The sequence below is a fragment of the candidate division KSB1 bacterium genome (assembly GCA_034506255.1).
Classification (GTDB): domain Bacteria; phylum Zhuqueibacterota; class Zhuqueibacteria; order Zhuqueibacterales; family Zhuqueibacteraceae; genus Coneutiohabitans; species Coneutiohabitans thermophilus.
Map to the genome: position 1 here is coordinate 1 of JAPDPX010000013.1, position 57,671 is coordinate 57,671.

Sequence of the window (57,671 nt, forward strand, 5' to 3'; positions counted from 1 at the left end):
AGCCAGGTGAGAAACGTGGGGTAAGCCAGTTTTTCCCGCTGGCAGAATTGCTTCTGAGTCAGACCGCTGGCGAGATACTTTTTGATGAGGGCAAGACGCGCCGCGGGACGCACCCGCCGTCTGCGAGACCACATGGGACTCCTCCTGGTGAATTTTGCGCAAAGATACGCAGCGATTCACCAAGAGGAAAGATGCGGTTCACCGAGGGGATACTTTTGTCTTTGGATTTCATCGCGTCGAAAAAGCTGGCGGCATCGGTCAGGAAGACTGTGCTACATTCCTCCGGGAGTGCGGCCTTGCCGGCAAGCCGTGAAAGCAATTGACAAAGGAAGCACGATTTTGTATATAGGGGGCGACGGCAACGTTCATTGATGAGGGGGTGGCATGCTCTCGAAAGTTTTGAGTGCTGCAGTGCTCGGCATCGATGCCTACGTGGTGACGGTGGAGACCCATCTCGAAGGTCAGTTGCCGGCCATTGCAACCGTCGGCTTGCCGGACGGCGCGGTGCGGGAATCAAAGGAGCGGATCGTCGCAGCGGTGAAGAATTCCGGTTTCCCCTTTCCGCAGAAGCGCATTACCATCAATCTCGCCCCCGCCGATGTGAGAAAAGAAGGCTCCGCCTTTGACCTGCCCATGGCCGTTGGCATTCTCAGCGCTGCCGGTGTGATCAGTGCGGCCCGGTTGGAAGACTATGTGATTCTCGGTGAGCTTTCGCTGGACGGTGCCCTGCAGCCTGTTCGCGGTGTTCTGCCCATCGCCCTGGCCGTGCAGCAACAGGGCAAACGCGGGCTGATTGTGCCCGTGCAAAATTCCCGGGAAGCCGCACTGGTCAATGCCCTCGACGTGCGCGCTGCCGGCTCGCTGGCCGAGGTGGTGGCTTTTCTCGATGGCAAAGCCGAGTTGCCGCGTTGCGGACTGAATGTCGAGGAGGTTTTTTCCACCCATCGCAAATACGCCGTGGATTTGAGCGACGTCCGCGGGCAGGAGCATGTCAAGCGCGCGATGGAGGTCGCGGCGGCCGGTGGTCACAATCTCATCATGATCGGGCCGCCCGGCTCGGGCAAGACGATGCTGGCAAAACGCTTCCCGACCATCCTGCCGGATATGACGCTGGCCGAGGCCCTGGAGACCACCAAGATTCATTCGGTGGCGGGCATCCTGCCGGCGGATGCCGCATTGGTGGCCACCCGCCCGTTTCGCGCGCCGCATCATACTGCGAGTTATGCCGGCTTGATTGGTGGCGGCCATGTACCGCGGCCGGGGGAAGTCAGCATCGCGCACAACGGTGTGTTGTTTTTGGATGAGCTGCCGGAATTCGAGCGCAACGTCCTGGAGGTGTTGCGCCAGCCGGTGGAAGACGGCCGCGTGACCATCTCACGGGCCTCACTCTCGCTCACCTATCCGGCGCAGTTCATGCTGATCGCCGCAATGAACCCTTGTCCGTGCGGCTATGCCACAGACGCGAGCCATGCCTGCTCCTGTACTCCGTTGCAGGTGCAAAAGTATCTCGCCAAAGTATCCGGCCCGTTGCTGGACCGCATTGATATTCACATCGAGGTGCCGGCCGTGAAGTTCGCCGAGCTGGCGGGCGAGGCCACCGGGGAAAATTCCGCGAGCATCCGCGCACGCGTGGAAGCGGCGCGCCAGCGGCAGTTGCACCGCTTTCGCTCACGCCCCCACCTGTACTGCAACGCGCGGATGGAATCCCGGGACATTCGCACCTTCTGCCGCGTGGACGCCAGAGGGGAGGCGCTGCTGAAGACCGCGATCACCAAGCTCGGACTTTCCGCACGCGCCTATGACCGCATTTTGAAAGTATCGCGCACCATTGCCGATCTCGATGGCAGCGAAGCGATTTTGCCGGAATACGTGAGTGAAGCGATTCAATACCGTTCGCTTGACCGCCAGCTCGGCGGTCAGGCATGAAGCTCCGGCAGCGGGCCGCCGGGAAAGCACAATTCGATAAGCTGCATTACCCCGGAACGCGCCGGTCACCCTATCTGCTGCTAATTTTTCACACTTTTGTTCGGGCAGCAGCGTGGGGCGTTCGGTAAGATTAACAACATGATCCGTCACCTCCCGGCCATCCACCATGAGCGGGAGCAGAGCCGGAGTGCGGCGCCCACGCCGGCGCGGATCAAATTTCAGGAGCCGTCGCCGCCGAGCCAAAACTGCCGATACCGCCAGACTTTTCTCGCGCCGGCAGGCAGCACAAGGCTCCTTTATCGCTGTGCCCGGCACCGGCAAAGGATCAAACTCGACGACTCGTGCAACAAGTTCGAAGTGGACGCTCAAAATGCGGATCGCTGAGCGCCCGCCCCGGCAGCAGCCCGGGCGTGACGGGTCTCACGCTGATCGAGGCGGAGTAATATGTCAACTTTTTCGACGATTGTTGTGCGCCAGCAGGGGGAGATCACTGTGATCGAGGCGCTGCCGCGGCGGATATATCTGCAAGTGGTGGAAGCCTTTCGCGCGGACTTGCAGGCTGTGATCGCCAATACCCGCGGTGCGGTGCTGCTCGACCTCGGCAAAGTCAGCGTCATGAACAGCGCCGGCCTGGGCGTGCTGATCGCCGTGCATGATCAACTGCAGCGCCAAAACCGGGCCCTGGTGATCTGCAATCTGCTGCCGGTGATGGCGGAAATTTTCAGCCGGATGAAACTCGAAACGTTGATTCCGGTGGCCAAATCGCAGGAGGAGGGCATCAAACTTTTGCAGGAGGGTACCAAATAGAAATCCCTGCTTCCGAGATATGGGCCTTCAAAGAACCGTGTTGCACACGGTGGGTGCCGCCTTCTCGTTTCTCACGTCCCCTGGATCCCGCCGCAACGGGATGAGGCATGTAATCCACGAGAGAGAGCTGAGTTCCCAATTTGAAGGTGTTGGCTCTTTGATTGTTACCCACACTGCGGAACGCAGGGATTTTCAAACGCGCAACACATTCGTCTTTGCTTTCAAAAGCCAGCGGCTAATCTAAGAGAATCGTCACAAAAGTCAAGCACAAAATCTCATGGTCCGTTGCGTTTGCCGCATGCATGTGCTTGCAACCGCAAGGACACCGCCTCTTTTGAGAGTCTGAAGGCGCGAAAAATTTTTTCGATCCCCATCGGCCTATGCAGGAACTCGGACGTCTGTTGCTCATACTCGGTGTGCTGCTCGTTGCAGCCGGTTTGGTGCTGACCCATGCCAAATCGCTGTCGTGGCTGGGCAGATTGCCGGGTGACATCCTCATTCGCAGGGGTAATTTCACCTTCTACTTTCCGCTTGTGACCTCGCTGGTGCTGAGCCTGGTGCTCACGCTGTTGCTGCATTTGCTCAGGAAACGATGAGATGAAACTGCGTCGCACATTCCCGCTCTGCGTTGGCGCGGCTGTCGTGGTGCTCGCCGCTGTCGTTCGCGGGCTGGCCGCCGGCGCCGAAGAAGCACGGACGACCGTGGCCGTGATTCGCCTCAACGGCGCGATCAATCCCCTGGCGGCGGAATACATTGTCGATGCCATCGCCGCCGCGGTCAAGGCGGAACGCGAATGCCTGATTGTCGAATTGGACACGCCCGGCGGTTTGATGGAATCGACCCGCATCATCACCAAAGCCATGCTGGCCAGTGAGGTGCCGGTGGTGGTTTACGTCTCACCCACCGGCGCGCGTGCGGCCTCGGCGGGCGTATTCCTTGCCTATGCCGCGCATGTCGCGGCGATGGCCCCCACCAGCAACATTGGCGCCGCGCATCCTGTCAACCTGGGGGGCGAAGGCGGCAGGGCGGATTCTGCCAACGCCATGATGGAGAAGGTGACCAACGATGCCGTGGCGCAAATCAAGGCGGTGGCGGAGAAGCGCGGCCGCAACGCGCAATGGGCGGAGGAAGCCATCCGCAAAAGCGTGTCGATCACCGCGAAGGAGGCACTCGCACTCAATGTCATCGATCTCATCGCGCCCAGCCTGGACAGCCTGCTGACCCTCCTCGACGGCCGCAAAGTGGAGCTGGTCAATCGCGCCGACACGCTGCACACCGCCGGCGCCCAAATTGTGGTGCAGGAAATGAACTGGCGCCACAAACTGCTCGATCGCATCTCCGATCCCAACATCGCTTACATCCTCATGCTGCTCGGCATCTACGGCCTGTTTTTCGAACTCTCCAATCCCGGTGCGGTTTTGCCGGGTGTGCTGGGCGGCATTTTTCTGATTCTCGGATTGTACGCGATGCAAACCCTGCCGGTGAATTGGGCCGGCGTGTTGTTGATTTTGTTCGGCGTGCTGCTGTTCATCATCGAGGTGAAAGTGACGAGCTACGGGGTGCTCACCATCGGCGGGATTGTGGCAATGTTTCTGGGCTCCCTGATGCTGTTCAAGCAACCCGCCACGGACTTCGAACCGGTTGCCAGGCTGTCGTTGCAGGTGATTCTGGCGGCGACGCTCGCCACCGCTGCCTTTTTCGTGTTTGCCGTGGGCATGGTGGTGCGGTCACAGCGCCGGCCGACCGTCACTGGCGCCGAGGGCATGATCGGCGAAATCGGCGAAGCCCTCACACCGATTGCCCCGCTTGGTCGCGTGAAAGTTCATGGCGAGATTTGGAAGGCCAGGAGTGCCACACCAATTGCCGCGGGTGACACCGTCAGGGTCGTTGCCCTGGAGGGCTTGCTGCTCTCAGTCGAGAAAGTGGAGTCGGCGAAACAATAATTGCTGCGGAAGGAGGAGAAAGATGGGTCTGCCAATTTGGATGATTTTTCTGGTCGTGTTCGGCATCATGCTGCTGGCGATGGCGATCCAGGTGGTGCGCGAATACGAACGGCTGGTGGTTTTCCGCCTGGGCAAACATGTCGGCGCGCGCGGCCCCGGCTTGGTGTTGATCATTCCGTTTGTTGAGCGCTTCATCAAGGTCAGCACCCGCACCATCACCATGGACATTCCGCCGCAAGATGTGATCACACGCGACAACGTCTCCATCAAAGTCAATGCCGTGCTCTATTTTCGCGTGATCGATCCCAATCGCGCCGTGCTCGAAGTGGAGGATTACCTGTTCGCCACTTCACAGCTCGCCCAGACGACGCTGCGCAGTGTGCTGGGGCAGGCGGAACTGGATGAGCTGCTGGCGCAGCGCGAGAAAATCAACAGCGAGTTGCAAAACATCATCGACACACACACCGACCCCTGGGGCATCAAAGTCAGCATGGTGGAAGTCAAACACGTCGATTTGCCGCCGGAGATGCAGCGCGCCATGGCGCGCCAGGCCGAAGCCGAGCGCGAGCGCCGCGCCAAAGTCATTCACGCCGACGGCGAACTGCAGGCCTCGACCAAGCTCTCCGAGGCCGCACAAATCATGAGCGCGAACCCGATTTCGGTGCAGTTGCGCTATTTGCAAACCCTGACCGAAGTCGCCTCCGAGCACAATTCCACCACGATTTTCCCGGTGCCCATCGATCTCGTGCAAATGTTTCTGGATCGCAAGGCCAGGGACACGAAGTAATTCCTGCCTGGTAGTCCGGGCGTGCCGCAAGGCCATGGGCAACCTGCGGCTGCATGACGAGGGGAACTCTTGCTCTCATGTGCCGCCTCCTTTGCGCCTGCGGCACTGTGAGTTTGAAAAGAATGTCCTTTCCCACTGTCAAGCGGCGAGGTCTCGTGAAGCTTCCGGCACGCTGGCGGGTATTGCACAAGATTCGCCTGAATGACATTCTGAAAATCATTCTTGTGGAATCAGGCAACAGCACATGAAGCTGCGGCCGGTGTGTCTCCCGCACTGCGCAACTGAACATCCTTGCGAAGGTCTGCCCTCCGCGCCGCCGATGCCGGGTGTGCACCAGCGCCATTCGGCTGCGCGATCGCGGGATCGCTTTTGCACCTTGCGGCGGGCAAAATTTTCCCTGCCATTCGCAATCGTTTCACATCGCATCCTGGAAGCTGTTGAAAGGGGCGGGCGATGAAACTGTTCGAGAATCGTCGCGATGAAAAATACCTTGCCACGCTGCGGGAACGGCTCAGCATCTCCGGGCCCAACGGCTTGCGCCAGCGCGCCATCCGGATGAGCCGTGTGGTGGAGGCGGAGGGCAGGCACTTCACCCATTGCTGCCGCATCGATTTTCTGGGTCTCGCCGCCAGCAATCTGCTGGATGCCGGCGGCGAATATGTTCCCACCAGTGTGGCCGATTGCCTTGAAGAAATTTTCCAGCAGGCCCATGTGCTCAACGACGCGGGTTGCTTCGTGAAGATGCGGTTCCTGTTTTGCTATCCCTACGCCGCCTATGCCATTTCGCGCATCCAGGCGGAATCCACCCGCAATCGTTCCGCGATCGACGAGCCGCGTTATGTGCGGGATTTCAAACTGATCGAACAGGTGAATGAAACCACCTTTTTGCAGTCCGCGCTGGTGCGCAATCAAACCAACGGCCTGGAGCAGATTCAGATTTGGGTCGACAAATACGGCTGGGGGCCGCAGGCGCTGAACAAGGTCGTTGTGCGTTTCACGCCCATGAGCCCGGATCTTTGCCTGTTGATCATGAATGACACCGCCTTCTGTGACGCCTATCTCAGCGCCAAGAAAAGCCGTCTGGCCAAGCGCGGTGCCATTGTTGTGCCGCTGATTCAAGTGGGGAGTGATGAGGATCGCAGTGCCTTTGCTGGCCTGGAAGATCACTTTCGCTATCTCTGGGATCATGACACCACGCTGGACTGCGAAGACGCAACCTACTACCAGCCCGGCGTCCCCAACAGTCTGCGCCAGATCCGGCCGCCACGCCAAATCGACTTCTCGAAGAAGGCCGCACGCCTGCAACGCCGCAACAAGCATGTCAGCGAAGAGGAGTTGAATCACTGGCGCTTCGTGGTCACCCGCATTTTCGACCGCTTTTGTATCGATCCGGTACCGGCGCCCAACTCCGAATCGCTGTTCATCGCCTGCAGTTGGGAAAAAAGCAAAGACCAGCGTCATGTGCCCAACCGTTCGGCCCGGCAAGTGTTCGAGTATCTCGAGGAGGATTTTGGCTTCGGCATTGAGAAGCCGCTGCTGGAGATCCATATCATGGAGGCGGCCACCGGTGACTTTCTGACCCGCCAGCTTTATGCCCGGCTGCAGCAATCGACGCTGGCCATCATCCTGCTCACCATGGACATCACCAGCACCACCGGCGAGCGCTTCACCCGGCCCAATGTCTATCACGAGCTCGGCTACCTGATGCGCCACCTCGAAGCGCTGCGCCTGCTGGTGCTCTGCGAGGAGGGTGTGAACGTGCCCTCCAATATTCATGATCTCGTTCGGGTGGACTTTACAACCAACAAACTCGCGCTCTGTTACCGCGACATTCTCGACTGGCTCGCGCATGCCACCACCTTCGTACCCCGGCCCACGATTGTGCAGGCGTGCCGGCACCACATCAAACGGCTCGAACAACTGGTCGAGAAAGGCTGGCTGTCAACCGACGAGGTCGAAATGGCAAAACAGCGCCTGCTCAATGACATCGACCGGGTGAAAAAATCCTGATCATGTTCCGTTCATCCGGCTCTTGACACTCTGGGCAGGATTTTTATCTTCAGGCATCATTCGGCTGGCGAACCTCGGCACGAAACGACGTTCGCCCCGTCCCCCTCTTCCACGGCTCCGAGATTCCCGCAACCTGGCCTGGCACCGCCGTGCAGCCCGCCAAAAACAAAGTTGCATTCTTTTACCGCAACCATCATGACCGGGCGGCAGGCAGTCGTGTTGATACCCAATGCCATGTGAGAAAGGCACGCCGGAACCTCTTCCCTCCGACCCGGCTCAATCTTGCGCCGACGCTGCTCCGGCCTTGCAATTGACAATTTTTGCCAGATCGTGTCTGCGACAATGCCTCGTCAAAAAGCGGCGCTGAGAAGCATCATCCATTTCACCATTTCCTGGAGGGCATTATGAAAAAAATGCTGCTGCCCTTTCTCCTGCTGTTCCCGGCGGCACTGGTTGCCGGCACGGTCGGTAAAATCTCCGGCCGTGTTATTGACCGGGAAACCGGGGAGCCGCTGCCGGGCGCGAGCATCCTGCTCGAGGGCTCCACGCTGGGCGCGGCGAGTGATGTCAAAGGTGTCTACTACATTCTGAACGTGCCGCCCGGTCAGTACACACTGGTGGCGCGCATGATGGGCTATGCCGAGCAACGGGTCAGCAAGGTGCGCGTCAACGCCGATCTCACCACCGAAATCGATTTCGCCATGAGCTCGACGGTGCTGGAGCTGGGCGAGGGGATCGAGGTGGTGGCGGAACGGCCGTTGCTGCAGAAGGATGTGACGGCAACGCAGAACATTGTGCGCGGCGAGGAGATTACCGCTGCGGCAGTCAATTCCTTCACCGGTGCCATGGTGCAAACCGCGGGCTTCGTGGTGATGGGAGTGGGCGAAGGCGGAGCGGTGAATGATTCGGAGGGCGGCGGCATTCACGTGCGCGGCGGCCGCGGCGGCCAGCTCGGCTACATGATCGACGGCTTCTATGTCGAAGATGCCTTGTATGGCGGGCTGGGCTCGGATGTGACGCGCAACGGCATTGAAGAACTCTCCGTGCTCACCGGCACGTTCAACGCGGAATATGGCGAGGCGCTTTCCGGTGTGATCAATCTGGTGACCAAGGAGGGCGGGCAAAAGTATGAGGGCCTGCTGCGTTACGCCACCGACGAGCTGATGATCGGCCAGCTCGGCGACATCAAACACAACAACTGGCACACCCGCCGCCAGGAGTTTTCGCTGGGCGGGCCGGTGCCCATGCTCGGCGACAAGTTCCGCTTCTACGCCTCCTTCGATCACCACGTCACCAACACCTATCTCAACGTCACCAAAAGCGTGCTGCCGGAGGATGCCCACGTGTTCGGCCGGCCGGATTCGCTGGCGATTCTCTATCTCGACGGGGACGGCTTCGTGCGCCTGCCGCAATACTACATTGAAGTCGTCAACGGCGTGCCGGTGTTGCGCGAACGTGCTGCGCCCGGCACCACGCCGCAGGTGCAACGGGCCGGAGTGGTGCATTATCACAACAACAACACCTTCAACTTTCAGTATCGCGGCAACGCCAAACTCACCTTTGCGCCCACCCCCTCCACGAAACTGATCATCGGCACCACACTCACCGACCAGCGCTACAAAAACTACAGCCACGCCTTCAAGATGCTGCCCAACCACGCCAACCGCACGTGGGTGAAAAGCGCGCTCACCAATCTGACCTGGAACCATACGCTTTCGCCCAGCACGTTTTATACCCTGCGGCTGGGCGATTTCCGGCTGTGGCGGCGGGAAGGTTTGGGCAAACCCTACGATGAGATCGTGGTGCCGCGCGCGGTCAGCGATGCCTTCGGCGGGCAGTCCAACTACGAGTTCTACGGTGCCTACATCGACTTCACCGCCGACGGCGACACCGTGGTGGTGCTCTCCGATGACGACTACAGCCAGGCCTACCGCTCCTGGACGCAGACCCTCAACCTGGATATGACCTCGCAAGTGTCCCGCCATCACCAACTCAAATTCGGGGCCGAGTTCAAACGGCTGGATTTGCGCAATCACATCATCAGCAGCCTCAACACCTACAACATCACCACCTACTACCGCTTCAAACCGGTGCAAATCGCCGCCTATCTGCAGGACAAGATGGAATTCCAGGACATGGTGATCAACCTCGGCCTGCGCTGGGATTATCTCGACCCCAAGAGTGACTATGTCGAGTCCAAGCGCGATCTCACCGAAACGCGCGTGATTGAGCGGGCCCAAAAGAAGATTCACTTCAGCCCGCGGCTGGGCTTCGGCTACCCCATCACCGATCGCGCTGTGCTGCACTTTGCCTACGGCCAGTTCACGCAAAATCCGGATTACAACTTCTTTTACCGCGGCCTGAATTTTGGCTGGTCCACCGCGGTGCCCAACATCGCCGACCATTTCATCGTCGGCAACCCCAATCTCAAACCCGAGCGTTCGACGGTTTACGAGCTGGGCACCAAGGTCAAGATCGCCGAGGATCTCGCCGGCGATGTCACGGTTTACTACAAGGACATCTTTGACTATGTTTCGACCATCTACTTCGCGGATGCCACGCCGCAGGATTATTTCACCTTCGTGAATGAGGATTATGCCAACGCGCGCGGCATCGAAGTGACGCTCGAAAAACGCTTCCGCCACAACTTCTCCGGCCGTTTGGCCTACACCTTTTCGCGCGCCGAAGGCAACTCGGCCAGCGAATACACCCATTACAACGAGTACATCAATCAATCCGTGCTGCAGGAGGTGCCCCCGAAGAAAGCAATCACCATGGATTGGGATCAACCGCATACACTCAGCTTTGTGCTGGATATTCGCCAGCCGCGCAACTGGGGCGTGAACATTTATGGCCGCTTCGGCAGCGGTTTGCCCTACACCCCGGTGGATGCCCGCGGCCGCCAGCTCGATGAGAGCAACAGTGCGCGCAAGCCCTGGACCGGCACGGTGGATCTGCGCCTCTCCAAAGAGTTCTCCTGGCAGAACCTGCACTTCGAGCTGTTTTCCGACCTCACCAACGTTTTCAACAAGCGCAACGTGATCTCGGTGTTTCAAACCACCGGCAGTCCCTACCAAAGCACCGTGCCCGGCATCAGCGTGGAAAACGAAGAGCGGCCCTATTTCTTCGGGCCGCCGCGCCACGTCGAACTGGGATTGCAGGTGGAATTTTGAAGGCCGGGTGGCGCGATTGTGACAGAGGCGCAGGAAGGCAACGGCGGGGAAGGGGACACTTTCCCTGCCGGAGGCATTTCGACCAGGTTTCAAGAGAGGGTGTCATGGATTTCAAAAAATACCGTTTGCTTTCACTCCTGCTCATCGCGCTGTGGCCGTTTGTCGAACCGCCGGCGCACGCGCAGGAACCCGGCATGACCAAGCGCGAGTTTTTCGAGCAAATTCTCGCTCCCGCGCGCGGGCTGAAACCACTGCCCGCACCGGCGAAGCCGGGCGCCTTCATCGATCGCAAGCGCAGCGTGCTGGATGTCGGCAAGCTGGTGGTGCGCCTTTCCAACGGCGCGGTACTGGGCTATGATCGTTGGGGCCTCAATCACCAATGGCCGGCGGGCGGTGATTTGACCTACTACTGGACGCTGGCGCCGATGGTGGGGGCTCGCACGCCGCGCGGCTTGAGCGTGGCCATTGGCACGCGCGGTGCGGCGCGCGACCATGAAGAGGAATACCAGCCGCTGCCGGGCTACGATGCCGGCAAAGTCATCGAGGAGGAAAACATCGGCATCGCGATGAGCGACCTCCCGCAAAGCTGGCCGGCAAACTGGCCGCGCAACCCCTACACCGACGGCATCACCAAGCTCCGCTTCAACATCGAACAGCCGCTCGATCAGGATCATCCCGAGGGCCGCGGTTTGCGTTTCCCCGGCTCGTTCAACGGCAAGGTCGTCGCCGACCGCGAATGTTATTTTGTCGTGACCGACAATGATCCCAAGGACGGCAACATCGCCAGTGCCAATGACGGTGTGGGGCCGCTCAACATCCGGGTCGATCTGTGGGGTCTGCAATGGGGCGATGCCCTCAATGAAGATTTCATCATCTGGAAGCAGATCGTCACCAACATCGGCGGGGACACCCTGAAGGACCTGTACATCGGCATGCACGGCGACCCCGACACACCCGAGCAGGGCACCAACGAATGGACCGACGACTTCGCACTGTTCATTCCGCCCAATTCCGCCGGTTATGACCCGCTGTTGTGGAATACGGTTCTGGTGTGGGATGGCGATGATCGGGCGCAGGGTTTCATCGAGAAGAACGTGCCGTGGATCGCGATGAAAGTGCTGGAAACGCCGGTTGACCCGGCCACCGGCCGGCAGCGCGGGCTGACCACCATGTATTTGTTCGACTACAGCTCGGCTGCGCAAAGCGACCGCGCCGCCTACGCCGAGCTCAGCTTCGGGATTCAACCGCCCGACAATGTCAATCCGCATCCCGACGATTATACCCGGACGCCCAACTCCTACGGCCCCGACATCACGTTCGTTTTTGCCTCCGGCCCCTTTGACTTGCCGCCGGGTGAAAGCCTGACTTTTGTGCTGGCGGATATCCTGGGCGCCAATCGTGCGGACGTGCTCAACAATGCCGTGCTGGCACAGGTGCTGTACAACAACGACTACAAAGCGGCCGAACCGCCGAAGGAGCCGTGGCTGCGCGCCGTGCCTGGTGATGGCAGCGTCACACTCTATTGGGATGCCACACCGAGTGAAACCAGCAGTGACCGTCTCACCAAGAACAACCGGTTTCAGGGCTACCGTATTTATCGCAGCGATGACCGCGGCCGCACCTGGGGCACACCGATCACCGATGTCAACGGCACAGTGGTCGCGTATGTGCCGCTGGCGCAATTCGACTTGAATGACGACATCACCGGCATCGATCCCCTGTCACCGTATCTGGATTTGGGCTCGAACACCGGTTTGGCGCACAAATTCGTCGACAACAACGTCATCAACGGCTATGAGTACTGGTATGCGGTGACCGCCTACGATTCGCGTGACGAGTTCAAAGTCAACCCCAGCGATCCCAGCGGCATTCCGGTGCCGCCACTGGAGAATTCACGCAAGAACAATCCCAATTTTCCCAATGACAACACCGTGGCGGTGGTGCCGCTGCCGCGGGTGGCGGGCTTCAAGGCCGGCCAACTCACCGGCCCGGAGCGTTTGAGCGGCCACGGCACCGGCGATCTCCTGCTGGAATTGCTCGATGAGGTGAGCGTCCTTTCCGAGGAATACACGCTGAAATTTGAAGGCTCCGGCGCTGCGCTGCGTTTCACCATCACCAACAAAGCCGGTCAAGCCGTGCTCAGCAACGTCACCGCTGTGCAGGGTGAGGAGACGATTCCGGTGTTCAATGGCATCCGGCTGCGAGTGTTGAACGATCCCGACAATGTCTTGAACACGCGGCTGGCCGGTTTCTTCGTGGGCAACACCGACCAGCCTGCGGCCACCAACTACACCATCAGCGTGCGGCCGCAGCAGGCCATCAATGAAGCGGATTATGAAGTGCGCTTTACCGCCGCCGGCGACACCTCGCTGCGGCTCGGCACCAATCCCGCCATCCCTGTGCCCTTCGAGATTTGGAATGTCTATGAGCGCACGGCACCGGTGAAAGTGGATTTCTTTCTTTCCCAGGCGAGCACCGACTCGACGCCGGAGATGCGGCGCATGTGGACCAGTGGCGATGAGATGACCATCCGCGAAAAGGTGGCGGGCCGTGACCGCTTCACCTGGAAAATCACGCTGGCTGCGCCTGCCGAGGGCGAGGCCATTGCGCCGCAAACTGGCGACGTGGCGCGGGTCTATTTGACCCATCCCTTCCAGAGTGAAGATGCTTTCAAATTCACCACCCGGGCCGCCAGCACGGCGGCCAGTGCGGCCGATTTGGCGGGGGTGCGCGTCGTGCCCAATCCCTATCGCGTCGCCTCGGTGTTCGAAACGACGTTGTTCAACAAGGAAATCCAGTTTCGCCACCTGCCGGCGCGATGCACCATTCGCATTTACAACCTCGCCGGCGAATTGGTGAAGACCATCGAGCACAACAATGGCACCGCGATGGAGCCGTGGAATCTGCGCACCTACAACGATCAGGAGATCGCCTTCGGCATCTACTTCTATCATATCACGCTGCCGAACGGCCAGCAGTCCATGGGAAAGTTTGCGGTGGTGAAGTGAGGCCGGCGGGCGCGGCGGCGTTTGTGCCACAACAAACACCGCACGGCCCCGGCGATTTTGAATTCTCGACCTGGAGAACGGGCATATGAAATCGCAAACATGGTTGCTGATGCTGGTGCTGTTGCCGGCACCGGCACTGGCGCAATTCGACAATGCCGGCACCTCGGCTGCGAATTTCCTGAAGATTGGTGTGGGCAGCCGGGCGGAAGCCATGGCCGGCGCTTACGTGGCGCAAGCCAGCGACATTTCCACCGTTTTTTGGAATGTCGCCGGGCTGGCGGATGTGCGCCAGCGCGAGCTGATGATCGCCCGCACGGACTGGATCCTCGACGTCAATCTCGTGGCGGTGGCTGTCAGCCTGCCGCTCGGTGAAAATGCCACCCTGGCAGCGAGCGTGAACGCTTTGAGCATGGGTGACTTCGAAGAAACCACCCCGGAAGCGCCGGATGGCACCGGCATTCACCTCGGCGGCAGCAATCTCGCCGCGGGGCTGGCCTATGCCAAACGGCTGACCGATCGTTTCTCCGTTGGCCTGCAGGGCAAGTATGTCGGCGAAAGCGTGGCCAACTCCAAGGCCCATGGTTTCGCGCTTGACTTCGGCACACTTTATCAAACCAATTTTCGCGGCTTGAAGATCGGCATGTCGATCTCCCATTTTGGCACCAAATTGCAATTGTCCGGACGCGAGCAGCTCATCCGCGTGGACGTCGCTCCCGGCCTGGGCGCCAACCCCGATGAAACGCCCGCCCGTCTGGAAACCGAGGCCTGGCCGATGCCGCTGGTGTTTCGCCTGGGCGTGTCGCTCGATGTCTTCCGCTTTGAACACCAGGCGCTGGTCGCCAACGTCGACTACTTCGACTATCGCGACGTGGCCCCCGGCTTCTGCGTTGGCGGGGAATACTCGCTGAATCGTTTCGTCTTTGTGCGCGGCGGCTTCCGCGCACTCACCCATGCCGACAACATCGATGACCCCGACAACCAGACCTTTCTTCCAACCCTGGGCGGCGGCCTGGATCTGCACCATGCCAAATCCAGTTACCGCCTGCGGCTGGACTATGCCTACTCCGATCTCGGCCGCTTGAGCCAGGCCCATCGCTTCACCTTTGCCTTCGTGTTTTGAGTGTTGCGGACCGGTCGGCGCGGCATGGCGGCCGGTCCGCTCCCCGAGTGTTGTGCGTCGCGGCTTCCCGCCCGGTCCCTCATGCGGCAGTCCCATGATTCTCTGCCACGCGGTTGACTTTTGCCCCACGGGATGATATATTGCCAGCGATGAGGCCACCGCATGAAATCGGATGTTTGTTGCTGCACGGATTCACCAGCAGCCCGCAGGAAATGGCCGGGTTGGCCGCGTTGCTTGCCGAAAAGGGTTACACCGTTCGCACTCCACGCTTGCCCGGGCACGCCACTCATCCCCGCGATTTGCTCCATGTTTCCCATTATGACTGGCTGGCCACCGCCGAACAAGGTTTGCAGGAAATTCGCCAAATCAGCCGGCAACAAGTGGCCATCGGCCTGTCGCTCGGAGCCACTCTGGCTTTGCACTTGGCTGCCAACTTCAGGGTGGCAGGAGTGGTGGCGCTGGCGCCCGCGCTCAAACTCTCCTGGTGGGCTGCTGCCAGTGTGTATTTGCTCTCACCCTTCAACTACATTCGCCACAAAGCTGCCGGCCCGGATGTGAAGAATCGCGCGGGCAAGGCTCTGCTGCAGAGCTATGAATCCTATCCCATCGCCGCGGCCAAGCCGGCGTTGCGGCTGATGCGGCTGGTGCGGCGTGAACTCCCCCGCATCACGGCGCCGCTGCTGGCGGTGCATGCACAGGATGATCACGTCATCCCGGTGGGCAATCTCGACTATCTGCTCCGCCAGGTGAAATCTCCCCGCGTGGAGAAGTTGATCGTCACGAATTCCTATCATGTGTTGACGGTCGATCATGATCACGAGGAGATTTTTGCGCGCGTGCTGGCATTCATCCATCACGTGACCGTCCCCGCCGCCGTGACGGCGGCCCGCTAGAGCGGAGCGGCACGCGTCCCGTCCATTCAGATGGTACACTCGTTCGGCATTGACCCACCCTGTGAGGCAGACTTCCCGTCTGCAAACCAGGCAGGCAAAATGCCTGCAGTGCAAAACTTTTCAGGCGTGATCGTTTCCCCGGATGAATTGCCATGTGCGCCTGCACACCCATCACGATAAAAATGCCACCCAGCCCTCTTGTCCGCCTGCCGGCTGGCAAGTCTGCGCCACGGCGTTTTTGTGGCTACCAAAGTTGAAACGCGAGAACGCAAGTTTGTATGGCTTGGTGTTCTGCGCGCCCTGACGGTTCAAAGAAACTGCGCGGGCGGGCTATTTTTTCAGGGGTAATATTTCAAGAATGCCATATGGCCGTTGCCTCCACCATCAAAACAAGTTTGAGCGAGTTGCGTGAGCTGGCGCCGCTGCTGCCCCACCTCCGGAAATACCGCGGCCGGATTGCCCTGGGCGTGGTTTTCATCTTCGTCACCAACATTTTTGCCCTGCTCGGGCCAAAGGTGTTGCAGCGCGCCATCGACATGCTGCGCGCCGATCTCACCTCCGCACGGCTGCTGCGCGCCGCCGGCCTGATTTTGCTGGTTTCTGCGGCCGAGGGCTTTTTCCGCTACTGGATGCGGCAAACCATCATCGTGGTGTCGCGTTTCGTGGAATACGATCTGCGCAACGATTACCTGCGGCATTTGCAGCGCATGTCACGCGGCTTTTTCAACCGTCATCCCACCGGCGACTTGATGGCGCGTGCCACCAACGATTTGAACGCCGTGCGCGCCGTGCTCGGGCCGGGCATCATGTATGCCTCCAACACGCTGGTGGTCGGCATGGGTGCCTTCATTCTGATGATGCTGATGAGTGTGAAGCTCACGCTGCTGGCGATGCTGCTGCTGCCGCTGATGGTGGTGATCGTGAAAGTCACGATGGACAGGATTTACACCGCCTACCACCAGATTCAGGAGCAGTTTTCCAGGATCACCGCGCGCGTGCAGGAAAATCTCTCCGGCATCCGCGTCATCAAATCCTATTTGCGCGAGGCTTTCGAAATTGAGCAGTTTGGCCGGCTCAACCGCGAGTACATGCGGCAGAACATCGCGCTCAGCAAAGTGGAGAGCCTGTTGTGGGCGGGCATGGGCACGCTCTCCGGCGCCGGTATCCTGCTGCTGTTGTGGGTCGGCGGCCGGGAGGTGATTTACGGCCGGCTGAGCTGGGGGGAATTCGTCGCCTTCGTGGCATACCTCGGCATGCTGACCTGGCCGATGATTGCGCTGGGATGGGTGATCAACGTCGTGCAGCAGGGCGCCGCCGCGATGGGGCGGATCAACCGCATTTTGCGCGAGACGCCGGAGATTCGGGACACGCCGGACACCGATCACACTCTCACCACCATTCGCGGCGAAATCGAATTCCAGAACGTCAGTTTTCGCTACCATGAATCGGCGTGGGCGTTGCGCCACATCAATCTCAAAATTCCCGCCGGCATGACGCTGGCGATCGTGGGCCACACCGGCAGCGGCAAATCCACGCTGGTCAATTTGATTCCACGGCTGTTCGATCCCACGGAAGGCCGCGTGCTGATCGACGGCACCGACATTCGGCGCATCCCGCTGGCGGTGCTGCGCCGGCACATCGGCTGTGTGCCACAGGAGACCTTTCTTTTCTCCGACACGATTCAGGAGAACATCACCTTCGGCAGCGCGGTGAACAACGGGGAATCGCTGCAGGCAGCCGCCACCCTGGCGCGCATTCGCGACGAGATCGAATCGTTTCCGGAGCGCTATGCCACCCTGCTGGGCGAGCGCGGCATCAATCTTTCCGGCGGACAGAAACAGCGCGTCGCCATCGCGCGCGCCATCCTGCGCCAGCCGCGCATCCTGATTCTCGACGATGCCCTGTCAGCGGTGGACACCTGCACCGAAGACGAGATTCTGCGCGGGCTGCGCGGGGTGATGCGCGAGCGCACCAGCATCATCATTTCCCACCGCATTTCCACGGTGCGGGATGCCGATCTCATCGTCGTGCTCAAAGACGGCATGATCGTCGAGCGCGGCACGCATGAATTGTTGCTCGAAAAGGACGGCCTCTACGCCGAGCTGAGCCGCATGCAGCAATGGGAAGAGGATTTGGAGAACCTGTAGGACGTGCCCGATGGCCGGATACGATGAAGAAAAACTGACCCGGACCTATGACGCCGTGCTCATGCGCCGGCTGTTGCGCTATGTGCGCCCGATGCGCGGCCGCATGGCGCTTGCCGTGTCGCTGCTCCTGCTCAGCAGCGGGCTGTCGGTGCTCGGCCCCCTGCTGACCAAAATCGCCATCGATCGGCACATCGCCAACAAGGATCTGCGCGGCCTCACGGTGGTCGCCCTGGCCTTTCTCGCCATCCTGCTGCTCGGGCTGGCGGTGAACTATTCCCGTGCGGTGCTGATGGAGCGCATCGGTCAGCGCATCATGTATGATTTGCGCATGCAGATTTTCGGCCATCTGCAGCGCCTGCCGCTCGCCTTCTTCAACCGCAACCCGGTGGGCCGGCTGATGACGCGCGTCACCAACGACGTCGAGTCACTCAACGAATTGTTCACCTCCGGCCTGGTGGCGGTGTTCGGCGATATCTTCATGCTGGGCGGCATCATCCTCGCGCTGTTTCAGTTGAACTGGCAGCTCACCCTGCTCACCCTGGCCACCGTACCGCTGCTCTATCTTGCCACCGCCATCTTCAAGAAAAAAGTGCGGGAAGCCGAGCGCGACATTCGCGTGCGGCTGGCGAAAATCAACGCCTTCCTGCAGGAAAACATCACCGGCATGACGGTGGTACAACTCTTCAACCGCGAGGAGAAAAATTTCCGGCAATTCGACGGGAAAAATCGCGAATATCTTGAAGCCTATCGCAAGACCATTTTCTATTATGCCGTTTTCTATCCGGTGGTCGAATTCATCGGCGCGCTGGCGGTGGCCCTGATCATCTGGTATGGCGGCGGCCAGGTGATTGCCGGGGCGCTCTCCTTCGGCGCGCTGGTGGCCTTCATCATGTATGTCGAGATGTTCTTCCGGCCGATCAGCGACCTGGCGGAGAAATACGGCATTTTGCAAACCGCCATGGCGAGCGCCGAGCGCATTTTCCGCATTCTGGACGAACCGGACGAACTGGCCGGCACCAACGGCGTGAGTGTGGCCCCGGCCGCCACGCTGCCGGCACGCTGGGCGCGGGGCGAAATCGAATTCCGCCACGTGAGCTTCGGCTATCGCGATGACGAGCTGGTGTTGCAGGATGTCTCCTTCAAAATCGCCGCGGGTGAAACCGTGGCGATCGTGGGTGCCACCGGCGCCGGCAAGACCACCCTCATCAGCCTGCTGTCCCGCTTTTACACGCCCAAAAGCGGCCGGATTTTCATCGATGGCCGGGATGTGGCGACGCTGCCCTTGTATGACGTGCGCGCGCAAATCGGCCTGGTGCTGCAGGACGTCTTTCTCTTCGCCGACACCATCGCGGAGAACATCCGGCTCGGCAATCCCGCCATCACCCTGGAGGCGGTGCGCCAGGCCGCCGCCGAGGTCAACGCGCTGCGCTTCATCGAAAAATTGCCGCAGCAGTTCCAGGAGATGGTGCTCGAGCGCGGCAATTCGCTTTCCGTTGGCCAAAAGCAGCTCATCGCCTTCGCACGCGCGCTGGCTTATGATCCGCCCATTCTCGTGCTCGATGAGGCGACTTCCAGCGTCGACACCGAAACCGAGCTGCTCATCCAGGCGGCGCTCGAACGCCTGATGCGCGGCCGCACCTCGCTGATCATCGCGCACCGGCTGTCGACGATTCAGCATGCCAGCCGTGTGATCGTCATGCACAAGGGCCAGGTGCGTGAGAGCGGCACGCATGAGGAACTGATGGCATTGCGCGGCATCTATTACCGGCTGTATCAATTGCAGTTTGCTCCGCAGGAGAAACTGGCCCGGCGCGCCGGTTGAACAGGGGCTTGATGGGGGACAGCAGACCCGCAGCCCGTGCCTGGGTGGCTGGTTTCCAAAGGGGACGACGCTTGTGACTCCATGAATTTTGCATGCGGGCTTGCTGTTGCCGCAAGAACTGGCCTGTTCACAAAACTCCGTCAGGAGTGGCCTGTAGAATTTCTCATGATCTGGCGCGGTTTTTTTGAGGAGAACCCAACAGGTCACTCCTCACGACGTTTGGGAAAATGCAGAAAGCAGCTTCCCTAAAAACAGTTCATTCCTAACGGAGTTGACCGCACGGTGGCCTGCAAAATTTTTTATGCATCCCCCTGGGTGGTTGGCCGTCGCGATCAAAGCGACGTTTCCCGCGGAGAGGATCAATCCGGGTGCAAAATTCAGTATAAGGAATCTCGTGAGGTATGGGGCCCCGGCCTCAAATCTTCACCGGCTCAGGCAGGATTAAAATGCGGGCGGCTGTGCATGGCAAGGCGGCAGGCTGCTGGCAACAATCTTCCGCCGGCAAGTGATGATCGGGAGGCGAAGAGCGGGAATGCCCGGCTCGCTTCTCGATTTTCAATCAGCAATCTTCGCAGCCCGTTGCAGCGACACTCTGTGTTATCCCAATCTTCGCCCGGCGCCTCGACAATACAAACTGGAAACGTAATGTCTCGGTCACGTGTGGGGACATGCAGTACAGACATCTCGCCAGCAGGCAGGAGGCCTGCACCATTTCACCCGTTACTGTGGGGACCTGAAAATACTCTGTGCCTTTCTGGTACGAGGGCATGACCGGCCGCGGCCGCCCGCTCCCGAAGCCCGGCTTCTTTGATGGTGACAAACTTACCTGCCCCTCGGCTCGCGGTGCATCTCCTTGAAATGAATCAATCCCGGTGCCCACATGTGCTTGACGGGGTTGACGTCCACGTGGATGACGCTGCATTTGTTCGCTGCCAGGCAGCGCTCCAGCGCCGGCTGCAAGTCCGCCGGATCCGCCACCCGCTCGCCGTGCGCCCCCATGCTCTCCGCCAGCCGGTCGAATTGAATTTCGGCAAAATCGGTATTGATGGTCTCCTCCGGCGGCAGGGCTTTTTTCACCATCGTTTTGACCGGCCGCAGCGCGAACTGCTGGTTGATCTTCACCATGCCCCATTGCCGGTCACAACAGACCAGGTAAATCGGCTTCAGATCATTGCGCACCGCGGTCTCGATTTCCTGCAGGTTGAATCCCATCGCGCCGTCACCGATGATGCAATAAACCTGGCGCCCGGGTAACGCCACGGCGGCGCCCAGCGCCTGCGCCACCCCGGCGCCCAGCATGCCGAACTTTGCAGTGTGCAAAAGCGTGTTGGGCACGCGCGCTTCGTGATAGAAATGCGCCCATACCGCGGTGTTGCCGCCGTCGATCACGCAAATGGCGTCATCCGCAAACACCCGGCGGCACACCTGCGCCACGTGTGCGGGGTTCATCGGCACGCTGGTGTCCTGCAAGGCCGCCGCGAGTTTTTGCCGGTAAGTGTTTCGTGCGTTTTGAAACTTCTTCACTGCTTTCCGGCGCTCGGTCAGCGGCATTTTGTTTTGCAGCGGCCGCAGCTTCTCCGCCAGTCGCGCCAGGAAGATTTTAACATCGGCAAGAATGGCCCAATCCGCCGGTTTGTTGAGGCCGAGGATCTCCTCGTCGATGTCCACCTGAATCATTTTCTGTTTGCCCGCCGGCGCCCAATAGGGCGGCTTGCCCCACCAATCGGTTTCACCCAGCCGCGAGCCCAGCGTCAGCACCACGTCGGCGCTGGTGCGCACCGCCTGGTTGAGCTTGATATGGGTCATTGGAATCGCCAGCTCATGCGTCTCCGGCAGTGCGCTGCGGCCGCCCCAACTCGTGGTCACCGGTGCGTGCAGCAGCTCGGCCACCGTGCGCAACTCGTCATAAGCCGCGGCATGAATCACGCCGCTGCCCGCGTGAATCATCGGCAGTTGGGCGGCCGCGAGCAGCTCCGCCGCCACCGCCACCTGCTCGTCACTGGCGCAAATCGCCTCCACCCGACGATACCGGCCGGGCGCCAGCAGCGGCTGCGCCCCGGTTTTGCCGTTCATCAGGTCTTCCGGCACATCGACGTGCACCACGCCGGGCCGGCCGTGATAGGAGAGCCGCAACGCCCGCCGCATCATCTCCGGCAGCCGGCCGAATGACAGTGCGACCCCGCTCCATTTCGCCATCGGCTTGATCGCGCCGACCTGGTTGAAATATTGATAGGTGCCGCCGCGATCGGGATAGCCGATGCCACTGCGCCGCGTGCTGGTAATCAGCAGCACACGGTTGCCCTCGCCGTTTTCCACCGCCACGCCCGCCAGCGCATTGGCGACGCCCGGACCGTTGCTTGCCATCGCCACGCCCAGTTTGCCGGTGAGCCGCGCATAGGCACCGGCCATGTGCAGCGCGCACGCCTCATGCCGCGGACTGATCAAGTCGATGCCGAATTTTTTCAAACTGGAATAGAAGCCGAAATAGGTGCCATCGATGATGCCAAAGACTTTTTGCACGCCCTCTTTGGCGAGCATCGCCGCCAGGATTTCACCACCGGTGGTTTCTTTCACGGGAGGCCTCCGCAGGGAAAGTCGGACACAATTGTTGTTGAGCAAATTTGTCTTGCAAAAATCTGCGGCAATGGTTTTTTGAATGGTTCAGCAGGCACTGCAATCACGCTGCTGGTGGCGCAAACCATATTCCGGCTGGCGTTGTTTTCGAGCTGGACTACACGACGGAAGTCCTGCACTTTGAAATTCAAATTTCAAGCTGCAACGAATACAGACGGGGCCGCGAGGCCGGAATAACTGTTGGGTTGTAAACAGAGCGTCCCGCGCGGCGCTGATGGGCGTCCTTCGCTCCCCTGCTGGCGGCGGCAGAAACAGCACCGGCAGAGTGAACTGTTTATGCCGCCGCCTCAACTTTCAACCTGAACGAGTATAACAAGATCTGTTCGAACAGTCAAGCGACCCGCCCGGAAAAGGAGGAAAGCTTCATGAGCTGCACAAGATGGTTGCGCTGGCAAATGCCTTTTGCCGGCATTTTTTGGCTGTCTCTGCTTCCCGCAGATTTGTTCAGTCAGGCCTCCCACCACCCCCGCCTTCCGCCCGAATTGCCGTGGCGCGGTCAAAGTGAAGCGCTCATTGTCTCGCCCGATGATCCCTGGATCACGCCGGCGGAGAAAAGCGGATTGACACGCACCCCGCGCTACGACGAAACCGTGCAATGGCTGCGCATGCTCTGCGCGGCGGCGCCGGAGCTGAAGATGGTCTCGCTCGGGAAGAGTCTGCAAGGCCGCGACATTTGGATGGTGATTGCCTCCCGCGAAAAGGCCTTCACCCCCGCCGCCCTGCGCGCCAGCCGCAAACCGGTTTTTCTCGTGCAGGCCGGCATTCATTCCGGCGAGATCGACGGCAAGGACGCCGGCATGATGCTGCTGCGCGACCTGACGGTGCGCCGCACGAAGCACGAACTGCTCGACCACGTGAATCTGCTGTTTGTGCCGATTTTCAGCGTCGATGCCCATGAACGCTTCTCGCCCTACAACCGCATCAACCAGCGCGGCCCGCTGGAAACCGGCTGGCGCACCACCGCGCGCAATCTCAACCTCAATCGCGATTACACCAAGCTCGATGCCGCCGAGATGCGCTGCCTGGTGCGCGCCCTCAACGAGTACGATCCCGATCTTTATTTCGACATTCACGTCACCGACGGCGCGGACTATCAATACGACATCACCTTCGGCTACAACGGGCCGCATGCCCATTCGCCGGCCGGTGCCGCCTGGCTCGACCAGTTTCTCACGCCCGCCGTCCATCGCGATTTGGAGGCCATGGGGCACATCCCCGGCCCGTTGGTTGGCGGTCCGGCGGACGGCAAAGATTTTCGCACCGGCATGATCGAGTGGACCGCCTCGCCGCGTTTTTCCAACGGCTACGGCGACCTGCGTCATCTGCCCACTGTGCTGGTCGAGAACCACTCGCTCAAACCCTACAAACAGCGCGTGCTCGGAACCTATGTGCTGCTGGAAAGCACGCTGCGCGTCCTCGCCAGACACGGCAGCGCATTGCAGGAAGCCATTGCAACAGACCGCCGCCGGCGCATGCCGGAAGTGCCGCTCGCCTGGCGCGTGCCGCAAACCGCCTCCCCCGACAGCTTCACCTTTCTCGGAGTGGAAGCCCGCGAAGTATTCTCTGCCATCACCAACAGTCGCTACCTGCAATGGACCGGCAAAACTTACGCCGCCAAAATTCCGCTGAAGAAGATGAGTGAAGCGGCGCAGACCGTGCGCCGTCCCACCGCATACTGGATCCCGCCGGCATGGCCGGAGGTGATTGAACGCCTGGCCCTGCACGGCATCCAGATGGAACGGTTGACTGCGCCGCGCGAAATCGCCGTGGAAATGTATCGACTGGAAAATGTCAAACTCGCGAGCCGGCCTTTTGAAGGCCATGTCAGCGTGAGTGCCACGGCGGTGGCGGAGACGACAACGCGGCAATTCCCGGCGGGCACCGTGCGCATTGCCACCGACCAGCCGCTGGGTGACCTCGCTGTCCTCCTGCTGGAGCCGGCCTCCGGCGATTCTTTTTTCCGCTGGGGATTTTTTCTGGAATGTCTGTCGCCGGCGGAATATGTCGAGGACTATGTCATGCAGCCGATGGCGGAAGCCATGCTCGCCGAGGACGCACAGCTCAAAGCCGCCTTCCAAACCAAAGTGCAGAGCGATTCGCTTTTCGCACAAAATCCGCACGAGCGGTTGCAGTGGTTCTATCAACGCACGCCGTTTTACGATCAGGAGGCGAATCTTTATCCCGTGGCGCGGGAGTTGTGATTTGAGGTGATCTCGCGGGTGACAAATGCAGGGTGGTGCCCGGCTCGACGCTGTCGCAACAGGATCGACAGGATTAACGTCGAATCCCGCCAATCCAGTCAATCCTGTCGAAGATCCAGCGGGCGGGCCGCGCTATTCGAGCAAGACCATCTTGCGCGCCGCAGAGAATTTGCCCGAGCGCAAAACGCAGAGGTAGACTCCTGGTGCTGCTTTTCTGCCCCTTTCATCTCTTCCATCCCAATGCACGCGGTGTTGCCCGGCGGGCACGAGTTGACTGAGCAAGCGCCGTGTGCGTTGGCCGAGGGCATTGTAGATTTCCAGCGTCACGGTTTGCGGCTGCGGCAATTCATACACAATCACTGTTTCCGGATTGAAGGGATTGGGATAATTGCCCAACAGGCGCAGAGAACGTGGGGCAGTACTCGTTCCACCGTCCTGCTCAACCGAAGTTGCCACGGAGAGATCATTCAGAAACCAAACGTCGTTGAAATCAGTTGCGCCACCGCGCCCGCCGAAGATTACCATGCGATCCTCCTCCGGCAGATAAATGGCGGCCGCGCCCTCCCGGCTCGCGGGCCCAACGCCGGTGGCATGCAATTGTTGCCACCGGCCGCTTTCCAAAGCGAAGGCCCAAACCTCATTGGTCTGACTGGCGCCCAGATTGCCGCCAAAGTTGATGACGCGATGATTGCGGCTGTCGTAGATACTCGCCGGAAACCATCGCCCCGCCGGACTTGCTGCCGGCGTCAAATCCCGCCACTGATTTTGATTCAAATCAAATGCCCAGATATCGCCGCGGGCGCCGTTGGTTTGGCCGCCGTAGATGATCATGCGATGATTGCGGCTGTCGTAGCAGGCGGTGTGCAAGCAGCGCTTTTCAGGATGAATCGCCAGGCTGAGCTGCTGCCAGGCGTTGTCCGCGGGCTTGAAGCGCCAGGTGTCATCGAAGCGGCCTTGATCGGTGAAGCCCGCAAACGTCACCAGCTCGCGGCGGCGGGGATCGTACACCGCGGCCGTGCCGTAACGGACATTGGGCCTGGGATCAGGCGGGTTGAATTGTGACCAGGAATAGCTTCTTGGATCGAAGGCCCACACGTCATTGAAGAAAACTGCGCCCTGGCCCGACCAAATGAGCATCAACTGCTGCGCCGAATCATAAACGCCATTGGCCGTGAAGCGGGGTGCTGGCGCAGGGCCGGTGGCCGGCGTCAGCTCCGTCCAGGTGTTGGTGGTGAGATGCAATGCCCAGACGTCGTTGCGATCACCGGCAGTGCTGCGGCCGCCGAAGATAATCAGGCGGTGGCCGGCGGTATCATAAACCGCGGCGGCATTGCGGCGCGGCACGGGCGCGGCGCCGGAGGCCGGGGTCATTTCCTGCCAACTTTGCGGCCGGAGCGTGAGCGGCAGCAACAGCGCCGCACACCAGCCGCACAACAGAAGACGAATGCGAGCCTGCATGTGTTCTCCGCTGAGATGGGTGCCAACCGGATTGCAATCCCTCGTATGAACGTAGAAAGCCCGTGGTTTCATTCCCGGTGTCTGATGCGTAATTCCATCAATCTCATTCGAAACATCGGTGCTTGCAATCGTGAAGGCTTTCCGACGAATACAATCGCCCCGGCGGATTAGGAAGATTTTGATCCGCCGGCTTGTTCTGAGCCGTTGGAAGATCCTTTTTAGAATGCGGCTTGCCCTGGGTTGAAAGGCAGGAACCTCTGACATGCGTCCGCAGACGGGCAAGCGCGCGCAGGCAGAAGTGAAGATCACAACGGGCGGAACTGACCGGCAAACGCTTCCGCCTTGCATGAGGTCGAGAATCTTGTTAGCTTCGCAGGCAAAAATAACTGAGACCAAGCCCTCCAGCGAGCGGAGTCGTACGTGAGAAATTCCAGCACAGCATTTTTCTACACCAGCATCATCAGTGGCCTGATCTGCCTGCTGGGCGGGTTGGGCTGCAAGCAGCAGCCCGATGCGAAACCTGCAACCGGGAGCGCAGCGCAAATCCCGGAAGGCCGCCAGCGTATCACCGTCGGCGCAACCCCGCTGTTTGTCGAAGTCGTGCAGACCGACGAAGAACGCATGCGCGGTCTGATGTTTCGCGCGCAACTGCCGGAGGATCAGGGCATGCTGTTCGTTTTTGAAGTGGCGCGCCTGCAATCGTTTTGGATGCGCAACACTTTCATCCCGCTGGACATTGCTTTCATCGCCAGCGACGGCAAAATCGTCGACATCCAACACATGGTGCCGTTGGATGAGAGCAAGAGTTATGTCTCGGTCGCGCCGGCGCAGTATGTTTTGGAAGTGAACGCCGGCTGGTTTGCACGGCACGGTGTCAAGGTGGGAGAGGTGGTGAGATTTTGAGCGCGCCGGCGGCCCGCGGCCGCTGGTCACAGAATCGACTGGCCGAAAAGCGAGGCCAGCAGCGCGACGGCAATGCTGGCGGTGTGATTGCGATGATCGAGAATGGGATTGACCTCCACGATGTCGATCGAACGCACCAGTTTCGAATCGGCCAGCATTTCCATGACAAGATGGGCTTCGCGATAGGTCAGGCCGCCCGGCACGGGGGTGCCGACGCCCGGGGCATCGAGCGGATCGAGGCTGTCCATGTCCAAACTCACATGCAGCCGTGACAAATGACTCAAACGCCGCAGCGCCTCCCGCATCACGACGGAGATGCCGCGCTCATCGATTTCGCGCATGGTGTAGACGGTGACGCCACTTTGCTTCAGCAGGATTTTTTCCAGCGGGTCGAGGTCGCGCACCGCAATCAGCACGAGATCCGGGGGCCGGAGTTTGGCGCCCGGCCGGCCGAGATTGACCAGCTCCGGCGCGCCCTGCCCCATGAGCGCGGCGAGCGGCATGCCGTGAATGTTGCCGCTTGGCGAGCTCTCCGGTGTGTTGAAGTCACCGTGGGCGTCGATCCACAACACGCCGGCGGGTGAATCGTGCGTGATGCCGCCGATGGTGCCGGCGGCGATCGAATGATCGCCACCGAGAAACAACGGAATCTTGCCGGCGGCAATCGCTTCGCGGCCAAGTTGATAAACGGTCTCGCAGGTTTTGACCACCGTCGGCAGGAACCGGATGCCGCCTTCACGCGGCAGGATGGCGCGATCTTCCACCGGCACGTTGCCATAATCTTCGATTTCGTGCCCGAGTTGCAACAGGCGGTCATACAAGCCGGCGTAGCGCAGGGCGCTCGGCCCCATGTCCACGCCGCGCCGGGACTGCCCGAGGTCCATGGGCACACCAATCACGCGAATGGTAACAGCCGACATCTCCGCTTGCTCCTTGCGATTGACAATGATCTTCCCGACGGCAGGGTGTGCGTCCAATCCTATTTTTTCTTTTTGGGCTCATCCTCGTAAACCATCACGCCGAAATTCTTGTTGGCGATGGTGATGCCGATTTTGAGCCTGCCGCGCACGGTGATTTCCTGGCCCTCGAAGGGCACGCGGTTGTACGGCTTCACCCAAATCTCTCCGGTGTCATCCGTGATCTTCACCAGGCTCTGCCCGAGGATGGGAATTGCGAAAGTCGAAGTCACTTTGCCTTTCACCGTCACCGGTTGTTCGTTGTACTTGCCGGGGTTGGCGGTCAGCTCGCTGATTTTCATCCGACCCGCGGCGCAGGCGGTGAGCAGAGAGACGGCTCCCAGCAACAGCATGACGGTGCGAAGCATGGCAACCATGATTTTCCTCCTCGTCAGGTCAGTTGTGGCGCATCATGATCAACCCGCGTGCCTTGGCGGGTGGGGCGTTTGCTGCGAAAAGAAACCGGCGCAATTTGCCTTTTGCCCGTGAAAACCGCAAGGGAAAACTGGTGCGCCGCGTGCTCCCTGCGCAATGTGTGGGGCAGCGCAGGCATCCCAGCCTGTAGACGAAATGTCTGCGCCATGTCCCCAGGTGTTACCGAGGCAGTATCGCGCTGCGAGACCCCGTCCGTTGGGTGTGGCGTGCGAGTTGGCAGGCCTGCAGACAGGACTGCGGCATGTCGTTCGCCGCAAATACTCGAGGCATAGCCGCGCCGTCGCCTCCTTCCGGACTGGCAGACGCCGTCATCATGCTGCCACGCGGGAAACCCTCTCCCGGCAAAGGCATTCCGGCAAAGTTTGCACGGCGGTCTGCTTCAATGCATGCACAGGAGCAAGGATGATGTTTTCCTCGCGCTTCACGTGGAGCCTCCACGCCAATCGTTTGTCCCGTGTGCTGGAAGCCCGGCATGCGGCCGGCCAGGATGTGCTCGATCTCACGGAATCGAATCCCACCCGGGCCGGCTTCGATTACTCGGCAGAGACGATTCTGGCCGCGCTGGCGCAGCCGCAGGCGTTGGTGTATGAGCCGTCGCCACGCGGTTTGTCCCCCGCGCGGGCGGCGATTGCCGGCTACTATGCTTCTCTCGGCCATGCCGTTGATCCGGAGGCGCTGCATCTTACTGCGAGCACCAGTGAAGCCTACGCCTTTCTCTTCAAGTTGCTCGCCGATCCCGGAGACGAGGTGCTGGCACCACAGCCGAGTTATCCGCTGTTCGATTTTCTCACTGCGCTGGAGGCGGTGAAGCTGTTGCATTATCCCCTGCATCATGACAGGCAGGCGGGCTGGCGTATCGATTTGGAACGGCTGGCAGCCATGATCAGCACCAAAACACGCGCGCTGCTTGTCGTCAACCCCAACAATCCCACCGGCTCCTTTCTCAAACAGGAGGAACGTCAGGCTTTGAACGCGCTGTGCCGCGAGTATGATTTGGCCTTGATCAGTGACGAAGTTTTTGCCGACTACGGCCATGGTGATGATCCGCAGCGCGTGACCACGCTGATCGACAATCACGCCGTCCTGACCTTTGTGCTCGGCGGGCTGTCCAAGACGCTCGGTCTGCCGCAGATGAAGCTGGCCTGGATTCACGTGGCCGGCCCGGCCGACCTGGCGGTGGAAGCCCGGGAGCGCCTCGATTTCATTGCCGACACCTATCTTTCCGTGGGCACGCCCGTGCAACAGGCGACGCCGCGCCTGCTGGCGTTGCGCCGGGAAATACAGCAGCAGATTCGGCAGCGCGTGGCCGCCAATGAGCGGCATTTGCGCGAACAATGCCATGGACGACACGGAGTCAGGCTGTTGCCGCGTGAGGGCGGCTGGTATGCCGTGCTCGCGCTGCCGCCGTCCGTGCGTGAGGAGGAATTCACGCTTGCTCTGCTCGCGCAGGATCATGTCCTGGTGCATCCGGGCTATTTTTTTGATTTCGCGCAGGAGGGTTTCCTGGTGGTGAGCTTGTTGACGCGGCCGGCGGTGTTGCAGGAGGGGACGACACGCCTGCTGGCGCGCCTCGCGCGCGGGTGGGATTTGAGATGGTGAAGATTGCCGGATTTTTCGGCATCAGAGCATTGGCTGTGCCACACCGTCCGGATCTTCCCGAGATCCGGACGGTGCAAAAACGAAGGGGATGACGCACCGAATGACAGAATCCTGCTCGTGCAAATGAACGAGCCACACATGCTCTCCGCGAACATGGTGGCTTTGAGCTTTGCTGTCTGACGCGTTCACGTTTTCTCGTTGGAGAAATGCTTCTTGGTTTCTGCCACAATCACGCCCGACAGCGCCAACAATCCAATGAGATTGGGGATCGCCATGAGGCCGTTCATCAAATCCGCCAGTGACCACACCAGCTGCAACTGGGCCACGGCTCCGACGGCGACAAAGATGGAAAACACCACGCGATACGGTTTGATCGACTTGACGCCGAACAAGTACTCGACGGATTTCTCGCCATAGTAGCTCCATCCCAGCAGGGTGGAGTAGGCGAACAGAATCAAGCCGACGGCAACGATCAACCCGCCACTCTCGCCGGGCAGACCGGTGCTGAACGCGGCGGTGGTGAGCTGGGCGCCGGTTTTGCCCGTGGTCCACACGCCGGTGGCGATGATCGTGAAGCCGGTGATGCTGCACACCACGATGGTGTCGATGAAGGTCTGCGTCATCGAAACGAGCGCCTGGGTCACGGGGTTTTTCGTTTGCGCGGCGGCCGCGGCGATCGGTGAGCTGCCCAAGCCGGATTCATTGGAGAACACGCCGCGCGCCACGCCGTAGCGAATGCCCTGCAGCACCGTGGCGCCGGCAAATCCGCCGATGGCCGCACTCGGGGTGAAGGCATCACTCAGCACATACAGCACGATATCGGGAATGCCGCGCCAGTTGATCAACAGCACGAGCAGCCCGCCGAGCATGTACAGCACGATCATGACCGGCACGAGCACGCTGGCGGTGCGGGCAATGCTGCGAATGCCGCCGAGAATGACCAGGGCGGTGGCGACCGCCAGCACGATGCCGGTGGCGGCATGCGGCACGCCGAAGGAGCTGTGCATGGCATCCGCCACGGAATTGGATTGCACCATGTTGCCGATGCCGAACGCCGCAATCGCGGCGAACAGCGCGAACAGCATGCCGAGAAATTTGCCCAGGCGCGGATTCTTCAGGCCACGCGACAGGTAGTACATCGGGCCGCCGCTCATCATGCCGTTCTCGTCCACCACGCGATACTTGACCGCCAGCACGGCTTCGGCATACTTGGTGGCCATGCCGAACAAGCCGGTGATCCACATCCAAAACAGCGCCCCCGGCCCGCCGGAGGCGATTGCCGTTGCCACACCCGCGATGTTGCCGGTGCCGACGGTGGCCGCCAGCGCCGTCATCAGCGCCTGGAAATGGCTGATGTCGCCGGCCGCATGGCTGTCCTCTTTGCGTTTGATGAGTGCCAGATAGAGTGAATGCTTGAGCGTGCGAAACTGCAGGCCACGCAACAGGAAGGTGAGATAAATGCCGGTGCCCACCAGCAACACCAACATCGGGGGTCCCCAAACGTAACTACTGGCCGTGTTGATCCAATTCAAAAGCTCGTTTTGCATTCCTCCTCCTTATCCTGCCTTTTTTTCCAGCGTGGAGGCCACCATGAAGTAGCGGCCGATGTTTTCCAGGGTCAGCATGCCGAGAATGCGGTTGTCGTCCACCACCGGCACGGAATCCAGCTTTTTTTCCAGCATCTCTTCGTACACGCGCGCCAGGCTGGCAAAGGGCCGCACCGCGGTGAAGCGCGTCTCCATGAAGTCGCACACCGGGGCTTCCACGCCGCGTTGATAGATGGCCGCCATGACTTTGCTTTTGGGGAGAATGCCGACCAGCCGCTGGTTTTGCAGCACCGGGAAATCATCCTGACAGCCTTGATAGGAGTGTTCGAGCGCTTTGCGCAGGGGATCGTCGGGGGCAAGTGTGTACACGCGCGTGGACATGACACGCGCGACCGCGACGCCCTCAATCGCCTCGCGCAAGCGCACCATGCTCTCTTCACTGCCGGCGCCGGTGAAGATGAACACTGCAATCACCACCAGCCACCAATTGTTGAGGAAGAAGATGCCCGCCAGACTGAACAACACCGCGAAGATCTGGCCGATATTGCTGGCATAGCGCGTGGCGCGGCCGTAGGGATAGCGCAGCGCGAGCAACGCGCGCAGCACGCGGCCGCCATCCATCGGGAAGGCGGGAATGAGATTGAACAGCCCCATGAAAGCGTTCAGGCTGAGCATGCCGTTCCAGAAGTCTTTGCCGCTGAGATCGAAGCTCAAATGATCCACCGGCAGACCGAGGGTTTGCAGGACAAGGTAGAGCACGATCACTGCGGCAAAGTTCACCGCCGGCCCCGCCAGCGCGATGACGATTTCCTGGCGGGGATTTTTCGGGAGATTTTCCATGCGCGCCACGCCGCCGATCGGCAACAGCACGATGTCGCGCACCACCACGCCATAGCGCAGCGCCGCCAGGCTGTGCCCGAGCTCATGCAGCAGCACGAACAGGAAGATGGTCAAAAAGAAAAGCACGGCAGCCAGGCCGGCCGCCGGGCCGCCCGCGGCGGTGTTCGTCCAGCCGACGAAAAACAGCAACAGCAGGAAGATGGCGTGCACCTTGACTTCAATGCCGAAAATCGTGGCGAATTTGAATGACCATTTCATGACAACCGTGTCCTGTGATCATGTTGCAAGGCCGTATGACGATGCAGGTAAATAGCCCGTGGGAGGCAAAGATGCAAGCAAAATGACACCGGCGCCGTAATCCGCAGTAACGCGTGGAGCAGCGCAGACAGCCCTGCCGGCAGACAAGGTGTCCAATGCTGCCAACTTTCTCACAGCGATAAAATCCAAAAGCCAAAAACACGCAAGGACGCGAAGCTGCAGGGGTTTCGTAAAGAATAACCGTTCCACCACGCTTTGACCGTGGCTTTATCCTGCGATCCTGGAGATGCTCTCTGCCGGAATACCACGGCCATGCCGTGGCAGATCAAAAAGGGGAGGGAACGGTCAGCGTGAAGATTTTTGAACCACGCCACCCGCCAAGAGCACGAGAGCAAATCCGGCGGCCTGTGTGATTTTGGTGGTGTTGAGGCTTGTTGTTGGGCAGGTGCTCCAGAAAAAACTCTTTGCGTGAGAGCTTCTTGCTTTGTTTGAAAAGTTTGTGCCTGAATTTTGCATGCTGGCTTGCTGTTGTCCGGAAGAAAGGGCGTGTGTGACGTGCACCCCTGCCGGAGTTGACCGCAGGTTTGCCTGCGAAATTTTTTATGCCCCACTGCCTGGGTGGTTGGGCGTTGCGATTATTGGCGTTTCTCGCGGCGGAGATCAGTTCAGTCTGGGTGCAAAATTCAGGCAGTGATGCCGGACAAGATGTCTGGGCCACGTCCCAACACATAACTGAGGCATTACGCTCCGGCCATTTTTCCGCTTGATTTTTTGGTGATGATATGGTAAGCTGCGGCGCATATTTGCTGAATTTTTCGGCACACGCATGCCTCATTCCTTGTTGCTCGTCCAAAGCACATGCCGTGTTGCTCCTGCATGGCATCCTTCCATGACGGATGGCATTCCTGGAAAATTGATGAGATGAGCCGCAGACGAGGTCCTGCCGCCGGCCAATTTTTTCGGTTGAACGCGACGGCCGGCAGACACCCCGGCGCAGTAATGAGGTCTTCTGCACTGGAAGGAACGTGAAAGTGAAGCACGCCTGCAGGCGTTTCCGTTGGACCGGCCTTGCACTTTCCCAGCTTCTCTGGCTGTGGGCATCGGCGCACGGTCAGGAGTTCCCGCAGCCCGTCGGCCATGTCAATGATTTTGCCGGGGTCATCCCTGCGGGAACAGCCGCACAACTCACCGCGCTGTGCACCGAGCTCGAGCAGAAGACCGGCGCCGAGCTGGCAATCGTCACCGTAGACTCGATCGGCGATTACGACTATGTCGATTATGCCGTGCGGTTGTTTGAACGATGGGGAATCGGCAAGAAGGGGCGCGACAACGGCGTGTTGATCTTGCTCACGGTGCGCGAGCGCAAAGCCCGCATCGAAGTGGGCTACGGTTTGGAGGGCATTTTGCCCGACATTACCGTGGGCCGCATCTTCCGCCAGTACATGCTGCCCGAGTTGCGGCGCAATGATTACGGTGCCGGCCTGTTGGCGGGCGCGGCTGCTCTCGCCGGTCTGATTGCCGCCGATGCCGGCGTGGAGCTGACCGGCGCGATCCAGCCGCGGCTGCGGCGGGAGCGCGGCGCAGATAGAAGCCTGTCGATGCCGGCGCTGCTCTTCTTTTTTTTGGTGATTTTGATCCTGGCGCGCAGCGGCCTGCTCGGCCCGCTGGTGCTCTCCGGCGGTCTCGGCGGCTCCCGTCGCAGCGGCGGATTTGGCGGTGGTTTTGGCGGCGGCGGATTCGGTGGTTTTGGCGGCGGCCGCAGCGGTGGCGGTGGCGCCGGCGGCAGCTTCTGATCGACCAGACGATCGAGGTGAAGATGAAAAAGATGCCCGCAGCTTCGGAGGCGATTTTTGCAGCGTATGTCCAGGACTGGCAGGCCGCAATGGGTGCCGATTTGGAGGCGGTTATTCTCTACGGCAGCGCGGCGCGCGGCGAATATGCCGCCGACCAATCCGATATCAATTTCCTGATCGTACTCACGCCCGCCGGCATGACGCGGCTGCGGCAGGCCATCCCGCTCACCGCCAAATGGCAGCAGCGCGCGATGGTCACGCCGCTGGTGCTCACCCGCGCTTTTCTGCAGGCCTCGCGCGACAGTTTTCCCATCGAGTTGCTCAGCATGCAATGCCATCACCGCGTGCTCTTCGGCGAAGACGTGTTGTCGCGGTTGGAAATCGCGCCCGCGCATTTGCGGCTGCAACTCGAGCGCGAAATCAAAGGCAAGCTCGTGCATCTGTGGAAGGGGCTGCTTGGCCGGGGCCAGGATCGCCAGGCGCTGCTGGCGCTGCTGCGGGCCTCGATCAACGATTTTTACGCGCTGTTCGAAGCGTTCTTGTTTCTCAAAGGCGAAGCGATTCCCGCCACCCGCCAGGAGAGTTTTCTCAAAGTTGCCGCCCTTGCCAATTTGGATACCGGTTTCATCGCCCCGCTGTTCCGGCTGCAAACAGGCAGCGCACGGCCCTATCGCGAAGAGCTGTGGCAGCTCACGGAAGATTACATCGCGCAGATCACAAAACTGACCGAGTACATCGACCACATGTAGGTTTTCCCCCATCTGACTGAAGGAGGAATGGAGCATGAGCAAAAAGTTTCTCATCGGCGTGGGCATCATCGTGCTGCTGGTGCTTTTCGTCTACAGCTTTTTCTCGGGAAACTACAACAAGCTGGTGAGCCTGGACGAGGGCGTGAAGCAGGCCTGGGCGGAGGTGCAAAACAACTATCAGCGCCGCGCCGATTTGATTCCGAATTTGGTGGAGACGGTGAAGGGCGCCGCCAAGTTCGAACAGGAGACGCTGCAGAAAGTGATCGAAGCGCGCAGCAATGCCACACGCCCGGAGATCAATGCCGAAAATGTGCTCAACGACCCGCAGGCGTTTCAGCGGTTTCAACAGGCGCAGGACAATCTCGGCGCGGCGCTCAGCCGCCTGCTGGTCGTGGTCGAGCGCTATCCCGAGCTGAAGGCCAATCAAAACTACCTCGATCTGCAAACCCAGCTCGAAGGCACGGAGAACCGCCTCACCACGGCACGCCGGCGCTTCAATGAAGCCGTGCAGACTTACAACAGCATGGCGCGCACTTTCCCGGTGAACTTGATTGCCGGCATGTTCGGCTTCCAGCAACGGCCTTATTTCGAAGCCTCCGCCGCAGCGCAGCGGGCCCCGCGCGTCGATTTCGGCGGCGATAAAAACTAGCGAGTCCGCCGGGATGCTCCGGCGAAAGCAGAAGCGCCACGGGAATACTCACCATGATTTCGCGGGATTTCGAGTTTCACGGGCAAAAGCCCGACGCAATCGCAAGGATGCCGCATGGCCGTTCGCACTGAGTGCGCGCCGCGCATCATTTCGGTATCGCGGCGCACTGACATTCCCGCCTACTATGCTGACTGGTTCATGCGCCAGGTGGAAAAGGGGGAGGTTTATTATCCCAACCCCGTCAGCTTTCAACCGGTGCGGCTGTCACTGCTGCCCGAGCAGGTGTTGTTGCTGGTTTTCTGGACGCGCAATCCGCATCCGCTGGAACGCCATCTTGACCGGCTGGAGGCGCGCTACGGCTGTGCCTTCTATTTCCACTTCACCATCAACGGCCTGCCCAAAATTCTGGAGAGCAACAACCCCCCGCTGGATTTTGCCATCGCCACTTTCCGGCGCTTGGCGCAGCGGTATCCCGGCCGGGTTTACTGGCGCTATGATCCCATCGTCCTGTCCGATCACACACCGGTGGATTATCATCTGAAAAAGTTCAATGAGCTCGCCCGCCGGCTGCGCGGTGCCACCACGCGCTGCTATTTTTCTTTTGTGCAATGGTATCAAAAGGTCCGGCGCAACTTTGCCGGGGCGGCGCGCCAGCATGGCATACAGTTTCATGATCCCCCTTTGGCGGAACGCCTGGCGCTGGTACAGGCGCTTGCAGATCTGGCGGCACCGCATGGCATTCAGCTTTATTCCTGCTGCCAGGACGCCCTGTGCGCGGTGCCGCAAGTGCTGAAGGCGCGTTGTGTCGATGCCGAAGCCGTGCGCCAATGGGCGCCGGAGCGCTGGCGCCGGCTGCGTGCGGCACCGACGCGTGAAGACTGTGGCTGTTATGAAAGCCGCGACCTCGGCTATTACGACAGTTGCCCGCATGGCTGTCTTTATTGCTATGCCAACCTCAACCGCGCGAAGGCCAGGGCCTTTCACGACCGCTATCTGCGGAATCGGACACTGCCGCTGGATCTGCAGGCAAGAACGTTGCCCCCTGGTTGAGCCGGGTTTGCGCAAGTTCCGGCGTGGAGGAGACGCTGGAAGTTTACTGCCACGGCCGTTATGGGAGCAGGGGCTCAACACCGCAGCCCGGGCGGTGCTGCAACTGCCGGCGGGGTTCATCTTCGGTTGAGGGGAGGTTTGTAGAGCCTGGTTGTGGAGGAGGGGCAGAGGGTTCAATGCAGCGGCCCAGCCGCTGCGGGAGCATATCTTGAGCATTCACTGTTTCGGAGGGAGATGAAAACACCTCATGACAAGGAAACGACAACATGCCCCACACCACTGCCAGCGAGAACCCACTGCGTGAGGGTCTGCGTCTCGAACGCATGCCGGAACCCAATGTCCTGGTCATTTTTGGCGCCTCCGGTGATCTCACCAAACGCAAACTGCTGCCGGCGTTGTTCAATCTCGCCTGCGACAACCTGCTGCCCCAGGATTTTGCCGTGGTGGGCTTCGCGCGGCGGGAGAAAACCCACGCGGCGTTCCGCGAAGAGATGGTGCAGGCCATCACCCAGTTCTCCCGCAACCGAGAGTTCGACGGCAACATGCTGCAGCATTTCAGCGAGCGCATTTTTTATCATGCTGCCACCTTTGAAGACGAGGCCGGATATGCCGGTTTGCAGCGCCTGCTCACGGAGCTGGATACCAGCCATCAAACCGCGGGCAACCGGCTCTTTTATCTCGCCACCCCGCCGGAGCACTATCCGGTGATTGTGCAGCGCCTGGGCCGGACCGGCATGGCCCGCAATGAGCGCGGCTGGACGCGCGTGATCATCGAGAAGCCGTTTGGCCGCGACCTGGAAACAGCGCGCGAATTGAACCGGCAGGTGCTGCAAGTGTTCGATGAAAGCCAGGTCTTTCGCATCGACCACTATCTCGGCAAGGAGACGGTGCAAAACATCCTGGTGTTTCGCCTGGCCAACGGCATCTTCGAGCCGATTTGGAACCGCCACTACATCGACCATGTGCAGATCACGGTGGCGGAAGACCTGGGCGTGGAGGGCCGCGGCAGTTACTACGAAACCGCGGGCGTGATGCGCGACATGATTCAGAACCACATGCTGCAACTTCTGGCACTGGTGGCGATGGAACCGCCGATCGCTTTTGCCGCGCAGGAAGTGCGCAACGAAAAGGTGAAAGTGCTGCAGGCCATTCGTCCGATTTTGCCCGGGGATATCGCCACGCACACGGTGCGCGCACAATACGGCCCGGGTTTGGTCGGCGGCCGGCTGGTGCCGGGCTATTTGCAGGAGCCGGGGGTCGCGCCGACTTCACGCACCGAGACCTTCGTTGCTCTCAAGCTTTTTGTCGACAACTGGCGCTGGGCCGGCGTGCCGTTTTTCCTGCGCAGTGGCAAACGGCTGCCCAAACGCGCAACCGAGATCGCGATTCATTTCAAATCCGCGCCGCATCTGCTCTTTGGGGCGCATACCGCCGGTCTGGAAGCCAATGTGCTGGCGCTGCGCATCCAGCCGGAGGAAGGCATCACCCTGCGATTTGCCGCCAAATTGCCGGGTGCCGCGATCCAGGTCCGCACGGTCAACATGGATTTTCGCTACGGCACCTCTTTCGGCAAGCCCTCGCCGGAGGCTTATGAGCGTTTGCTGTGGGATTGCATGCTGGGCGATTCCACGCTGTTCACCCGCCGCGATGAGGTGGAAGCCTCCTGGCAATTCGTCACGCCGATCCTGGAAGCCTGGCAGGAACGCAACGACCAGCCCCTGCCGCAATATCAAGCCGGCACGTGGGGCCCGCCCCAGGCCGAGACCTTCATCGAATCCGAAGGCCGGCGCTGGCGCCGGCTTTAGTGTCGCAAAAGAATTCAAACGAGTGCAAACACCAAGCGAGGCCCGGCCCATGTCTGCTCATTCTGCTGCAACCTTCATTCAGGGTGAAAAGCTTTCGGTTGATGTGGCTGCCATCGAAAAAGAGTTGACACTGCTGTGGCAGGAAGTTGCGGTGGAGCAGGAGGCGGCAGGCGCGGCCACGGCCGCAGCGGCCGGCCGTCCTGTGATGCGTGCGTGCACGCTCAATGTGATGGCAATTGCACCCGATGACAAAACGGCGGATCAGGCAGCCGCCGCGATCGCGGAATTCACCAGCCGTCATCCCTGCCGCGCCCTTGTCGTTGTCGCTGATGCCGAATCAGAAACTGAGGCGCTCTCCGCTTATGTATCGGCGCATTGCCATTTGCCGGTGCCGGACGCCCCGCAAGTGTGTTGTGAGCAGATCACCGTCATCGCGCGCGGTGCAGCGGTCGCGCAAGTGCCGGGCACCGTCTTGCCGCTGCTCATCGGTGATTTGCGTGTCGTTCTGTGGTGGCTGTCGGGGTTGCCCCGCGAGTCCGCGCTCTTCGAGCAGTTGCTCGGCGCCAGCGATTGCCTGATCTTCGACTCGGCGGTCGCGCTGGATTTGAGCCTCACCTTTGCCGCCGCCAATTCCCTCAACGCAAACTGGCGGGACGGCTTTTTGATCGACCTGAACTGGCTGCGCCTGACGCAGTGGCGCGATCTGCTCGCCCGGCTTTTCGAGCTGGCGGGTGTGGCCGATTGCCTGCAAAGCATCGAAAAAGTCACGGTGCAGATGAGCGGTGGCATGACGGAGCTTGAAATGTCGCAGCCGGCGCTGCTGCTGGGCTGGCTGGCGGCGCAATTGCAGTGGCGGCTGACCGAGCCGTTTACCGCCACGGAAAATGGCTGGCGCGCGCTGTGGGAATCTGCCGGCCGCGAGATTCGCACTGAAATCGTTCGCGTCGACAATGGCAAACAGGCGGAATTGACCGGCCTGCATCTCGATCTCAATCACGAGGGCCGGCCGGGCGCATTGTCGATCACCCGCCGGCTGAGCGAAACCACTTTGACGTTGCAGGCCAAAGTTAGTGGCTTTGCCGAACGGCCTGAAGAGACGCCTCCCGGCCTGCTGCGGCTGGAAGAGGCCTCGCTGGCGGCGCTGATGGCGCGTGCGCTTGATCGTCATCAGCGGGAGGAAGTTTATGAGAAGGCGTTGCGCAAGGCAACGCAGTTGCTTTAGGCAAAAAGTGGCGGAGTCCGGCCGTGAGCCTCGAACAGAAGATCATCATGCTTGATGACGCGGCCGCGGTGGCACAGCGCAGCGCCGAGGAGTTTGCGGCGCTGGCCGCGGAGGTGATCGCCCGGCGCGGGCGCCTGGCAGTGGCTTTGTCGGGTGGCGCAACCCCGGCCGGGATGTATCGCCGTCTGGCCGTGCCGCCTCTGGCCGGGGCCATCGACTGGCAGCGGGTGCATCTCTTCTGGGGTGATGAACGCGCCGTTGCGCCCCATCATGCCGACAGCAACTACGGCATGGCGCGCCAGGTCTTGCTCGCCCACCTTGCGCTGCCGGTTGCCAATGTGCATCGCATGCCCGCCGATTATTACGATCTGGCAGTGGCCGCGGGCAGCTATGCCAATGAACTGCGTGCGTTTTTCGATTTGCCGCCTGGCGCACTGCCGGTTTTTGATCTGATTCTGCTCGGGCTGGGCACTGACGGCCATGTGGCCTCGCTGTTTCCCGGCACACCGGCACTGGCGGAACGAGCACGCTTGGTCGCCGAAAATCCGGTGCCGCAATTGCAGACCATGCGGTTGACCCTCACCCTGCCGGTGATCAATGCCGCCGCGAATGTCTGGTTTCTCGTCACCGGCGCGGACAAGGCGGAGATGGTTGCGCATGCCCTGCAACCCGGGCCGGCCGCTCCGGCGATTCCGGCACGGCAGGTGCAGCCGGAACACGGGGCCGTCACATGGTTTTTGGATCGCGCCGCCGCCGCCCGCCTCCGGCTTTGATGTCCACCGCCGGCCGGCAACGCTCCGGGCCTGCCGGCCGCGAACAAGTCGCAGGCGCCGGCACCGCCTGAGAAATCGCGAACTTTCGCACAAATTTTCCCGCAATGATACGATGAGTTCGCACGCATGAAATTCATTTATTCCCCCGCTTACTGCGTCGATATTGGCCCGCATGTGTTCCCGGTGGTGAAGTATCGCATGGTGTACGAGCGCCTGCGCCGGCAGCTCCACCTGCCCGAGGCACAATTCGAAAACCCGCAGCCGGTAACGCGCGAGCAATTGCTGCGCGTGCACACGCCGGAATATCTCGCCGATTTGGACGAGCTCAAACTCACCGCTCGCACCGCTTATTCCGAACTGCCTTTGAACCACGCGGTGATCGGGATGGCGCGACTGGCGGCGGGGGGCACGATTCGCGCGGCGGCCCTGGCGCTGGAAGAGGGCGCGGCGGTGCATATCGGCGGCGGCTTCCATCACGCCTTTGCCGACAAGGCCGAGGGGTTTTGCTATCTCAATGATCTTGCGCTGGGAGTGCGGGAATGGCAGGCGCGGGGCAAAATCCGGCGCGCGATGGTGATTGATTGCGACCTGCATCAGGGCAACGGCACCGCCAAAATTTTTGCGGGCGATGACACCGTCTTCACTTTCTCCATTCATCAGGAGGATCTGTATCCGGTCAAGCAGCAGAGTGATCTCGACATTCCACTGCCTGATCACGTGCAGGATGAAGAATATCTCGGCCTTCTGGACGCACACCTGCCGCGCGTGCTCGATGCTTTCCGGCCGGAGTTGATTCTCTATCAGGCGGGTGCCGATCCTTATCGCGATGATCAACTCGGTGACTTGAGTCTGAGCATCGCGGGCTTGCGCCGGCGTGATGAGCTTGTCTTCAATCTGGCCAAGGCGCGCAGCATCCCGGTGGCCGTTACGCTGGGGGGTGGGTATGCCTGCAATACCGACGATACCGTGACGATTCATGTGAACACCTGTTTGGCGGCGATGCAGGTGTGGGCTGCGCCTTGAAATTTCTGCCATCGATCTGCACCGCAGGCTGCTGTCTGTATATAATTCTGAATTGTCAAGCGCAACTACCGGCTCAAAGTGGTAAATTTCCGACTGCTTCTGGAGCAAGAACTTGTGCAATAAGAAACTGCTTGACAAAAAAGAAGGGTGATTGTACTTTCGCACCCAGCCGATGATCAATTTTCATCCAGGCCGGGCCTGCGTATTGCAGCACGAACTGGTTCTCTGTCATGACTACAGGACTTTCCAACAAGGACACGAGCAAGAGCAAGATTTTGGTTGTCGACGATGTCGCCGTCAATGTGCAGCTATTAACCACTTATCTCTCGTCGGTGGGTTATAATGTGATCGCGGCCCGGGATGGCCAGGAGGCGCTGGAGAAGGTGGCCGCCTGCCATCCGGATTTGGTATTGCTCGATGTGATGATGCCGAAGTTCAACGGCTTCGAAGTGTGCGAGCGCCTGAAGAACGACGAGGCCACCCGCATTATTCCGGTGATCATGGTCACCGCCCTCAACGAAATTGAGGACAAGATTCGCGCCACCGAAGCGGGCGCCGATGATTTCGTCAGTAAACCGTTCAACAAGCTCGAGCTGCTCACACGGGTAAAATCGCTGCTGCGCATTAAAGAACTGCACGATCAACTCAACGCCAAAGTCAGGGAACTGGAGCAGGCCAAGGAGCGCCTGCGGCAACTGGCCATCACCGACGGGTTGACGGGTTTGTACAACCATCGCTATTTGAAAGAGCATCTCGAGCAGGAGCTGTACCGCGCCTTGCGCCACCGCTCAGAAGTGTCGGTGATCATGATCGACATCGATCATTTCAAGAAGTTCAACGATACCTATGGTCATCCCGCCGGCGACCAGTTGTTGAGCACGGTGGCGCGCCTGCTGAAGGAGAACATTCGCAAGATCGATATTGCCGCCCGCTATGGCGGGGAGGAATTTTGTCTGGTGTTGGGGGAGACCGGCAAGTCCGCCGCCGCGGTGGTGGCGGAAAAAATGCGGCGACTGGTCGAGCTGGCGCAGTTCGAACCGCTGGCTGCGCGCGCCAACGGCCGGGTCACCATCAGTCTGGGGGTGGCGACCTTCCCGCATGATGCCATGGAAGTGAATGAGCTGATTGCGGTGGCTGACAAACGGCTGTATCACGCCAAGCAGGGCGGGCGCAATCAAGTGGTGGTGGAGTAACGCCGCCGTGATCAATCCGGTGTGTTTGATCACGCATATGCGCAATCGCGGGTTGGGGTTCGTGCCGCAGGGGGTGATCCCGTCTGTGTCGCGGTCAGACCCCGCGGTGTTTGCATAGAAACTGGTCTGGGCCTCGCGCCGCAGGGGACGCCCAGAGTGCGGCGCGCCGACAGCCCTTCGCGGCCGGCGGAGACGGCTTTCCGGTTTGCACGCCCGGCTTCCTCATTTCATGCCAAGGGAAAGCACAGTGGATTGGGTGTTCTTCAAGAAAAAGACGATCTTCCGCAAAGTTTTTTTCATCACGGTTATCGTGTCCTTGCTGCCGTTGCTGGTGTCGTGGGTGTATCTCTTGCGCGTGGCGGCGGAGCACGGCTTTGATCCAACCCACACGGTGGTCACCGGCTTTTATGCGGCAACCGGTTTTGCCATCCTGCTGGCGCTGGGGGGCTCCTACTATCTTTCCAGACGCATCAGCCGGCCGATCACCCATTTCATCAAAACCGCCACCGCGATTGCACGCGGCAATTTCAGCGAACGGGTCGCGATCGAATCCAACGATGAAATCGGCCGCCTGGCGCAGATCTTCAATTATATGACCACCGAGCTGCGCCGCCTGCGGGACATGGATCTCAACCGCCTGATCAACGAGAAGATCAAGAACGAATCCATCCTCAAAAACCTCGCCGACGGCGTCATCGGCATCGACGTCGACAACAAGATCATGATGCTCAATTCGGTGATGGAGGGCTGGTTCGGGATTCGCGAGCGCCAATGCCTGGAGAAGCCGATTGCGAGCTGCATCAGCAATCAACCCTTGCTGCAGTTTTTGCGCAAAGTGCGCGACGAAGACAAGCCCGGTGTCTGGGTGTCCGAGAGCGAGATTGTCATCAAATCCACCAAGACCTGGCGCAACATCTTCCTGCAGGCGCGCGCCGCCAAGGTGATCAATGAGAAGGGCGAACTGATCGGCATCGTCGCCATCCTGCGTGACGTCACGCGCGAGAAAGAGATCGACCGCATGAAAACCGAGCTGGTCTCCATGGTCGCCCATGAACTGCGCTCGCCGCTCACCTCGATCTCGGGTTTCAGCGAACTGTTGCTCGATCCCACCGTCAGCCGCGAGCAGGCGGAGGAATATGCCGGCATCATCCTGAAAGAATCCAACCGCCTGAGCGAGCTGATCAACAAGTTTCTCGACATCTCCAAGATCGAAGCGGGCAAGATTCAGATGAAGAAGGCGCCGATGCAGATCACCGACGTGCTGGACAAGGTGCTGGATGTCAATCTGCATCAGGCGGAGAAGAAAGGCATCGTGGTGAGCGTCAAGGTGGCGCCGGACATTCCGCTGGTCTACGGTGACAAGGACATGATGGAACAGGTCATTCTCAACCTGTTCAACAATGCGGTGAAATACAGCCCGGAAAACACCGCCATTGAGATTCGCCTGAAGGAGCGCGACAACGACGTGCTGTTCGAGATCGAGGACAATGGCTATGGCATCTCTGAAAAATCGCTGCCGCGCATTTTCGAAAAATTTTATCGCGTCACCGACAATGACAAGGTGCGCGAGGTGACGGGCACCGGCCTCGGCCTGTCCCTGGTCAAGGAAATTATTGAACTGCACAACGGCTCCATTCAGGTCAAGAGCAAGGTCGGTGAGGGTTCGACCTTTTCCTTCAATCTCCCGAAGTACAACGGCAAGCTGCACGAAGCCGGCGCCGACGAGGAGATCGAAGCGGCGATGAGCCCGCATTATTCCTGAGCTGCGCCCCATGGGCGCCGGGCCTGTTCGCCGCGGCTTTTTCGGTTGTGGACTTCGTTGCGCTCTGCGCTCCCCATCTCCGGCACTGCATCCCGATGCGCCAGCCGGCGCGCTTGCACCCCTAATCCGGCCTTGCATCCCGCGCGGGATCAGCCTGGCCCGCTGCCGGCCAGCAGGCAAAACTGCATGTCCCAATCTCATGATGCCATTTGAAACGGGTATGATTGACCAACTCGCGGCAGCCGGTGCGCGCGAGGAGGGCGCCGTCCCCGCCCCGCCCGCCGTGCGCCGCCTGCTGCTCATTGCTGCCGACCCCAACGAGCGCGAGGTGCTGGGTCGCATTGTGCGCAGCCACGGCTATGCCTTTGCCGAGGCCGCCTCGGGAGAGGAGGGCCTGCAGTGCATTCGCACGCTCCATCCCGATTTGGTGCTGCTCGACTATGACATGCCCGGCATGAACGGCGCGGAAGTGATGCAGGAGCTGACCGGCAACCCCTACTACAAACCGGTGAGCGACACCCCCGTCATCATGCTGTCGGACAGGAAGATGGCGGAGGTCAACCAGGCACGGCTGTTTCAGATGGGATTGCGCATGTTTCTGGAGAAGCCGTTTGCCGGCCATGAATTGATGAACGTGATCGCAAACGTTTTCCTGCTGCATGATCAGCGCCAGCGCAGCCGCGAGGTCGAACAGCGCATCAAGCGCACCGAGTACAAATACCAGGATCTCATCGAAAACGCCAGCGATCTGATTTTCACCCTCAATGCCCGCGGCGAATTTGTCTTCATCAACCGCCGGATTTCGGCGCTCACCGGCCACCTGCGCGAGGCCTGGAAAGACCGGCCGCTGGTGGAAATGGTGATCCCCGAGGATCGCGAGGTGGTGGAAACCAACTTTCGCAACACGCTGAACGGCAAGTCGCGCATCTTCGAAATGCGCGTGCGGTCCCAGGCCGGCCGCTTGATTCACCTCTCCACCAACATCAACCCGATGTTCGAGCGCGGCGAGGTGGTGGGCTGCGTCGGCATCGCGCGCGACGTCACCCAGCGCAAGAAGCTCGAACAGGAGATCACCGAACTCAAGAACTTCAACGAGAGCATCGTGCAGAGCATCGGCTCGGGGTTGATCACGCTCGATCTCGACCGCCGCATCACCTCTTTCAATCTTGCCGCGGAGCAGGCGCTGGGCTGGCAGGCAAACGAGGCGATCGGGCGTTACATGGAGGAGCTTTTCCCCGCGGAGGAGGTGCAGCAGCTCCTGTCCGACCCCGATGCCGGCGAGGGCGGCTCGCCGCTGCTGCATCGTGAAATGGAGCTGACCCGCAAGGATCGCAAGCGCATCCCCATCGGCTTCACGCTCACCTCGCGGCGCGACAACCGCAACCGCCGGGTGGGCCTCATCATCTCCTTCCGTGACATTTCCCAGATCAAACAGATGCAGGCCGAGGTGTTGCGCATGGACCGCCTGGCCTCGCTGGGGGTGCTGGCCAGCGGCATCGCGCACGAAATCCGCAACCCGCTCGCCGGCATCAAAACCGTGGCACAAACGCTGGAGGAGGACCTCGAACCGGGCGACAGCAAGCGCGAATATGTGGCGCGCATCATCCGCCAGGTCAACCGCATGGACGAGCTGCTGCGCACGCTGTTTTCCTACGCCCGGCCGAAATCGCCGATGCGCCAGCACTGCCGGCTGCAGGACATCGTCAACGAGGTCAAGGGCCTGATGCAGCAGCGCTTCGAGCGCACCGACATTCGTTTCGAAGAATATTATGCCCAGGATTTGCCGCTGGTGTATGTCGATTTTCATCAAATCCAGCAGGTGTTTTTGAACCTCTTTCTCAATGCCATCGATGCCATGCCCAATGGCGGCAGTCTGTCGTTGCACTCCCGGCCGCGGCTGACCACCCTGCACCGCCGCGATGGCCGCGGCAACCAGGCAGCGCCCGGCGGCAAAAACCTGTATGCCGAGGTGGTGGTCAGTGACACCGGCGAAGGCATCGCCCAGGAAAATTTGTCGGCCATTTTCGATCCTTTTTTCACCACCAAACCGCAGGGCTCGGGTCTGGGATTGTCGATCGTTTATCGCATCATCGAGGAACATCACGGCGACATCCAGGTGAGCAGCGTTCTCGGCCGGGGCACCACATTCAACCTGTTGCTGCCGGCCGTGTAACGGCGGACGGTGCCCCACCCCCGCCCGGCGGCGGGAGCAAGCCAAGCGTTCGCGTTGATCGAGAGGAGTGAATCGCTGTGCTCGAACAAGCCAAAATTCTGATCGTGGAAGACAACACCGATCTCTGCCAAACGCTGGCGGAAGTGTTCCGCAAGAGCGGGCACAAGGTGTTGACGGCGTTCACCGGTGCCGATGCCAAGCGAATTCTCAAAAGCGAGATCATCGATCTCGCGCTGCTGGATTTGCGCCTGCCCGACATGCTCGGCATCAAGGTGCTGGAATTTGCCAAGGAGGTCGATCCCGACATCATGGTGATCATGATGACCGCGCTCGCCAATGATCCCAAGCCCGCGGTCGAAGCCATGAAAGTCGGCGCTTTCGACTATCTCACCAAACCTTTCGAACTCGACGAAGTCAAGCTGGTGGTGGCCAAGGCGCTGGAGACCGTGAGCCTCAAGCGCGAAGTCTCCCGGCTGAAGCAGCAGCAACGCGACAAATTTCCCGGCACCGAGCTGTTCGGCAACAGCCGCGTCATGCAGGAAATCAAGAACATGATCCGCATCGTGAGCGAGACGCCGCGCACCTCGGTGCTGATTCAGGGTGAAAGCGGCACCGGCAAGGAGCTGGTGGCCAACACCGTGCACCAGTGGAGCAGCCGTCGCGACAAGCCCTTCGTGCCCATCAACTGCAGCGCGATCCCCGAAAGCCTGCTGGAATCCGAGCTCTTCGGCCATGAGAAGGGCGCCTTCACTGACGCCAAGACGCTGAAGAAGGGCATCTTCGAGCTGGCTGACACCGGCACCATCTTTCTCGACGAAATTTCCAGCATGCGCCTGGCCCTGCAGCCCAAGCTGCTGCGGGTGCTGGAAACGCAAACCTTCCGCCGCATCGGCGGCACTGCCGACATCCAGATCGACGTGCGCCTGGTGGCGGCCACCAACCGCGATTTGCAGGAAATGGTGCGCGAAGGCTCGTTCCGCGAGGATTTGTATTACCGCCTCAAGGTGATGGTGATTGTGCTGCCGCCCTTGCGCGAGCGCACCGAAGACATCATTCCGCTGGCCTCGCTGTTCATCGAGCGCAACAATCATGAGTTCAACAAAAACATCACCGGCATCTCGCCCGAGGCGGAGGAGCTGCTGCGCCTCTACCAGTGGCCCGGCAACGTGCGCGAGCTGAAGAACGTCATCGAGCGCGCGGTGATCCTCTGCCAGGATTCCGTGCTCAAGCCCGAACATTTGCCGATGGAGCTGCGCGATGAAAAGAGCCGCAATTCGGTTTTCTTCGCGGCTCCGCTTTCTGCCGCCGGCGGGATGAATCCCCCCCTTTCACTCGAACAGATGGAGAAGATTCACATTCAAAATGTGCTGGCGCAAAACAAGGGCAACAAGTCCCGCACTGCCCGTGCCCTCAACATCTCCCGCTCCACCCTGCGCGAGAAGATGCGACTCTATCAAATCCCGGGATGAGCAGCGTTCGAAAATTGATCACCACATGCTCGTTTTTACGCCGCCCGCGGAGGAGACTGCGCCGCTTTGACAAGCAATATGATTTGTTACAAAGATTTCACGACCCTCCCCCGCCGTTTCTGCCTGTTTTTAGATTTGTTAAGCCGGTATATTCCATCCGTGTCCTCTTCCCACATGCTCCCCATCCCTGATGCTGAATGGCACCTGCTTTGCTCAGTGAATAAAAACTGGCTTTGCTTCACAACGCGCGTTGTAATGTGACAAGTTGTTCGCTTTGCGCAGGAAGTCATGCCAGCCACCCAATCTCTTCCGAGTTTCACGAATCAGAGAGACGATGCCCAAACATGTATTCCGCCGTCCATCGACCGGAGCCGAAGAGACAAGAGACCGCAACGGTCGCTGACAGCCGTCGCTTCAACATGAACGAAAATCTCAGCAACAAGTGCATCTTGATCGTCGACGATGAAGATGATCTGACCTGGAGCATCGCCAAGACGCTGGAGAAGAACGACCGGCATTTCCAGGTCGTTTGCGCGGCCGATGGCAACGCCGCCCTCGCGGTCCTGGCGCAACGGCGCGTGGATGTGGTTGTGTCGGACATTCGCATGCCGGGCCGCGACGGTCTGCAACTATTGGAAGACATCCGGCGCGATCATCCCGCCACCAAGGTGATCATCATGACCGCGCACGGCTCGCATGATCTCCGCCGGGAGATCGAAGCGCGCGGCACCGCCTTCTATCTCGAAAAGCCCTTCGAAATCCGCTATCTCCGCCAACTCATCTATGAAGCGCTGGATTTGGCCCCGCCTTTCCGGCACGGTGTGTCTGACGCCAGCGCATGACCGCCGGCCGTGATCACACCGATAGCGATCCCTTTCCTCACTTTCCACTTTTCCTCCCGCCTGCTGGCCCGTTTCACCTGGCGCTGATTTCAAAGTTTCTGTCAATCGCCTCCTGCGCATGATTGCACGCAAAAGCGTGAAGAACACATGGAAATCCTGCGCGCTTTGCGGTTTTTTCGTCTACAGATTCGGTTGCGGCTGTGACCGCGCTATGGAAAACGTTCTTGCTTCAGGCCGGTCGGCCGTTGCATCCAAAGCGCATGCGTTTCACGGCCAGCTGTCACGGGAATGTTTGCCGGCGGGAAAAAAGAGGAACACGACACGTACTGTGTCGTGCTCCTCGTCGGAGGAAATCGGCTCCCGCCACCAGGGGCATTGACGAAAGCCGACACGAGGTTGAAGGGGAAGGGAATGGGGGTCTGCGCGAAAAAATCCTGTCGGAAAATTTTTATTTGAAGGTTTGCGAGCGTGGCTGGCGGCGGTAATGCCAGCCGCATTTTGCCGCGGCGGCAGCAATCGTCGATCGCCAGTCGTGGTGCTGCGTGTCAACCCGGGCACGCAGGCGTGGTGCGGCTCTCAGGCGGTGGTGTCCACCGCGGCGTTTTTTCTGAGCATGAGGGACCGGCGATCGTTGGGAAAATTTTGCGGATTCTCTCCTGTGCCGGCAGCTTCCTCCACCGGGGTTGGCCGGCGACGGAACAGACCCTCCTGTTCCCTCTGCTCCTGTGCGGCCTGTCCCTCCTGGCGGCGACGATAGAACACGAATGCCACCAGACCGCCGAGCAACACCAGGCCAAGAATCAACCAAAACCAGGACCGATCACCGGAAGCCTCCGGCTGCGATTGTGGGATGTCCGGCTCAGGCTGCGACCTCTGCGGTGCCGGCATCGGCGCCGGTTCAGTCACCGGCGTGTGATTCACTTCGGGCGCCGGAACGGGCATGGAGGTGGCGGTTGCGGTCGATCGCGCTGAGGCGCTGCCTTGCCGGCCCGCCTGCTGCGCCAGGAGCTGTTGTTGTTCGACCAGGGTGTTGACGCCGGTGATCGTGCGGGCTTTGCGCAGATTTACGATCACACTGGCGGCGGGCAGCAGGATCTGCTCTTCCGGCTCGAGGTGATCGGGATTGGGGGCGCGATTGACCAGTGCCAGCTCCCGCCAATAACCGGCTTCGCCGTAATGCTCTTTGGCCAGCTTGCTGAGCGATTCACCCTTTTGCACTTTGTGCAAGCGCGGTGTCTCCAGCCAGCGCCGCCGGCTCAGCAGCACGCTGTCATGCACCAGCACCAGCAGCATAATCAGGCCGCAAAATCCGGCCAGCAGAATTTTCTTCATCGCAACCTCCTGCCTGTTTGAGATTCGAAGGGGCGTTCACAAACCGCGGTTTGGCTCAACCCGGGTGCATGCCCGACACGCGGCGCAACCCGTGAAACAGGGCCAGCGTGACCACCGCGGCGAGCAGGCTGATCGCCAGAAGTTTGTTGTACAAGACCGGCGCCAGACTGCTCAGCAACGCCCCGGCAGCCGCACCCGCCATGCCCAGCGCGTAATTCAAGCGGCGCTGGCGCTCCGGCGCGCGGTCGCACAGGGCAAACAAGTGGCCGATAACCCAGCCGAAGATGCTCGCGAACAGCAGCGGCAGCAGCAGCAACATAAGGCAACCTCTCCGAAAGTTGATGAGTGTGCGCGTGCAGCAATTTTACTTTGCCTGTTTGATGGCGCATGGGTGTTGTGCGCCAGCGTGGGCTCGCACATTCTCAAAGCAAAATGATTGCCAGAGCGGCGCGGGCAGGACAAGGGTTGGTGCCTTGCCGGCAAACGGGCCGCAGAATCAGCCGGTTAGCTCATCTCTGGCAGTCCGTGCCGTGATTTTTGTCGGGCGGGAATTGGGAAACGGTGGGTAAAGTTTACCGGACTGGAAGGAGAAAACGGGCAGTTTTTACCGGCAATGATCACGAGGCCTCATTCTGATATCGCGCCAGCTTGTTGTGCAGGGTCTTCACGCTGATGCCCAAAACTTCGGCGGTTTTGGTTTTGTTGTTTTGGTGCCGTGCCAGCGTGCGCAGGATCAGCAGGCGTTCGGCCTCTGCCAGGGTGGTGTCGGGCGGAAGAGTGAGCGCCGTGGTGTTTTCCGCGCTGGCGAGGTGTTTGGGCAGGTCGGTGACGGTGATTTCGCGGCCGGGGCAGAGAATCACCGCGCGTTCGATGACGTTGCGCAGTTCGCGCACGTTGCCGGGCCAGGAGTAACGCCGCAACAGGTCGAGTGCCTCACGGGAGATGCCCTCGACCTGTTTGGCGTTTTTTTCAGCAAAGCGCGCTATGAAATCATTCACCAGCAGCGGCAGATCGCTCAGACGTTCGCGCAAAGGCGGCAGCTCGATTTCCACCACCGCCAGGCGGTAGAACAGATCCTCGCGCAGGACTTTGTCGCGCACCGCGGCGCGCACATCGCGGTTGGTGGCGGAAATCAGGCGCACGTCGACGCGGATTTCCTCGCGGCCGCCCAGCCGGCGAAAACTGCGTTCTTCCAGGGCGCGCAGCAGCTTGGCCTGCAGCTCGAAGGGCATCTCGCCGATTTCATCGAAAAACAGGGTGCCGCCATCCGCCAGCTCGAAGCAGCCGGGCTTCTCGCCGAGCGCACCGGTAAAGGCGCCCTTTTCATGGCCGAACAACTCGTTTTCCAGGATTTCGCCGGGCAGGGCCGAGCAATTCAACGCAACAAAGCGGGCCTGGCGGCGGTGGCTGCGGCGATGAATGGCACGCGCCACCAGCTCCTTGCCGGTGCCGCTTTCACCGGTGAGCAACACCGTGGCATCGGTGCCGGCCACGGTTTCGATCAGCCGGTAAACCTCGCGCATGGCCTCGCTCTGCCCGAGCAAATCCTCGTAGCTGGTGAGGGCGCGCAGTTGCCGCGCCAGCGCCCGATTGGAAAGCTGCAGGCGGTATTTCTCCGCGGCTTTGGCCACCACCTGGCGCAGCCGCCTGCTTTCCACCGGCTTGGTGAGATAATCATAGGCACCCTGGCGCATGGCCTCGACGGCGGTGTCGATGCTGCCGTGGCCGGTAATCAGAATCAACTGGCTCGCCAGCCGGTTTTTCCGCACGCGCTGCAACACCTGCAGACCGTCGAGATCCGGCAGGGTAAGATCGACCAGCGCCACGGCAATGTCTTCCGCCTGCAACAGGTGCCAGGCCTGCCCGCCGCTGGTGGCCGTGAGGATGCGATAGGAATCCTGAAGCAGCGTCTCCAACCCGAAGAGCACTTCGGGTTCGTCATCCGCCAGCAGAATTTGATCACGTTCGGAATTCACAATTGCTCCGTTGCTTGCACCACCGCCGCCTGCAGTTTGGACAGCTCGTCCGCCACGATGCGCAGATGCTGCTGCAGCCGTTCGGCCTGGGGGCCGGTGAGTTTGCCGGCGAGCAGCCCGGCAGCTTCGAGATTGAGTTGGGCGGTGTTCACCCGGTTGCGCAGGTCGTGCGCCAGCTTGCTGAGAATTTTGCGAGCATCCTTTTGTGCGGCCATTTGGGCGATGCACTCCATAAATAGCGTCTGTCCGACAATCCGAATGAGTCGGGGTTTCCAAAACGCAGGGTGTTGTGAACCCCGGGGATTCTCTTCTGCAATGGCCGAGCCAGTGCAGGAGCATTTTCTCCAAAGTTCGTGATTTCGGACGGACACGGGAAACGTCCGTTTGCAGACGGCGTCAGAAACGAAAGCGTCTCCTTCGCCCCCCGTTTGCCGTGGGGGCCGGACGGTTTTCTTGTTTCTGGACGGCTGCGAATCAGTTTGGTATAGTATTAGTCTGGAAAAATTATCACGACCACAAAGATTTTGTAACGCAGGCATCCTGCCTGCACTGGTTTGCAGACAGGATGTCTGTGTTACGAGCACAATCTTTGCAAAAAGGCCGGGCTTTCTCCACCGACAATGGAACTGCCATGAAGAAAGCTTTTGATTTTCGCGGGAGTCGCCCTTTCGTGGGCGATGAATCCTTTTTGCCGCCGGTTCGTGCGGGTTGGAGTAAAGCCACATAACTGTGTCTGAAGCAGGTCTGCATTCACCGGAGCGGCCTCAATCCAGTTCTTCCTGTCAAAGAAAGTCATGCGCCGGCGTGCGCGCGCAGCGGTTCAACGCTTGTCATTTGCCAGCCATTTTTCAATCATCGCCAGAATATCCTTTTTGGCGAAGGGTTTGGTGAGATAGTCATCGCAGCCGGCGGCGAGCGCCTTTTCCCGATCGCCTTTCATCGCGGCCGCGGTGAGCGCCACCACGGGAATGTGCGCGAGCTGTTTCTGCGTTTTGAGGGTGCGGGCGACGCGATAGCCGTCCATCTGCGGCAGCATGATGTCCATCAAAATCAGATGCGGCCGTTCATGCTGCGCCTTCCACAGCGCCTGCTCACCGCCTTCGGCAAAACTCACCTGATAGCCCTGTTCCTCCAGAATGTATTGCATCGCATAGCGGGTGTTTTCGTCATCTTCGACCACGAGGATGTGAGGTCGCAGGCGGCGCCATTTCCCGGCCGCAGTGGCTGGTCGCACACGGGTTTGCGGCTGGCCGGCGGGCGTTTTGCCCGCGGCTTTTGCGCGCGGCACTTCCACCGGCACTGTCATTGTGAAGGTGGAACCCTCGCCCGGTGTGCTCGCCACCGTGATGGTGCCGCCCAGAATCGCGAGCAGCCGTTGCGAAATTGCCAGACCCAGCCCGGTGCCGCCCTGGCGCCGGGATTCACCGGCCTCCAGTTGCCGGAACGGCTCAAAGATTTCGGTGAGACGTTTGGCAGGAATGCCGATGCCGGTGTCGCGCACGGCCAGACGCAGCAGTGGCGGCTGGAATTGTGCCGTCACGGCAATCTCCCCCCGGGTGGTAAATTTGACGGCATTGCCCAGCAAATTGGTGAGGCCGCGTGCAAGTATGTTGCGATCGCTGCGAATCAGCGGCGGCAGCGTTTCGGACAAATCAAGCTGCAGCGCCAGTTTTTTCCGCTCACACAGCGGCCGCACGGTTTCGACCGTCTCACGAATCAGCATGGCCGGATCAAACTCCTCCAGCAGCGCCTCCATTTTGCCGGCGGTGATTTTGCTCAAGTCGAGAATGTCGTCGATGAGCTGCAGCAGGTTGCGGCCGCTGCGATGCACGATCTCGAGCTGATGCCGCTGCCCGGGCGCGAGCTGGTTGGCGGTTTGTTCGCGCAGGATTTCGGAGAACTGCAGGATGGCGTGCAACGGCGTGCGCAGTTCGTGTGACACGCTGGCGAGAAAATCCGAGATGTGTTGGTTGGCGCGCGCCAGTGCCTGCGCGCGGGCCTCCGCCTGATGAAACAAGCGCGCGTTGTCGAGCGTGAGCGTGATTTGCGCCAGCAAATCCCGGTCGAACGCTTCGGTGACGGTGGCTTCCGCATTGAAGGCCAGCAGCAATCCAAAAACGCGGCCGCGTGAGCGCAATGCCATGAGTTTTGCGGTGCCTGAGGTGCCGGCCTTTACACCCGCCAATTCCGGCCAGGGCGCCTCTGGCAACTCCACGTGCGCCACCGCTTCACGCAGTGCGCGCTCAAAAAGCGGCGTGAGGCTGGCAGTCGGCACCTCGCGCAGCGTGAGATTCCTGCTGCGGCCTTTTTCGCCGCGGCCCGGCTGTCCCAGTGCCAGCACCCAGGGCGCGGTGGGCTCCCCGCCCTCGCGGCTTTCGCGCGTCTCGTTCTCCACCTGCACCGCCAGGAAAACCGGTTGTGCCCGGGCTTGTGCCGCCAGTGCGGCGATCTCGCTGACCACGCCCTGCAAGGTTGCGGCGGCTTGAAAGGCATTGCCGATTTGCGCGAGCAATTTGGCCTGGCGCACATTGGCGGCGTGCAGCGCCAGCAGACGATTGTTTGCCATCGCCAAAGCCGCACCGTCGGCGATCCTTTCGATGTCCCGCACTTCTTCCCGGCCGGGCTGGCGGCCGTCCTGCGGATTGAAGACGAGAATGAGACCGTCCCAGCGTTCACGACCGCGAATGGGCACCAGCAGACAATCATGTTTCTGCCAGTCACCGGTGCCGGGAAGATCCCAATCTGGCGGCAAAAAGCGCGGCCGGCCCTCCGGCAGGTTTTGCGCCTGCAGCAGGAATGATTGGCTGACGCGCCATTGCTCCAGCAGATAGGGAACGAGATCGGCATGCGCGAGCTTGCGCAAACTCCGCGGCAGGCGCTGGCCATTTTCCGCAAAGCCGGTGCTGGCTGCCAACAAATAATCGCCCTCCCCGGCCGCCTGATAAACCACCACCCGCTGCCAGCCGAGTGCCGCAATGGCCGAAGCGATCGCCGGCATAATCACCTCCAGACCCACGCCCAGCCGGATGCTCTCGCCGATTTCCAGGACCTTGCCGAGTCGATCGACGCGGCGTCGCAGTGCGGCCGTCGTGGCCCCGGTTTTGGCCTCCAGATCGTCCGGGTCCGCGCTGCGCCGCAGCCGCTCGCTTTCGGCCAGCTCGCGGCCCCAGGCCACTGCCCCGGCATATTCTTTTTGAGAATTGAACAACGGCCGCGCATTCCACCGGCAGATGAGCATCTCACCGCCGCGGGTTTGCACCGGCGCGTCGAACTGCTGAAATTCGATCTTGACCGCCCCGCCGTATTGCATCAGGCGCTGCAGCTCCTGAAAAAAGCCGGGCAGCATGGCCGGTGTCATCCCGGCCGCGGTGACACCCAGGCGCTGTTGCGCTCTGGCATTCAGATGCAGGCAACGGCCTGTGGCATCGACCACAATGAGAAGGTCCTCGAGCGCATCCAGCACGGCATCATAGTGGAGCCGTTGCGCCGCCAATTCCTGCTGCACGGCTGCCGTGGCGGCAGCATGGCGTGCAAGTTCCTCCGCGGTTTGCCGGCGCTCGCTGAGATCTTGCACCATCCAGAAGTGGCGCAGCGACGGCGGATCGCCGGCCACGAGCGGTACTGCCGTCAGCTCGCAGGTGAATCCTCGCGGCAGGGTGCTGGCGCTGTTCACCTCACCCTGCCAGGGTTGTTGCTGTGACAGCCGCCGGTTGATTGCCTCCGCCGGAAAAGAGTCCGGTTCGAACAGCAAAGGCAGCGCGTGGCCCACAAGCTCCGACCGGGAAAGGCCGAACAATCTTTCGAAGGCGGGATTCACTGTGACGATTTTGTCTGCTGCATCGGTGAGTGCCATGGCCAGCGTGGCCTGCGTGAAACTCTGCTGCAGGATTTGCAATTCAGCCGCCTGACGCGCGACTGTTTCCTGCAGCGCCTGCCTGGCGGCGTGCTCAGCCGTGATTTCCTGCAGCCCCAGGTGCATGCCGGTGACACGCTGCGTTTCGTTGCGCAGCGGCGCATAAGTCGCGCGCAACACACGCGCGCCGGCGGCTGTGGGCAGGCGGATTTCGGTTTGGCCGCTGTGCCCGTGCCGCATGTCGCGCAGCAATGGTTGCAGCGCCTGGTACATTTCCGCTGCAACGCCGTCACGCAACAGCCGGCCATTGATGCCATTCGCAGACGTCACCCCCGCGAGTTGGAGAAAACCGTCATTGACGAAAAGAATGCGGCCGTCCAGATCGAGATGCACCACGGCTTCGCTCATCAACGCCAGAGTGGCACTTTGGCTGTACACCCGCGCTTCCAGCTCGAGGTTGTTTTCCAGCAGGCTTTTGCGCAGCTCGGCCTCCAGTCGCAGAAAACGGCCGCGATCGGCGGCCAATCCCACAATGATGAACAGGCTGGCCAGGCCGAGGGTGAGCGTGACGGGCAGGGCGGCGAAGGGCAGGAGAAACTGCAGTGCCGTCGTGCCGGACTGGCTCAACGCCGCGGCTGCCAGCCAAAGCCACAGCCCGTTGCGGCTGCGCCACCAGCGCAACAGCGCGCTGATCGCAGCCAGCAAAAAGCAGCCGGCACAAATGCCGGCCGCGATTTGTTCCAGCAGCGCGAGCGTGGGCGGTGCCGGCGACCATGCGCTCAACCCGCGAGTGTGCCACAGGGCAAGACCGAAAAGCAGGGACAAGGTGAGGGCACCGCCGGCAAGCCAGTACCGCAGATACGGTTTGGGTTTGGGAGAAGGCAGGCGAAAGGCGAGAAACGCCATGAGCAGCCAATGCAGGCTCAAGCCGAGCAGGAAACCATGCGCCACGAATTCCAGGCTGTGCCTGCCGGTCCAGGCGAGTGCCGGAAGGGCTTGCCCGGCGAGGGTGAGCAGGTAGAGCAGCTTGAGCAGCTCGGTGGTGACCAGACCCGCGAATACCACGAAGCCCTGCGCACGATACACTTGCAGGGCAAACAGGCTGGCAAACCACGCCAGAAACAGCGCGATGCTGCCGGCGATTATGAGGTTCACCGCATGCGGGGTGAGAGCATCAAGCATCATGGCTGCTGTGAGTGAGTGTGGCCATGGCACGGCCCGCGCTGCCCGGGTAAAAGGGCATGCGGCTGCGGAAAGGATCGCGAAGAGTCGTGCCGGGCGGCCCCTGTCAGCGAGCCGGTTCAGTCGTCAAGCCAGTGGTCCGTGGGTTGATAGCGACGAAAATCTCCGGAGGGGATGGGCTTGAGGCCGTTGACCGGCAGGTTGAGGATGTAAGACCAGGCCTGGGTGGTTCCTTGTGCGGTGGTCACCGGGATGATTTTGCGAATGTACAGGCTGCGCTCGGGTTGATCAGGCCAGTATCCTTGAATCAAATCCAGCGTCTCGAAAAAGAGTTCGGGATCCTGCAACCGATGCAGC

42 protein-coding genes (1 of these 42 running past the window's edge) are annotated in these 57,671 nt (G+C 60.5%); 28 read left to right on the forward strand and 14 right to left on the reverse strand.

Annotated features, from left to right (window positions below; all coding sequences use genetic code 11):
* The first annotated feature begins 384 nt into the window (after positions 1-384).
* From ONB52_20795 to ONB52_20850, 12 genes are all read left to right on the forward strand, one after another.
* Entirely contained in the window at positions 385-1,926 is a 1,542-nt protein-coding gene (locus ONB52_20795; protein ID MDZ7418571.1) for a YifB family Mg chelatase-like AAA ATPase, read from the forward strand.
* A gap of 444 nt (positions 1,927-2,370) precedes the next feature.
* Positions 2,371-2,733 (forward strand): STAS domain-containing protein, encoded by a 363-nt coding sequence (locus ONB52_20800; GenBank protein ID MDZ7418572.1) that lies wholly within the window; start codon positions 2,371-2,373, stop codon positions 2,731-2,733.
* A gap of 380 nt (positions 2,734-3,113) precedes the next feature.
* The gene (locus tag ONB52_20805; GenBank protein MDZ7418573.1) at positions 3,114-3,329 is read left to right on the forward strand and encodes a DUF2905 domain-containing protein; all 216 of its coding nucleotides are present in this window, start codon (positions 3,114-3,116) and stop codon (positions 3,327-3,329) included.
* 1 nt (position 3,330) lies between these two features.
* On the forward strand, positions 3,331-4,677 hold the full coding sequence (locus ONB52_20810) for a nodulation protein NfeD (GenBank protein ID MDZ7418574.1): 1,347 nt from the start codon (positions 3,331-3,333) through the stop codon (positions 4,675-4,677).
* 22 nt (positions 4,678-4,699) lie between these two features.
* Positions 4,700-5,464 (forward strand): slipin family protein, encoded by a 765-nt coding sequence (locus ONB52_20815; GenBank protein ID MDZ7418575.1) that lies wholly within the window; start codon positions 4,700-4,702, stop codon positions 5,462-5,464.
* 453 nt (positions 5,465-5,917) lie between these two features.
* Positions 5,918-7,474: a nucleotide-binding protein gene (locus ONB52_20820; GenBank protein MDZ7418576.1), complete on the forward strand. Its 1,557-nt coding sequence runs from the start codon at positions 5,918-5,920 to the stop codon at positions 7,472-7,474.
* Positions 7,475-7,878: 404 nt separating this feature from the next.
* Positions 7,879-10,647 (forward strand): TonB-dependent receptor, encoded by a 2,769-nt coding sequence (locus tag ONB52_20825; GenBank protein MDZ7418577.1) that lies wholly within the window; start codon positions 7,879-7,881, stop codon positions 10,645-10,647.
* A 104-nt stretch (positions 10,648-10,751) separates the two neighbouring features.
* Entirely contained in the window at positions 10,752-13,655 is a 2,904-nt protein-coding gene (locus ONB52_20830; GenBank protein ID MDZ7418578.1) for a T9SS type A sorting domain-containing protein, read from the forward strand.
* An 85-nt stretch (positions 13,656-13,740) separates the two neighbouring features.
* Positions 13,741-14,775, forward strand: a complete 1,035-nt coding sequence (locus ONB52_20835; GenBank protein MDZ7418579.1) for a PorV/PorQ family protein — start codon at positions 13,741-13,743, stop codon at positions 14,773-14,775.
* A gap of 176 nt (positions 14,776-14,951) precedes the next feature.
* Positions 14,952-15,668 carry an alpha/beta fold hydrolase gene (locus ONB52_20840; protein ID MDZ7418580.1) on the forward strand — a complete coding sequence of 239 codons (717 nt, stop codon included), beginning with the start codon at positions 14,952-14,954 and terminating at the stop codon, positions 15,666-15,668.
* A 365-nt stretch (positions 15,669-16,033) separates the two neighbouring features.
* The gene (locus tag ONB52_20845) at positions 16,034-17,815 is read left to right on the forward strand and encodes an ABC transporter ATP-binding protein/permease (GenBank protein MDZ7418581.1); all 1,782 of its coding nucleotides are present in this window, start codon (positions 16,034-16,036) and stop codon (positions 17,813-17,815) included.
* A gap of 10 nt (positions 17,816-17,825) precedes the next feature.
* On the forward strand, positions 17,826-19,637 hold the full coding sequence (locus tag ONB52_20850) for an ABC transporter ATP-binding protein/permease (protein ID MDZ7418582.1): 1,812 nt from the start codon (positions 17,826-17,828) through the stop codon (positions 19,635-19,637).
* A gap of 822 nt (positions 19,638-20,459) precedes the next feature.
* Here the strand turns inward: ONB52_20850 and ONB52_20855 are convergent.
* Complete coding sequence (locus ONB52_20855) at positions 20,460-22,211, reverse strand: thiamine pyrophosphate-binding protein (GenBank protein MDZ7418583.1); 1,752 nt, start codon at positions 22,209-22,211, stop codon at positions 20,460-20,462.
* Positions 22,212-22,636: 425 nt separating this feature from the next.
* On the opposite strand from ONB52_20855, the gene ONB52_20860 reads away from it, so the two are divergent.
* Positions 22,637-24,472 (forward strand): M14 family metallopeptidase, encoded by a 1,836-nt coding sequence (locus tag ONB52_20860; protein ID MDZ7418584.1) that lies wholly within the window; start codon positions 22,637-22,639, stop codon positions 24,470-24,472.
* A 132-nt stretch (positions 24,473-24,604) separates the two neighbouring features.
* Here ONB52_20860 and ONB52_20865 read toward each other — a convergent pair whose 3' ends face one another.
* Complete coding sequence (locus ONB52_20865) at positions 24,605-25,930, reverse strand: T9SS type A sorting domain-containing protein (protein MDZ7418585.1); 1,326 nt, start codon at positions 25,928-25,930, stop codon at positions 24,605-24,607.
* Positions 25,931-26,350: 420 nt separating this feature from the next.
* Between ONB52_20865 and ONB52_20870 the strand changes: the two genes are divergently transcribed.
* Positions 26,351-26,833 carry a DUF192 domain-containing protein gene (locus tag ONB52_20870; protein ID MDZ7418586.1) on the forward strand — a complete coding sequence of 161 codons (483 nt, stop codon included), beginning with the start codon at positions 26,351-26,353 and terminating at the stop codon, positions 26,831-26,833.
* A gap of 26 nt (positions 26,834-26,859) precedes the next feature.
* Here the strand turns inward: ONB52_20870 and rocF are convergent, their stop codons facing one another.
* On the reverse strand, positions 26,860-27,753 hold the full coding sequence (gene rocF / locus ONB52_20875; protein ID MDZ7418587.1) for an arginase: 894 nt from the start codon (positions 27,751-27,753) through the stop codon (positions 26,860-26,862).
* Positions 27,754-27,812: 59 nt separating this feature from the next.
* Positions 27,813-28,166: a hypothetical protein gene (locus ONB52_20880; protein MDZ7418588.1), complete on the reverse strand. Its 354-nt coding sequence runs from the start codon at positions 28,164-28,166 to the stop codon at positions 27,813-27,815.
* A gap of 460 nt (positions 28,167-28,626) precedes the next feature.
* Between ONB52_20880 and ONB52_20885 the strand changes: the two genes are divergently transcribed.
* Positions 28,627-29,823 (forward strand): pyridoxal phosphate-dependent aminotransferase, encoded by a 1,197-nt coding sequence (locus ONB52_20885; protein MDZ7418589.1) that lies wholly within the window; start codon positions 28,627-28,629, stop codon positions 29,821-29,823.
* Positions 29,824-30,008: 185 nt separating this feature from the next.
* Here ONB52_20885 and ONB52_20890 read toward each other — a convergent pair whose 3' ends face one another.
* The 3 genes from ONB52_20890 to ONB52_20900 all read right to left on the reverse strand — a co-directional run bounded on the left by ONB52_20890 (position 30,009) and on the right by ONB52_20900 (position 33,321).
* Positions 30,009-31,370 (reverse strand): sodium:alanine symporter family protein, encoded by a 1,362-nt coding sequence (locus ONB52_20890; protein MDZ7418590.1) that lies wholly within the window; start codon positions 31,368-31,370, stop codon positions 30,009-30,011.
* A 9-nt stretch (positions 31,371-31,379) separates the two neighbouring features.
* Positions 31,380-32,468 (reverse strand): site-2 protease family protein, encoded by a 1,089-nt coding sequence (locus ONB52_20895; protein MDZ7418591.1) that lies wholly within the window; start codon positions 32,466-32,468, stop codon positions 31,380-31,382.
* A gap of 325 nt (positions 32,469-32,793) precedes the next feature.
* Positions 32,794-33,321, reverse strand: a complete 528-nt coding sequence (locus ONB52_20900; GenBank protein MDZ7418592.1) for a hypothetical protein — start codon at positions 33,319-33,321, stop codon at positions 32,794-32,796.
* Positions 33,322-33,493: 172 nt separating this feature from the next.
* Between ONB52_20900 and ONB52_20905 the strand changes: the two genes are divergently transcribed.
* From ONB52_20905 to ONB52_20940, 8 genes are all read left to right on the forward strand, one after another.
* Positions 33,494-34,261 carry a TPM domain-containing protein gene (locus ONB52_20905; protein ID MDZ7418593.1) on the forward strand — a complete coding sequence of 256 codons (768 nt, stop codon included), beginning with the start codon at positions 33,494-33,496 and terminating at the stop codon, positions 34,259-34,261.
* A 23-nt stretch (positions 34,262-34,284) separates the two neighbouring features.
* Positions 34,285-35,010: a nucleotidyltransferase domain-containing protein gene (locus ONB52_20910; protein ID MDZ7418594.1), complete on the forward strand. Its 726-nt coding sequence runs from the start codon at positions 34,285-34,287 to the stop codon at positions 35,008-35,010.
* Between the two features lie 34 nt (positions 35,011-35,044).
* Positions 35,045-35,659, forward strand: coding sequence for a LemA family protein (locus tag ONB52_20915; GenBank protein ID MDZ7418595.1), 615 nt, complete (start codon positions 35,045-35,047; stop codon positions 35,657-35,659).
* 114 nt (positions 35,660-35,773) lie between these two features.
* On the forward strand, positions 35,774-36,709 hold the full coding sequence (locus ONB52_20920) for a DUF1848 domain-containing protein (GenBank protein MDZ7418596.1): 936 nt from the start codon (positions 35,774-35,776) through the stop codon (positions 36,707-36,709).
* A gap of 266 nt (positions 36,710-36,975) precedes the next feature.
* The gene (gene zwf, locus ONB52_20925) at positions 36,976-38,514 is read left to right on the forward strand and encodes a glucose-6-phosphate dehydrogenase (protein ID MDZ7418597.1); all 1,539 of its coding nucleotides are present in this window, start codon (positions 36,976-36,978) and stop codon (positions 38,512-38,514) included.
* Positions 38,515-38,563: 49 nt separating this feature from the next.
* Positions 38,564-39,736 carry a glucose-6-phosphate dehydrogenase assembly protein OpcA gene (locus ONB52_20930; GenBank protein ID MDZ7418598.1) on the forward strand — a complete coding sequence of 391 codons (1,173 nt, stop codon included), beginning with the start codon at positions 38,564-38,566 and terminating at the stop codon, positions 39,734-39,736.
* Positions 39,737-39,759: 23 nt separating this feature from the next.
* The gene (gene pgl, locus ONB52_20935) at positions 39,760-40,509 is read left to right on the forward strand and encodes a 6-phosphogluconolactonase (GenBank protein ID MDZ7418599.1); all 750 of its coding nucleotides are present in this window, start codon (positions 39,760-39,762) and stop codon (positions 40,507-40,509) included.
* 126 nt (positions 40,510-40,635) lie between these two features.
* On the forward strand, positions 40,636-41,532 hold the full coding sequence (locus tag ONB52_20940; GenBank protein MDZ7418600.1) for a histone deacetylase: 897 nt from the start codon (positions 40,636-40,638) through the stop codon (positions 41,530-41,532).
* A gap of 73 nt (positions 41,533-41,605) precedes the next feature.
* Here ONB52_20940 and ONB52_20945 read toward each other — a convergent pair whose 3' ends face one another.
* On the reverse strand, positions 41,606-41,764 hold the full coding sequence (locus ONB52_20945; GenBank protein ID MDZ7418601.1) for a hypothetical protein: 159 nt from the start codon (positions 41,762-41,764) through the stop codon (positions 41,606-41,608).
* On the opposite strand from ONB52_20945, the gene ONB52_20950 reads away from it, so the two are divergent.
* The 5 genes from ONB52_20950 (at position 41,763) to ONB52_20970 (ending at position 48,971) form a co-directional block, all read left to right on the forward strand.
* A complete protein-coding gene (locus ONB52_20950) occupies positions 41,763-42,725 on the forward strand; it encodes a diguanylate cyclase (protein ID MDZ7418602.1) in 963 nt (320 codons plus the stop codon). The two genes, ONB52_20945 and ONB52_20950, sit on opposite strands and share 2 nt — an antisense overlap.
* Positions 42,726-42,972: 247 nt before the next feature.
* Positions 42,973-44,487: a cell wall metabolism sensor histidine kinase WalK gene (locus ONB52_20955; GenBank protein MDZ7418603.1), complete on the forward strand. Its 1,515-nt coding sequence runs from the start codon at positions 42,973-42,975 to the stop codon at positions 44,485-44,487.
* A gap of 220 nt (positions 44,488-44,707) precedes the next feature.
* The gene (locus ONB52_20960) at positions 44,708-46,660 is read left to right on the forward strand and encodes a PAS domain S-box protein (GenBank protein MDZ7418604.1); all 1,953 of its coding nucleotides are present in this window, start codon (positions 44,708-44,710) and stop codon (positions 46,658-46,660) included.
* A gap of 77 nt (positions 46,661-46,737) precedes the next feature.
* On the forward strand, positions 46,738-48,129 hold the full coding sequence (locus tag ONB52_20965) for a sigma-54 dependent transcriptional regulator (protein MDZ7418605.1): 1,392 nt from the start codon (positions 46,738-46,740) through the stop codon (positions 48,127-48,129).
* 419 nt (positions 48,130-48,548) lie between these two features.
* Entirely contained in the window at positions 48,549-48,971 is a 423-nt protein-coding gene (locus ONB52_20970; protein MDZ7418606.1) for a response regulator, read from the forward strand.
* 576 nt (positions 48,972-49,547) lie between these two features.
* On the opposite strand, the gene ONB52_20975 is transcribed toward ONB52_20970, so the two are convergent.
* From ONB52_20975 to ONB52_21000, 6 genes are all read right to left on the reverse strand, one after another.
* Positions 49,548-50,303, reverse strand: a complete 756-nt coding sequence (locus ONB52_20975) for a LysM domain-containing protein (GenBank protein MDZ7418607.1) — start codon at positions 50,301-50,303, stop codon at positions 49,548-49,550.
* A 55-nt stretch (positions 50,304-50,358) separates the two neighbouring features.
* Entirely contained in the window at positions 50,359-50,622 is a 264-nt protein-coding gene (locus ONB52_20980) for a hypothetical protein (protein MDZ7418608.1), read from the reverse strand.
* Between the two features lie 298 nt (positions 50,623-50,920).
* Positions 50,921-52,279 carry a sigma-54 dependent transcriptional regulator gene (locus ONB52_20985; protein ID MDZ7418609.1) on the reverse strand — a complete coding sequence of 453 codons (1,359 nt, stop codon included), beginning with the start codon at positions 52,277-52,279 and terminating at the stop codon, positions 50,921-50,923.
* A complete protein-coding gene (locus ONB52_20990; GenBank protein ID MDZ7418610.1) occupies positions 52,276-52,494 on the reverse strand; it encodes a hypothetical protein in 219 nt (72 codons plus the stop codon). The genes ONB52_20985 and ONB52_20990 overlap by 4 nt, the downstream gene beginning before the upstream one ends.
* A 605-nt stretch (positions 52,495-53,099) precedes the next feature.
* On the reverse strand, positions 53,100-57,317 hold the full coding sequence (locus tag ONB52_20995) for a response regulator (protein MDZ7418611.1): 4,218 nt from the start codon (positions 57,315-57,317) through the stop codon (positions 53,100-53,102).
* A gap of 116 nt (positions 57,318-57,433) precedes the next feature.
* A protein-coding gene (locus ONB52_21000) for a gamma-glutamylcyclotransferase (protein MDZ7418612.1) crosses the window boundary here: on the reverse strand, positions 57,434-57,671 show its end. It continues 251 nt past the right edge of the window; only the last 238 of its 489 coding nucleotides appear in the window; the start codon falls outside the window, past its right edge; its stop codon occupies positions 57,434-57,436.

What these genes read in the sequence shown, in the direction of transcription:
- ONB52_20795 (MDZ7418571.1), top strand. Translation starts at nt 385, where the DNA reads ATGCTCTCGAAAGTTTTGAGTGCTGCAGTGCTCGGCATCGATGCCTAC.
- ONB52_20800 (MDZ7418572.1), top strand. Translation starts at nt 2,371, where the DNA reads ATGTCAACTTTTTCGACGATTGTTGTGCGCCAGCAGGGGGAGATCACT.
- ONB52_20805 (MDZ7418573.1), top strand. Translation starts at nt 3,114, where the DNA reads ATGCAGGAACTCGGACGTCTGTTGCTCATACTCGGTGTGCTGCTCGTT.
- ONB52_20810 (MDZ7418574.1), top strand. Translation starts at nt 3,331, where the DNA reads ATGAAACTGCGTCGCACATTCCCGCTCTGCGTTGGCGCGGCTGTCGTG.
- ONB52_20815 (MDZ7418575.1), top strand. Translation starts at nt 4,700, where the DNA reads ATGGGTCTGCCAATTTGGATGATTTTTCTGGTCGTGTTCGGCATCATG.
- ONB52_20820 (MDZ7418576.1), top strand. Translation starts at nt 5,918, where the DNA reads ATGAAACTGTTCGAGAATCGTCGCGATGAAAAATACCTTGCCACGCTG.
- ONB52_20825 (MDZ7418577.1), top strand. Translation starts at nt 7,879, where the DNA reads ATGAAAAAAATGCTGCTGCCCTTTCTCCTGCTGTTCCCGGCGGCACTG.
- ONB52_20830 (MDZ7418578.1), top strand. Translation starts at nt 10,752, where the DNA reads ATGGATTTCAAAAAATACCGTTTGCTTTCACTCCTGCTCATCGCGCTG.
- ONB52_20835 (MDZ7418579.1), top strand. Translation starts at nt 13,741, where the DNA reads ATGAAATCGCAAACATGGTTGCTGATGCTGGTGCTGTTGCCGGCACCG.
- ONB52_20845 (MDZ7418581.1), top strand. Translation starts at nt 16,034, where the DNA reads ATGGCCGTTGCCTCCACCATCAAAACAAGTTTGAGCGAGTTGCGTGAG.
- ONB52_20850 (MDZ7418582.1), top strand. Translation starts at nt 17,826, where the DNA reads ATGGCCGGATACGATGAAGAAAAACTGACCCGGACCTATGACGCCGTG.
- ONB52_20860 (MDZ7418584.1), top strand. Translation starts at nt 22,637, where the DNA reads ATGAGCTGCACAAGATGGTTGCGCTGGCAAATGCCTTTTGCCGGCATT.
- ONB52_20865 (MDZ7418585.1), bottom strand. Translation starts at nt 25,930, where the DNA reads ATGCAGGCTCGCATTCGTCTTCTGTTGTGCGGCTGGTGTGCGGCGCTG.
- rocF (MDZ7418587.1), bottom strand. Translation starts at nt 27,753, where the DNA reads ATGTCGGCTGTTACCATTCGCGTGATTGGTGTGCCCATGGACCTCGGG.
- ONB52_20880 (MDZ7418588.1), bottom strand. Translation starts at nt 28,166, where the DNA reads ATGGTTGCCATGCTTCGCACCGTCATGCTGTTGCTGGGAGCCGTCTCT.
- ONB52_20885 (MDZ7418589.1), top strand. Translation starts at nt 28,627, where the DNA reads ATGATGTTTTCCTCGCGCTTCACGTGGAGCCTCCACGCCAATCGTTTG.
- ONB52_20890 (MDZ7418590.1), bottom strand. Translation starts at nt 31,370, where the DNA reads ATGCAAAACGAGCTTTTGAATTGGATCAACACGGCCAGTAGTTACGTT.
- ONB52_20895 (MDZ7418591.1), bottom strand. Translation starts at nt 32,468, where the DNA reads ATGAAATGGTCATTCAAATTCGCCACGATTTTCGGCATTGAAGTCAAG.
- ONB52_20910 (MDZ7418594.1), top strand. Translation starts at nt 34,285, where the DNA reads ATGAAAAAGATGCCCGCAGCTTCGGAGGCGATTTTTGCAGCGTATGTC.
- ONB52_20915 (MDZ7418595.1), top strand. Translation starts at nt 35,045, where the DNA reads ATGAGCAAAAAGTTTCTCATCGGCGTGGGCATCATCGTGCTGCTGGTG.
- ONB52_20920 (MDZ7418596.1), top strand. Translation starts at nt 35,774, where the DNA reads ATGGCCGTTCGCACTGAGTGCGCGCCGCGCATCATTTCGGTATCGCGG.
- zwf (MDZ7418597.1), top strand. Translation starts at nt 36,976, where the DNA reads ATGCCCCACACCACTGCCAGCGAGAACCCACTGCGTGAGGGTCTGCGT.
- ONB52_20930 (MDZ7418598.1), top strand. Translation starts at nt 38,564, where the DNA reads ATGTCTGCTCATTCTGCTGCAACCTTCATTCAGGGTGAAAAGCTTTCG.
- ONB52_20940 (MDZ7418600.1), top strand. Translation starts at nt 40,636, where the DNA reads ATGAAATTCATTTATTCCCCCGCTTACTGCGTCGATATTGGCCCGCAT.
- ONB52_20950 (MDZ7418602.1), top strand. Translation starts at nt 41,763, where the DNA reads ATGACTACAGGACTTTCCAACAAGGACACGAGCAAGAGCAAGATTTTG.
- ONB52_20945 (MDZ7418601.1), bottom strand. Translation starts at nt 41,764, where the DNA reads ATGACAGAGAACCAGTTCGTGCTGCAATACGCAGGCCCGGCCTGGATG.
- ONB52_20960 (MDZ7418604.1), top strand. Translation starts at nt 44,708, where the DNA reads ATGATTGACCAACTCGCGGCAGCCGGTGCGCGCGAGGAGGGCGCCGTC.
- ONB52_20970 (MDZ7418606.1), top strand. Translation starts at nt 48,549, where the DNA reads ATGAACGAAAATCTCAGCAACAAGTGCATCTTGATCGTCGACGATGAA.
- ONB52_20975 (MDZ7418607.1), bottom strand. Translation starts at nt 50,303, where the DNA reads ATGAAGAAAATTCTGCTGGCCGGATTTTGCGGCCTGATTATGCTGCTG.
- ONB52_20980 (MDZ7418608.1), bottom strand. Translation starts at nt 50,622, where the DNA reads ATGTTGCTGCTGCTGCCGCTGCTGTTCGCGAGCATCTTCGGCTGGGTT.
- ONB52_20990 (MDZ7418610.1), bottom strand. Translation starts at nt 52,494, where the DNA reads ATGGCCGCACAAAAGGATGCTCGCAAAATTCTCAGCAAGCTGGCGCAC.
- ONB52_20995 (MDZ7418611.1), bottom strand. Translation starts at nt 57,317, where the DNA reads ATGATGCTTGATGCTCTCACCCCGCATGCGGTGAACCTCATAATCGCC.